The sequence below is a fragment of the Kosakonia sp. H7A genome (assembly GCF_003028445.1).
GTDB lineage: Bacteria > Pseudomonadota > Gammaproteobacteria > Enterobacterales > Enterobacteriaceae > Kosakonia > Kosakonia radicincitans.
Genome location: NZ_PYTZ01000001.1, coordinates 1,038,090 through 1,093,993, shown reverse-complemented (window position 1 = coordinate 1,093,993; position 55,904 = coordinate 1,038,090). Strand labels below are relative to the sequence as shown.

The 55,904-nt window shown below is 55.6% G+C and carries 55 protein-coding genes and 1 riboswitch (1 of these 56 only partly in view); of the genes, 23 read left to right on the top strand and 32 right to left on the bottom strand.

The window, feature by feature from the left end:
• Positions 1 to 152: 152 nt before the first annotated feature.
• Together modF and modE are read right to left on the bottom strand one after the other, a co-directional pair.
• Positions 153 to 1,628, bottom strand: a complete 1,476-nt coding sequence (modF, locus tag CWM66_RS05035; protein WP_107146303.1) for a molybdate ABC transporter ATP-binding protein ModF — start codon at positions 1,626 to 1,628, stop codon at positions 153 to 155.
• Positions 1,629 to 1,695: 67 nt separating this feature from the next.
• A complete protein-coding gene (gene modE / locus CWM66_RS05030; protein ID WP_072438450.1) occupies positions 1,696 to 2,484 on the bottom strand; it encodes a molybdenum-dependent transcriptional regulator in 789 nt (262 codons plus the stop codon).
• A gap of 164 nt (positions 2,485 to 2,648) precedes the next feature.
• Between modE and CWM66_RS05025 the strand changes: the two genes are divergently transcribed.
• The 4 genes from CWM66_RS05025 (at position 2,649) to modC (ending at position 5,495) form a co-directional block, all read left to right on the top strand.
• Entirely contained in the window at positions 2,649 to 2,798 is a 150-nt protein-coding gene (locus tag CWM66_RS05025; RefSeq protein ID WP_035885954.1) for an AcrZ family multidrug efflux pump-associated protein, read from the top strand.
• 172 nt (positions 2,799 to 2,970) lie between these two features.
• A complete protein-coding gene (gene modA, locus CWM66_RS05020; RefSeq protein ID WP_107146302.1) occupies positions 2,971 to 3,744 on the top strand; it encodes a molybdate ABC transporter substrate-binding protein in 774 nt (257 codons plus the stop codon).
• Positions 3,744 to 4,433, top strand: a complete 690-nt coding sequence (gene modB, locus CWM66_RS05015) for a molybdate ABC transporter permease subunit (RefSeq protein WP_071920504.1) — start codon at positions 3,744 to 3,746, stop codon at positions 4,431 to 4,433. Before modA ends, modB begins: the two co-directional genes overlap by 1 nt.
• A 3-nt stretch (positions 4,434 to 4,436) precedes the next feature.
• Complete coding sequence (modC, locus tag CWM66_RS05010) at positions 4,437 to 5,495, top strand: molybdenum ABC transporter ATP-binding protein ModC (protein ID WP_107146301.1); 1,059 nt, start codon at positions 4,437 to 4,439, stop codon at positions 5,493 to 5,495.
• 66 nt (positions 5,496 to 5,561) lie between these two features.
• On the opposite strand, the gene CWM66_RS05005 is transcribed toward modC, so the two are convergent.
• The 3 genes from CWM66_RS05005 to ycgZ form a co-directional block, all read right to left on the bottom strand.
• Complete coding sequence (locus CWM66_RS05005; protein ID WP_007373942.1) at positions 5,562 to 5,840, bottom strand: biofilm development regulator YmgB/AriR family protein; 279 nt, start codon at positions 5,838 to 5,840, stop codon at positions 5,562 to 5,564.
• A gap of 39 nt (positions 5,841 to 5,879) precedes the next feature.
• Entirely contained in the window at positions 5,880 to 6,185 is a 306-nt protein-coding gene (locus tag CWM66_RS05000) for a hypothetical protein (protein ID WP_079518216.1), read from the bottom strand.
• Positions 6,186 to 6,327: 142 nt separating this feature from the next.
• On the bottom strand, positions 6,328 to 6,567 hold the full coding sequence (gene ycgZ / locus CWM66_RS04995; RefSeq protein WP_107146300.1) for a regulatory protein YcgZ: 240 nt from the start codon (positions 6,565 to 6,567) through the stop codon (positions 6,328 to 6,330).
• A 306-nt stretch (positions 6,568 to 6,873) separates the two neighbouring features.
• Here ycgZ and CWM66_RS04990 point away from each other — a divergent pair, with 306 nt between their 5' ends.
• Positions 6,874 to 8,100, top strand: coding sequence for a diguanylate phosphodiesterase (locus tag CWM66_RS04990; RefSeq protein ID WP_107146299.1), 1,227 nt, complete (start codon positions 6,874 to 6,876; stop codon positions 8,098 to 8,100).
• An 84-nt stretch (positions 8,101 to 8,184) separates the two neighbouring features.
• On the top strand, positions 8,185 to 8,928 hold the full coding sequence (locus CWM66_RS04985) for a MerR family transcriptional regulator (RefSeq protein ID WP_007373946.1): 744 nt from the start codon (positions 8,185 to 8,187) through the stop codon (positions 8,926 to 8,928).
• 72 nt (positions 8,929 to 9,000) lie between these two features.
• On the opposite strand, the gene CWM66_RS04980 is transcribed toward CWM66_RS04985, so the two are convergent.
• Complete coding sequence (locus tag CWM66_RS04980; RefSeq protein WP_079518214.1) at positions 9,001 to 9,819, bottom strand: pyridoxal phosphatase; 819 nt, start codon at positions 9,817 to 9,819, stop codon at positions 9,001 to 9,003.
• A 156-nt stretch (positions 9,820 to 9,975) separates the two neighbouring features.
• Here CWM66_RS04980 and pgl point away from each other — a divergent pair, with 156 nt between their 5' ends.
• Positions 9,976 to 10,971 carry a 6-phosphogluconolactonase gene (gene pgl, locus CWM66_RS04975; RefSeq protein WP_072438460.1) on the top strand — a complete coding sequence of 332 codons (996 nt, stop codon included), beginning with the start codon at positions 9,976 to 9,978 and terminating at the stop codon, positions 10,969 to 10,971.
• A 58-nt stretch (positions 10,972 to 11,029) separates the two neighbouring features.
• Here pgl and CWM66_RS04970 read toward each other — a convergent pair whose 3' ends face one another.
• From CWM66_RS04970 to bioA, 5 genes are all read right to left on the bottom strand, one after another.
• Positions 11,030 to 12,307 (bottom strand): putative acyl-CoA thioester hydrolase, encoded by a 1,278-nt coding sequence (locus CWM66_RS04970; protein WP_035885949.1) that lies wholly within the window; start codon positions 12,305 to 12,307, stop codon positions 11,030 to 11,032.
• 177 nt (positions 12,308 to 12,484) lie between these two features.
• Positions 12,485 to 12,892: a DUF2000 family protein gene (locus tag CWM66_RS04965; RefSeq protein WP_107146298.1), complete on the bottom strand. Its 408-nt coding sequence runs from the start codon at positions 12,890 to 12,892 to the stop codon at positions 12,485 to 12,487.
• A gap of 51 nt (positions 12,893 to 12,943) precedes the next feature.
• Complete coding sequence (locus CWM66_RS04960; protein WP_107146297.1) at positions 12,944 to 13,795, bottom strand: AraC family transcriptional regulator; 852 nt, start codon at positions 13,793 to 13,795, stop codon at positions 12,944 to 12,946.
• 3 nt (positions 13,796 to 13,798) lie between these two features.
• Positions 13,799 to 14,275: a kinase inhibitor gene (locus CWM66_RS04955; protein WP_035885946.1), complete on the bottom strand. Its 477-nt coding sequence runs from the start codon at positions 14,273 to 14,275 to the stop codon at positions 13,799 to 13,801.
• A gap of 36 nt (positions 14,276 to 14,311) precedes the next feature.
• Positions 14,312 to 15,598 (bottom strand): adenosylmethionine--8-amino-7-oxononanoate transaminase, encoded by a 1,287-nt coding sequence (bioA, locus tag CWM66_RS04950; protein ID WP_007373954.1) that lies wholly within the window; start codon positions 15,596 to 15,598, stop codon positions 14,312 to 14,314.
• Between the two features lie 86 nt (positions 15,599 to 15,684).
• On the opposite strand from bioA, the gene bioB reads away from it, so the two are divergent.
• The 4 genes from bioB to bioD are packed head-to-tail and all read left to right on the top strand — an operon-like array spanning position 15,685 to position 19,327.
• Positions 15,685 to 16,725: a biotin synthase BioB gene (gene bioB, locus CWM66_RS04945; protein ID WP_035885944.1), complete on the top strand. Its 1,041-nt coding sequence runs from the start codon at positions 15,685 to 15,687 to the stop codon at positions 16,723 to 16,725.
• A complete protein-coding gene (bioF, locus tag CWM66_RS04940; RefSeq protein ID WP_107146296.1) occupies positions 16,722 to 17,876 on the top strand; it encodes an 8-amino-7-oxononanoate synthase in 1,155 nt (384 codons plus the stop codon). Before bioB ends, bioF begins: the two co-directional genes overlap by 4 nt.
• Complete coding sequence (gene bioC, locus CWM66_RS04935) at positions 17,863 to 18,612, top strand: malonyl-ACP O-methyltransferase BioC (protein WP_035943226.1); 750 nt, start codon at positions 17,863 to 17,865, stop codon at positions 18,610 to 18,612. Before bioF ends, bioC begins: the two co-directional genes overlap by 14 nt.
• Positions 18,605 to 19,327, top strand: a complete 723-nt coding sequence (bioD, locus tag CWM66_RS04930; protein WP_035885941.1) for a dethiobiotin synthase — start codon at positions 18,605 to 18,607, stop codon at positions 19,325 to 19,327. The genes bioC and bioD overlap by 8 nt, the downstream gene beginning before the upstream one ends.
• On the opposite strand, the gene CWM66_RS04925 is transcribed toward bioD, so the two are convergent.
• Complete coding sequence (locus CWM66_RS04925; protein ID WP_035885939.1) at positions 19,269 to 19,991, bottom strand: ABC transporter ATP-binding protein; 723 nt, start codon at positions 19,989 to 19,991, stop codon at positions 19,269 to 19,271. The two genes, bioD and CWM66_RS04925, sit on opposite strands and share 59 nt — an antisense overlap.
• Positions 19,992 to 20,742: 751 nt before the next feature.
• On the opposite strand from CWM66_RS04925, the gene uvrB reads away from it, so the two are divergent.
• Positions 20,743 to 22,764 carry an excinuclease ABC subunit UvrB gene (gene uvrB / locus CWM66_RS04915; protein WP_007373960.1) on the top strand — a complete coding sequence of 674 codons (2,022 nt, stop codon included), beginning with the start codon at positions 20,743 to 20,745 and terminating at the stop codon, positions 22,762 to 22,764.
• 106 nt (positions 22,765 to 22,870) lie between these two features.
• On the opposite strand, the gene pmrB is transcribed toward uvrB, so the two are convergent.
• From pmrB to yvcK, 4 genes are all read right to left on the bottom strand, one after another.
• Positions 22,871 to 23,998, bottom strand: a complete 1,128-nt coding sequence (gene pmrB, locus CWM66_RS04910) for a two-component system sensor histidine kinase PmrB (protein WP_090397247.1) — start codon at positions 23,996 to 23,998, stop codon at positions 22,871 to 22,873.
• A gap of 3 nt (positions 23,999 to 24,001) precedes the next feature.
• Positions 24,002 to 24,673 carry a two-component system response regulator PmrA gene (gene pmrA / locus CWM66_RS04905; RefSeq protein WP_007373962.1) on the bottom strand — a complete coding sequence of 224 codons (672 nt, stop codon included), beginning with the start codon at positions 24,671 to 24,673 and terminating at the stop codon, positions 24,002 to 24,004.
• A complete protein-coding gene (eptA, locus tag CWM66_RS04900) occupies positions 24,670 to 26,313 on the bottom strand; it encodes a phosphoethanolamine transferase EptA (RefSeq protein WP_107146464.1) in 1,644 nt (547 codons plus the stop codon). The genes pmrA and eptA overlap by 4 nt, the downstream gene beginning before the upstream one ends.
• 104 nt (positions 26,314 to 26,417) lie before the next feature.
• A complete protein-coding gene (gene yvcK, locus CWM66_RS04895) occupies positions 26,418 to 27,326 on the bottom strand; it encodes a uridine diphosphate-N-acetylglucosamine-binding protein YvcK (RefSeq protein WP_007373964.1) in 909 nt (302 codons plus the stop codon).
• 227 nt (positions 27,327 to 27,553) lie between these two features.
• Positions 27,554 to 27,712, top strand: a riboswitch (molybdenum cofactor riboswitch).
• Between yvcK and moaA the strand changes: the two genes are divergently transcribed.
• The 6 genes from moaA (at position 27,700) to CWM66_RS04865 (ending at position 31,166) form a co-directional block, all read left to right on the top strand.
• Complete coding sequence (moaA, locus tag CWM66_RS04890; protein WP_007373965.1) at positions 27,700 to 28,689, top strand: GTP 3',8-cyclase MoaA; 990 nt, start codon at positions 27,700 to 27,702, stop codon at positions 28,687 to 28,689. (Overlaps the previous riboswitch by 13 nt.)
• Positions 28,690 to 28,706: 17 nt before the next feature.
• Positions 28,707 to 29,219: a molybdenum cofactor biosynthesis protein B gene (gene moaB / locus CWM66_RS04885; RefSeq protein ID WP_035885936.1), complete on the top strand. Its 513-nt coding sequence runs from the start codon at positions 28,707 to 28,709 to the stop codon at positions 29,217 to 29,219.
• A 3-nt stretch (positions 29,220 to 29,222) separates the two neighbouring features.
• The gene (gene moaC / locus CWM66_RS04880; RefSeq protein WP_007373967.1) at positions 29,223 to 29,708 is read left to right on the top strand and encodes a cyclic pyranopterin monophosphate synthase MoaC; all 486 of its coding nucleotides are present in this window, start codon (positions 29,223 to 29,225) and stop codon (positions 29,706 to 29,708) included.
• The gene (gene moaD, locus CWM66_RS04875) at positions 29,701 to 29,946 is read left to right on the top strand and encodes a molybdopterin synthase sulfur carrier subunit (protein ID WP_007373968.1); all 246 of its coding nucleotides are present in this window, start codon (positions 29,701 to 29,703) and stop codon (positions 29,944 to 29,946) included. Before moaC ends, moaD begins: the two co-directional genes overlap by 8 nt.
• Before the next feature lies 1 nt (position 29,947).
• Entirely contained in the window at positions 29,948 to 30,400 is a 453-nt protein-coding gene (gene moaE, locus CWM66_RS04870; RefSeq protein ID WP_107146295.1) for a molybdopterin synthase catalytic subunit MoaE, read from the top strand.
• Between the two features lie 58 nt (positions 30,401 to 30,458).
• On the top strand, positions 30,459 to 31,166 hold the full coding sequence (locus CWM66_RS04865) for a Bax inhibitor-1/YccA family protein (protein ID WP_071920511.1): 708 nt from the start codon (positions 30,459 to 30,461) through the stop codon (positions 31,164 to 31,166).
• A gap of 74 nt (positions 31,167 to 31,240) precedes the next feature.
• Here CWM66_RS04865 and CWM66_RS04860 read toward each other — a convergent pair whose 3' ends face one another.
• From CWM66_RS04860 to CWM66_RS04850, 3 genes are read right to left on the bottom strand one after another with little or no spacing between them, the layout of a single operon-like run.
• Positions 31,241 to 32,209, bottom strand: a complete 969-nt coding sequence (locus tag CWM66_RS04860) for a lysylphosphatidylglycerol synthase domain-containing protein (protein ID WP_071920512.1) — start codon at positions 32,207 to 32,209, stop codon at positions 31,241 to 31,243.
• The gene (clsB, locus tag CWM66_RS04855) at positions 32,209 to 33,453 is read right to left on the bottom strand and encodes a cardiolipin synthase ClsB (protein ID WP_007373972.1); all 1,245 of its coding nucleotides are present in this window, start codon (positions 33,451 to 33,453) and stop codon (positions 32,209 to 32,211) included. Before clsB ends, CWM66_RS04860 begins: the two co-directional genes overlap by 1 nt.
• On the bottom strand, positions 33,450 to 34,211 hold the full coding sequence (locus CWM66_RS04850) for an endonuclease/exonuclease/phosphatase family protein (RefSeq protein ID WP_071920513.1): 762 nt from the start codon (positions 34,209 to 34,211) through the stop codon (positions 33,450 to 33,452). The genes clsB and CWM66_RS04850 overlap by 4 nt, the downstream gene beginning before the upstream one ends.
• A 132-nt stretch (positions 34,212 to 34,343) precedes the next feature.
• Between CWM66_RS04850 and CWM66_RS04845 the strand changes: the two genes are divergently transcribed.
• A complete protein-coding gene (locus tag CWM66_RS04845) occupies positions 34,344 to 34,754 on the top strand; it encodes a YbhQ family protein (RefSeq protein WP_107146294.1) in 411 nt (136 codons plus the stop codon).
• On the opposite strand, the gene CWM66_RS04840 is transcribed toward CWM66_RS04845, so the two are convergent.
• The 5 genes from CWM66_RS04840 to cecR are packed head-to-tail and all read right to left on the bottom strand — an operon-like array spanning position 34,716 to position 40,356.
• Positions 34,716 to 35,822 carry an ABC transporter permease gene (locus tag CWM66_RS04840; protein WP_107146293.1) on the bottom strand — a complete coding sequence of 369 codons (1,107 nt, stop codon included), beginning with the start codon at positions 35,820 to 35,822 and terminating at the stop codon, positions 34,716 to 34,718. The genes CWM66_RS04845 and CWM66_RS04840 overlap by 39 nt on opposite strands.
• A 9-nt stretch (positions 35,823 to 35,831) precedes the next feature.
• Positions 35,832 to 36,965 (bottom strand): ABC transporter permease, encoded by a 1,134-nt coding sequence (locus CWM66_RS04835; protein WP_007373976.1) that lies wholly within the window; start codon positions 36,963 to 36,965, stop codon positions 35,832 to 35,834.
• Positions 36,955 to 38,694, bottom strand: coding sequence for an ATP-binding cassette domain-containing protein (locus tag CWM66_RS04830; protein ID WP_071920515.1), 1,740 nt, complete (start codon positions 38,692 to 38,694; stop codon positions 36,955 to 36,957). Before CWM66_RS04830 ends, CWM66_RS04835 begins: the two co-directional genes overlap by 11 nt.
• Positions 38,687 to 39,682: a secretion protein HlyD gene (gene hlyD, locus CWM66_RS04825; protein ID WP_107146292.1), complete on the bottom strand. Its 996-nt coding sequence runs from the start codon at positions 39,680 to 39,682 to the stop codon at positions 38,687 to 38,689. The genes CWM66_RS04830 and hlyD overlap by 8 nt, the downstream gene beginning before the upstream one ends.
• Positions 39,682 to 40,356, bottom strand: coding sequence for a transcriptional regulator CecR (cecR, locus tag CWM66_RS04820; RefSeq protein ID WP_007373979.1), 675 nt, complete (start codon positions 40,354 to 40,356; stop codon positions 39,682 to 39,684). The genes hlyD and cecR overlap by 1 nt, the downstream gene beginning before the upstream one ends.
• 304 nt (positions 40,357 to 40,660) lie before the next feature.
• Between cecR and rhlE the strand changes: the two genes are divergently transcribed.
• Positions 40,661 to 42,106, top strand: coding sequence for an ATP-dependent RNA helicase RhlE (gene rhlE / locus CWM66_RS04815; RefSeq protein WP_107146291.1), 1,446 nt, complete (start codon positions 40,661 to 40,663; stop codon positions 42,104 to 42,106).
• Between the two features lie 186 nt (positions 42,107 to 42,292).
• Here the strand turns inward: rhlE and CWM66_RS04810 are convergent, their stop codons facing one another.
• From CWM66_RS04810 to licT, 4 genes are all read right to left on the bottom strand, one after another.
• A complete protein-coding gene (locus CWM66_RS04810) occupies positions 42,293 to 43,684 on the bottom strand; it encodes a glycoside hydrolase family 1 protein (RefSeq protein ID WP_107146290.1) in 1,392 nt (463 codons plus the stop codon).
• A 9-nt stretch (positions 43,685 to 43,693) separates the two neighbouring features.
• Positions 43,694 to 45,166 carry a glycoside hydrolase family 1 protein gene (locus tag CWM66_RS04805; RefSeq protein ID WP_007373984.1) on the bottom strand — a complete coding sequence of 491 codons (1,473 nt, stop codon included), beginning with the start codon at positions 45,164 to 45,166 and terminating at the stop codon, positions 43,694 to 43,696.
• A gap of 11 nt (positions 45,167 to 45,177) precedes the next feature.
• The gene (locus tag CWM66_RS04800; RefSeq protein WP_007373985.1) at positions 45,178 to 47,016 is read right to left on the bottom strand and encodes a beta-glucoside-specific PTS transporter subunit IIABC; all 1,839 of its coding nucleotides are present in this window, start codon (positions 47,014 to 47,016) and stop codon (positions 45,178 to 45,180) included.
• 183 nt (positions 47,017 to 47,199) lie between these two features.
• Entirely contained in the window at positions 47,200 to 48,042 is an 843-nt protein-coding gene (gene licT, locus CWM66_RS04795) for a BglG family transcription antiterminator LicT (protein WP_107146289.1), read from the bottom strand.
• Between the two features lie 330 nt (positions 48,043 to 48,372).
• Between licT and dinG the strand changes: the two genes are divergently transcribed.
• Positions 48,373 to 50,526, top strand: a complete 2,154-nt coding sequence (dinG, locus tag CWM66_RS04790; protein WP_035885924.1) for an ATP-dependent DNA helicase DinG — start codon at positions 48,373 to 48,375, stop codon at positions 50,524 to 50,526.
• A 25-nt stretch (positions 50,527 to 50,551) separates the two neighbouring features.
• Complete coding sequence (gene ybiB, locus CWM66_RS04785; RefSeq protein ID WP_035885923.1) at positions 50,552 to 51,517, top strand: DNA-binding protein YbiB; 966 nt, start codon at positions 50,552 to 50,554, stop codon at positions 51,515 to 51,517.
• Between the two features lie 116 nt (positions 51,518 to 51,633).
• Here the strand turns inward: ybiB and ybiJ are convergent, their stop codons facing one another.
• The 3 genes from ybiJ to CWM66_RS04770 all read right to left on the bottom strand — a co-directional run bounded on the left by ybiJ (position 51,634) and on the right by CWM66_RS04770 (position 53,142).
• A complete protein-coding gene (gene ybiJ / locus CWM66_RS04780) occupies positions 51,634 to 51,894 on the bottom strand; it encodes a DUF1471 family protein YbiJ (RefSeq protein WP_007373990.1) in 261 nt (86 codons plus the stop codon).
• Between the two features lie 285 nt (positions 51,895 to 52,179).
• Positions 52,180 to 52,446 (bottom strand): DksA/TraR family C4-type zinc finger protein, encoded by a 267-nt coding sequence (locus tag CWM66_RS04775; RefSeq protein WP_007373992.1) that lies wholly within the window; start codon positions 52,444 to 52,446, stop codon positions 52,180 to 52,182.
• Positions 52,447 to 52,527: 81 nt separating this feature from the next.
• Complete coding sequence (locus CWM66_RS04770) at positions 52,528 to 53,142, bottom strand: flavin reductase family protein (protein ID WP_007373993.1); 615 nt, start codon at positions 53,140 to 53,142, stop codon at positions 52,528 to 52,530.
• A gap of 96 nt (positions 53,143 to 53,238) precedes the next feature.
• On the opposite strand from CWM66_RS04770, the gene rlmF reads away from it, so the two are divergent.
• On the top strand, positions 53,239 to 54,174 hold the full coding sequence (rlmF, locus tag CWM66_RS04765; protein WP_035885922.1) for a 23S rRNA (adenine(1618)-N(6))-methyltransferase RlmF: 936 nt from the start codon (positions 53,239 to 53,241) through the stop codon (positions 54,172 to 54,174).
• Here the strand turns inward: rlmF and ybiO are convergent.
• Positions 54,164 to 55,904, bottom strand: partial view of a mechanosensitive channel protein gene (gene ybiO, locus CWM66_RS04760; protein WP_107146288.1) — the 3' portion only. 497 nt of this gene lie beyond the right edge of the window; only the last 1,741 of its 2,238 coding nucleotides appear in the window; its start codon lies off the right edge, out of view — the gene reads right to left on this strand; the stop codon is at positions 54,164 to 54,166. The genes rlmF and ybiO overlap by 11 nt on opposite strands.

The window sequence follows — 55,904 nt, the reverse complement described above, 5'->3', positions numbered from 1 at the left end:
TCTTAAAATGACTGCATTGCGTTACAGCAACGCAGACGCTGCCGGCAAAGCCGGACAACGTCCCGAGGAGGTTATAAGTCATTGATGGCAGTCAGGCAATCGGCGCACAGGATAAAAGACTATATTCCAGATGTTCGCCAGAGTGATGCTGATCAGGAGGCGTGCGTTTCGAGTTGGTAGCGATAGCTGTCGCCTTCCGGCACGAAGGTCAGCCGGTGAGTAATGCAGGCTGGCGCATCGTCGGCATGGTGCGAAACAAACAGCAATTGGGTTTGCCCTTCACTGATTAATACGTCAACAAAGCGGCGGATTAGCTGGCGGTTTAGCGGATCCAGCCCTTGCAGCGGCTCGTCGAGGATCAGTAATGTCGGATGTTTCACCAGCGCGCGGACAATCAGCGCCAGCCGCTGTTGTCCCCATGAAAGGCTGTGGAAGGGCGCATCGGCGGTGCGGGCGTCAAAACCTAAAATATCCAGCCAGCGCTGCGCCAGTTTGTGCTGCTTGTCTGATACCGCCTGATAGATGCCAATCGAATCAAAGTAGCCGGAGAGGATCACGTTGCGCACATTGGTGCTGACGCGGTAATCAAGATGCAGACTGCTGCTGACGTAACCAATGTGTTTTTTGATATCCCAGATAGTTTCACCGCTGCCGCGACGGCGGCCAAACAGCGTCAGATCGTTGCTGTAACCCTGCGGGTGATCGCCGGTGATCAGGCTCAACAGCGTCGATTTCCCCGCGCCGTTCGGGCCGACGATCTGCCAGTGTTCGCCGGGATTTACCTTCCAGGAAAGCTCGTTGATGATCGGCCTGTCGTTATAAGAAACGACGCCATCATTCAGCACTATCAGCGGCTCGCCCGCGCGTAATGTTTCTCGGGCCGGGGGCGCATCGGGTTCCGGCAGGGCAATCCCGGCCAGCTTTTCACTGTGGGCCAGTTGCGCAATCAGCGCCTGTTGTAGCAGGGCGGATTTTTCACCGGTTTCCGTCAGGGTGCAATCCACCAGTACGCCAGCATGCTGTACAAAATCCGGGATTTCATCGAAGCGGTTAAGCACCAGCACTACGGTGTAACCTTCACTATTCAGCCGCGCCAGCAGTTCCGCCAGTTGCTGGCGGGAGTTCACATCCAGCCCGTCGAACGGTTCATCCAGAACCAGCAGTTCCGGCTCGGACATCAGCGCCTGGCACAGCAGCGTTTTGCGCGTTTCGCCGGTCGAAAGGTATTTAAAGCGGCGTGTCAGCAGATGCGTGATGCCGAACAGCGCCGCCAACTGTTCACAGCGCTGTGGGTTTTTGACCTCATCCTGAATGATGTCGGCCGTGGTGCGCCCGGTATCTTCTTCGCCCGGGCTGAGCATATCGGTGTTGTTGCGCTGCCACTCATCGCTGACCAGTTTTTGTAACTGCTCAAAAGAGAGGCGCGTCAGGCGGGTAAACTGACACTGACGCTCACCATTCAGCAGCGTCAGTTCGCCGGAAAGCGCACGGGCCAGCGCGGATTTCCCGCTGCCGTTCGCGCCAACGAAGGCCCAGCTTTCGCCTGCCCGCAGGATCAACTGCTCAAGGTGCAACGTGCGTGTATCGCTAAGACGAAACGTACCTTGCGAAATTTGCAATGATGACATGATATATCCCGTTTTTTGCAGCAATGAAGTTCAGGGATACGTGCAATGCACTCACTTGTCAATGCGATTAGCATAACGTGGCGAGAATGACGCGATCGGCATTAAAATATGCCGTCACTTCGCGCTGTTCCTGCAAATTATCCACGTCATGCGTCGGCACTGTGGCGCAGAGCTGCTGTCCGTCTGGCAATGTCATCAGCACTTCGCTTTGCTGTTCGCCACGCTCAATATGGCTGATAAACCCTTTAAGCTGGTTGTCGGCAAGCGCTGCGCGCTGCGCATCCTGTGTGATATTGACCCACGGCGCTTTCAGCAATACCAGCACCTCTTTTCCTTCATCAAGACCAAGCCGTTCGCCACTTTGTGCGGTGATAGCGACTTTCAGGCGCGTTTCACCGTCGGCCAGCAGCACTTCAATATGCTGCTGCACCTGTTGGTGATCGCGGGCGGTTACGGTGCCAAACCACTGGTTGCGGGCGCTGGTTTGCAGGGAAAAGCGGGAAATAGCTGCCAGCAGGCTGTTCAGCGGCAGCGCGTCGTCGTCGCTTAGCACGTCAAACGCCTTCTGCTGAATCTGTGCCAGCAGATCGTAAAGCTGAATCAGGCGCTGCCCGTAACGGGTCACTACTGCGCCGCCGCCGCCTTTACCGCCTGTCGCACGATCAACCAGCGTATGTTCGCTCAGTTGGTTCATTTCATTGATGGCATCCCAGGCGCTTTTGTAACTGATGCCTGCGTTCTTTGCGCCCTGGCTAATCGAACCCGTTTGTTCAATCTGTTTCAGCAAAGAAATACGGCGCGGATCGGCAAAAAGGCGTTCCTGGAGTTTGAGGGTTAAGAGAATTTCAGCCTGCATTACGCAATGTCCTGGCAAAAAGAGTATTGTGAAGGAAAAGCGGTATTACGCCTAGCCTGAGCCCTGATATTGATAGCAAAGCGGCTCATGCAATCGCACAAAAGGCGAGTGTTTTTCTGTGGAATCAGGCTAAAATGCCTGCTTCACAATATCCGGAGTCGATCATGTTAGAGTTGTTGAAAAGCCTGGTTTTTGCCGTGATCATGGTTCCTGTGGTGATGGCTATCATCCTGGGGCTGATTTATGGCCTGGGTGAAGTGTTTAACGTCTTTTCCGCCGTTGGTCGTCGCGACCGTTCCAGCCAGCAGCGCTGATCCTTTCGAAAACGCCCACTTCGGTGGGCGTTTTACTGTTCAAGATTTTGTGACATCCTGCCGATATATTTACTGAAGTCACTCATTCTTTATGGGTATTACCTGCCGTCATGAAAACTCTGATAACATCGTTATGTTTCAATGTATATAACGATACTCAGAGGAGCTACAAATGGCAGGTACATGGTTACGCCTTTTTGCTGGGGCGACTTTATCGCTTTCTGTTGCCGGGCATGCGCTGGCGGAAGAGAGCAAAATTACCGTTTTTGCAGCAGCGTCGCTGACCAATGCGCTGCAGGATATTGCGGCGGCGTATAAAAAAGAGAAAAACGTTGAGGTAGTCTCTTCATTCGCCTCTTCGTCAACGCTGGCGCGGCAGATTGAAGCTGGCGCGCCAGCCGATCTGTTTATTTCTGCCGATCAGAAATGGATGGATTACGCCGTCGAGAAAAAAGCCATTGATACGGCGACGCGTGAAACCCTGCTGGGCAACAGCCTGGTGGTTGTGGCACCGAAAAGCAGCGCTCAGGGCGATATTAGCGTTAATGCCAAAACGAACTGGGCCAGCCTGCTGAAAGGCGGCCGCCTTGCCGTTGGCGACCCGGACCACGTTCCGGCAGGGATTTACGCCAAGGAAGCGCTGCAAAAACTGGGAGCATGGGACTCTCTGTCATCGAAGCTCGCTCCGGCAGAAGATGTACGTGGCGCGCTGGCGCTGGTAGAACGTGGAGAAGCGCCGCTGGGCATCGTTTACGGTTCTGATGCGGTTGTCAGCAAAGGTGTGAAAGTGGTGGGGACCTTCCCGGAAGATTCACACCAAAAAGTGGAATACCCGCTGGCTATTATCGACGGGCATAAAAACGCGACGGTAACGGCGTTTTATGATTACCTGAAAGGCCCGCAGGCTTCTGAAATTTTCAAACGTTACGGATTTACGACGCACTAATGATATTGACGGATCCCGAATGGCAGGCGGTACTGCTGAGCCTGAAAGTCTCATCCCTCGCGGTATTATTCAGTTTGCCCTTTGGGATCTTCTTCGCCTGGCTGCTGGTGCGTTGCACATTTCCGGGCAAAGCCCTCCTTGATAGCGTACTGCATCTGCCACTGGTTTTACCGCCAGTGGTGGTCGGTTATTTGTTGCTGGTGGCGATGGGCAGACGCGGTTTTATCGGTCAGTGGTTGTATGACTGGTTTGGTATCACCTTTGCGTTTAGCTGGCGCGGCGCGGTGTTAGCCGCCGCAGTAATGTCTTTTCCATTGATGGTGCGCGCGATCCGTCTGGCGCTGGAAGGTGTGGACAGAAAGCTCGAACAGGCAGCACGCACGCTTGGCGCAGGGCGCTGGCGCGTCTTTGTCACTATCACGCTGCCGCTGACGTTGCCGGGAATTATTGTCGGTACGGTGCTGGCCTTCGCCCGCTCGCTCGGCGAGTTTGGCGCGACCATCACCTTCGTCTCCAATATTCCGGGGGAAACGCGCACCATTCCCTCGGCGATGTACACCCTGATCCAGATGCCGGGCGGTGAAAGCGCGGCGGCGCGGCTGTGTGTGATCTCGATTGTGCTGGCGCTGATCTCGTTGCTGGTATCGGAATGGCTGGCGCGCATCAGCCGTGAACGGACAGGGAGATAACCTATGCTGGAGCTCGATTTCACCCAGACGCTGGGTACACATCAACTGCGTGTCGCCGAATCGCTGCCTGCCAGCGGAATTACGGCGATTTTTGGTGTTTCCGGCGCAGGGAAAACCTCGCTGATTAACGCGATCGGCGGCCTGACGCACCCGCAAGAGGGGCGCATCATCCTGAACAATCGCGTGCTGCTCGATACCTCGCGCAAAATTTGCCTGCCGCCGGAAAAACGTCGTGTTGGCTACGTTTTTCAGGATGCGCGCCTGTTCCCGCACTATAAAGTGCTCGGTAACCTGCGTTACGGCATGGCGAAATCCATGGCCGGGCAATTCGACAAGCTGGTGGCGCTGCTGGGCATTGAGCCTTTACTGGAGCGGCTTCCGGGTACGCTTTCCGGCGGCGAAAAACAGCGCGTCGCCATTGGCCGCGCGTTATTAACCGCGCCGGAACTGATGTTGCTGGATGAGCCGCTGGCATCGCTGGATATTCCGCGTAAACGGGAGTTGTTACCCTATTTGCAGCGGCTGGCGCAGGAGATCAACATTCCGATGCTGTATGTCAGCCACTCGCTGGATGAGATCCTGCATCTCGCCGATAACGTGATGGTACTGGAAGCGGGTGAAGTGAAAGCGTTCGGCAGACTGGAGGATGTCTGGGGGAGCCGCGTGATGAACCCGTGGTTGCCGCCCGAGCAGCAAAGCAGCGTACTAAAAGTGGTGGTGCTGGAACACCATCCGCACTACGCCATGACCGCACTGGCGCTTGGCGATCAGCATATCTGGGTGAACAAAATTGATCGCCCGCTGCAAAGTACGCTGCGCATTCGCGTACAGGCGACGGATGTTTCTCTGGTGCTGCAACCGCCGATGAATACCAGTATCCGTAATATTTTGCGTGCCAAAGTGGCGCAGTGTTTCGATGTTGATGGGCAGGTAGAAGTTCAACTGGAGGTGGGTAGCCGCACGTTGTGGGCGCGCATCAGCCCCTGGGCGAGAGATGAACTGGGCGTGAAAGCGGGTCAGTGGCTGTATGCGCAAATCAAGAGCGTGTCGATAACCGCCTGAGTGCGTAACATAAAGAAGGGGAGCAGAGCTCCCCGTCGTGGCGAAAGTGGCTGGCGGTGATGAGCCTCAGAGATCATCCGTGGTGTGGTGGACAACGATCTCCAGCGTATTGCGGATAACATCGCTTGTGACCACGTCTTTTGTTGTTTCGATCATCTTAATCAATTCAAGAATCAGCGCCTTGTGCGTGATCCTTTGCTCTGCGGCAGAAATACGACGAATGGCGGCACCGAGTATTGCCGATTCCTCTGATAACAAATTGCCGCCGCTGCGGAAGTATTCAGCAAGAGAAGCATCGGGCAGATTTTCGTAACCATATGATGGGTCTTGCATAGCCTGGCTCATCGGGTGGATCCTGTTGTGATTGAACATGACTGAGCGGCCTCAGTGTTTTTTGTTGTTGCCTGGCGATTTTTCGCCAAACAGAGGGAAAACGTTACTTCTGTTTTCCTTGTCCCAGAATGCTTCACTACCCGTGGCGGAGCGTAACGAGGAAATGTTATTGCTGATGATTTCGGCAATAATACGCCCCAGCATGCTACGCCGCTCAATATCGGTTTCGTTTCGCTCCATTGATCTCAGCCGGTTAATCAGTGCCTGAGTGCTAATGGGCGAATTGTCCTTAAGGAGTGACAGAACCGCCACGCCAATAAGTTCATCGGTTAGTTGCTCAATTTCACTACTGTTCATAACTGCATCTCGGGTTGCCGCCCATTGCGGATCTGCAAGGACGGCCTGAAGCCCATTCTCCCGTGGAAACATTCGCAGAATGCTACGTGACCCGCGAGAATTGACTCAAATACCAGATAATTTTTGCTGTTTAAGCAGAGCCTTAGCGGTCAAACAGCATACCAATCAACGCATGATAGTGGCTCTCCTCCTCCGAGCTGGATGCCTGTTCGAGGCGGCTGAGCAGTTTGGTACAAATGGCTTTACGATTGAGATTACGCCCTTCACTGAGGATTTCTACCGCAATTTTCCCGAGTGTCACTTGTTGGGTCGGTAGCGTCGCTTTGTTGAAATAACGGGTAACGGCAGCTGCTGTGTTCGGAAGATAACCGTTCTGTTGCATTTGTCACTCCTCAGGAAATTGTCAGTTAAATAAGTACAATTAAAGTTATACAAACATGGCAAAAATGTATATTAAAATTGTACAAAATTATTAGCGTCCTATAGAAACACTCACTAATTCGTTGTTTTATTGCGTTAATAAATTTCTGAAAATTCAGGAAAAAACAGACGTTGTACAACCTGTCCTCGGATAAGTCTGATATTGATCCATTATCCCATCCGGCGATAAACCAAGGAAAATCAATGCAAGACGCCCCTGAAAGCATCTGCTAAGGTTGCTGTTCTTTCATTTCGCCCCGGAGCCTTTATGCTCACCACCATCATTTACCGTAGCCATTTGCATGAACATGTCTCTTATGAAGTGCTTAAAGAGATGGTCGTCGCCGCGAATATCAAGAATGGTCAGGCAGGCGTTACGGGGATTTTGTTGTTTAACGGCACTCATTTTTTCCAGTTACTGGAGGGGCCTGAAGAGGGCGTCGCCGCCATCTATCAGGATATTTGTGCAGACAACCGTCATTACAATCTGGTTGAGTTACTGCGTGATTATGCTCCTGCGCGTCGGTTCGGTAAGACCGGAATGGAGCTGTTTGATTTACGCGATCATCGCCGGGAAGCGGTGTTGCAGGCGGTATTCGACAGAGGCACTTCACGTTATCAGCTGATCTACGGCGATCGCGCGCTGCAATTTTTCCAGACCTTTGTCGAGGACAGTGAAAAAGAGAACTACTTTGAGATCCCGCCGGGCGATACGTGGGAATTCATTGAGGATGAACAGGCGGTTGCGCTGCCGGCAATGGCGCTCGACAGCCTTGCCGAATGCCGTTTTGCATTCCAGCCGGTAGTCGATCCGTTTGCCCGGCAAATCGTGTCGCTGGAAGCGCTGCTGCGAACGCCGGAAGGCGGCTCGCCGCAGGCCTGGTTTGATGGCCTTGCGGGAGAAGATATCTATGCGGCAGATTTACGCAGTAAGAAAGTGGCGTTTGCGCTGGCGGCCGCCTTGCGCCTGGGCGCGCAAACTCTCTCGGTGAATCTCCTGCCAATGACGCTGGTAAAGGTCCCCAATGCGGTGGAGTTTTTCCTGCAGGAAATTCGCGCCAACGGACTGGTGCCGGAGCAGATTGTCGTTGAATTTACAGAAAGTGAAATTCTTTCGCACCTGGACGAATTTACTCAGGCGGTGAAGCTATTAAAAGGCGCGGGCATCCGCGTGGCGATTGAGCACTTTGGCGCCGGGTTTGCCGGATTGCTGCTGCTGGCGCAGTTTCAGCCGGACCGGATCAAAATCAACCGCGCGTTGATTCAGGACGTACACAAAAGCGGCTCACGGCAGGCCATTGTTCAGGCGATTATCCGCTGTTGTACCGCGCTTGAAATTGCCGTTACCGCCGTTGGCATCGAAACCGCAGAAGAGTGGATGTGGCTGGAGTCAGCGGGCATTACCCATTTCCAGGGCTATTTGTTCGCGCCGCCTTCGCTGTCGGGGATCCCGGCAGTGGCCTGGCCTGAGAAAAGAGAAGATCTACCATCATAAAGTTGTACAAAAGTATTTGTACAAGCTGGCAGAGTTAATTAGTCTTGCAACCGAGTAAACCGGCGTTACCAGTAGAGGAAGTCCATGGCATTTTACAGCATTGGCGAGGTTGCCGAGCGATGCGGCATTAACCCGGTCACACTGCGTGCATGGCAACGTCGTTATGGTTTGTTAAGGCCACAGCGCAGCGAAGGCGGGCACCGTCAATTTGATGAGTCCGACATTCAGCGTATTGAAGAGATCAAACGCTGGATCGAGAGCGGTGTGTCCGTCAGTAAAGTGAAAGCGTTGCTCGATGAGAACAAGCTGGCAGGCCAGGCCGGATGGACATCGGTTCAGGAAGAGATGATGTCCACGCTACGGCAGGTCAATCCTGCCCGTTTGCAGGCGATGCTGACCACGCTGGCGCAGCAATACTCCGCAGAGCAGTTTATTGAGGATATTATCATGCCGGTCAGGCAGCGCATGAGCCTCGATCCCAATACCGCGCGCGTTATGCTCAGTTTGCTGGATGGCGTGCTGATTGAATATGCCGCCGCGGCTATCGCGCAGGCGCGTTCGCAGGCGGCGAAAGAGGCGCTGCTGGTGGCCTGGGACAATCACGATCGTACCCGTTTGTGGCTGGAAGCCTGGCGGCTTTCTCAGCAGGGCTGGCGCATTCATGTGCTTGCCGAGCCGCTCGATTCCCCACACCCGGAGTTCTTCCCCGGCCAGCAGCTTTTCGTCTGGACAGGAAAACCGCTGACGCGCAGTCAGTTGCAGCAACTGACGCACTGGCGCAATCAGGGGTTCACTGTCGCCATTCATCCCGGGACGAAACTTCCCTGATCGCTTGCAAGACAATGCGCTGAGCTGTCAGGCCGAAGCACATTTTCAACAGCCCGGACGGTAACGGGTCGATCACAGCAGCTCTTTGTAGATAAAGCTGGCAATGCTGTCGACGGTATTGTCGCCAATCACCACATCGGCGTGCGCTTTGACTGCATCGTCGGCATTTCCCATCGCCACACCCACGCCTGCCGCTTCCAGCATGCTGATATCGTTATAATTATCGCCAAACGCCACTACGTTCTGCATCGACAAACCTTGTGATGCCACCCATTCAGCCAGGCGTTTACCTTTGCTGTTTCCGGCGCGGGCGATATCGACCTGATCGTGCCACGACCATTCACATTCCAGCCCCAGCGTCTGCTCGATATGGTGGGCGAAATCCTTCAGCTTTTGCGTATCTTCATCGGTGAGCGCGAACTTCCAGATGGCTTGCACTTCCTGCGCCGCAGTGTTCAGCGATGCTACCTGCTGGAAAACTGGGCGTTGCTCTGGCGGCAGCGATTGCGCCCAGTTGTTGGTGCGCAGCACATGGCCGGTGGGTTTCTCGTACAGCATGGCGTTATCGACATACATCAGACCATGAATGTTATGCTCGTTAAGCTGAGTAATCAGTTGTTGCGCTTGCGGCACCGGCAGTGGATCGGCAGAGAGTACTTTTTTTGCATGATAATCATACAAATAAGTGCCATTACAACAAATTGCAGGTGTATCCAGCGCCAGTGCCTGATAAAAAGGGTGGATGGCAACATGATGCCGACCGGTGACGATGAGGAGTTGATGTCCTGCCGCTTTTGCGCGGGTCAACGCTTCAATAGATGAGGGCAGAAGCGTTTTTTTCGGTGTCAGTAGCGTACCGTCTAAATCCAGAGCAATAACTCGCGAAGTCATAACGTATTCCGTGGTCGATGTTGAAATTTTTGCGTCCGGGCATGGTACACCGCGTCGCCGGATGCGCAAAATCTGGCGCAGAAAATCAGCATCAAGCCAGAAAAAAGGCTATCCTGGTTACTTAACGCAAATAAGAATTAGAGGAAAGGAGTGTTCATGAAACAAACCGTTTATACCGCCAGTCCGGAAAGTCAGCAAATCCATGTCTGGCGTTTGAATTCTGAAGGCACCCTGACGCTGGTTCAGGTCGTTGATGTGCCGGGTCAGGTTCAGCCGATGGTGGTCAGCCCGGATAAACGTTACCTCTACGTGGGCGTTCGCCCTGAATTTCGCGTTATCGCTTACCGTATCGCCCCTGACGACGGTGCGCTGACGTTTACGGCGGAAGCGCCGTTGCCGGGCAGCCCGACGCATATTTCCACCGATCACAGCGGCCGCTTCCTGTTCAGCGCCTCTTACAATGCAGGCAGCGTCAGCGTGACGCGCCTGGAAGACGGAATTCCGACGGAGATCGTGGATGTGGTGGAAGGGCTGGAAGGGTGCCACTCGGCGAACATCTCTCCGGACAACCGTACGTTGTGGGTTCCGGCGCTGAAGCAGGATCGCATCTGCCTGTTCACGCTGGCGGATGACGGCAATCTGACGGCGCAAAACCCGGCAGAAGTGACCACCGTGGAAGGCGCAGGTCCGCGCCATATGGTGTTCCATCCGAACGCGCGTTTCGGCTATTGCGTGAATGAGCTGAACAGCTCCGTTGATGTCTGGCAGTTGAGCGATGTGCACGGCAAAATCGAGTGCGTACAGACGCTGGATATCATGCCGCCAGATTTTACCGATACCCGCTGGGCAGCAGATATTCATATCACGCCGGATGGTCGCCATCTCTATACCTGCGATCGTACCGCCAGCCTGCTGACGGTTTTCAGTGTCTCGGAAGATGGCAGCGTGCTGTCGCTGGAAGGTTTCCAGCCGACGGAAACACAACCGCGCGGTTTCAACATCGATAAAAGCGGTAAGTATCTGATCGCGGCCGGGCAGAAATCGCATCACATCGCGCTGTATGAAATCACCGGCGAGCAGGGGTTGCTGATCGAGAAAGCGCGCTATGCGGTAGGCCAGGGGCCGATGTGGGTGGTAGTTAACGCCTTCTGATACCGAACGTCAGCCATAAAAAAACCTCGCCGTGGCGAGGTTTTTTATTACTGCTGAATTACTTTTTCGGCTCAGCGACAACCTGGCTGCCCACGCCGCGGTTGTTAAACTCCCACATGCGGTTGAACTGCGGGTTGTTCAGCTCGCGCTGTACATTGCCTTTATCATCCACCGCACCGACATTGCCTGCGTATGCACGGCCAGAAACCGCAGCATCAGCCCACGGTTTAGCGACGTTAAAGCCTTCATTAATCACGCTGTCGCGGATAACGACCTGACCGTTGGTGTTGCCATCAACATCCAGTGAACGGCCGAGCTGCGCCACGCCGTTGCCGGTAAAGCGGCTGTTCACGGCGAGGAAGCCGTAGTACAGGTTAGAGAGCGTCGCCGGGGCAAAGACGTAGCCTTCTTTCTGCGTGCGGGAGTTCACTACGCGGAAATCGGTGTTATCAAACACCACCGCGCCGCGACCAGAAACGATGTCCACATCCCCTTCGAGGTAGCTGTTGGTCACCAGCGTACGGGTCTGGCGATCGCTACGCAGGGTGTTGTCCACGCTGCTGTTGGTGACAAAGAAGGTATTCTGGCGACCCAGAATGTTGACGTTGTTGATCTGCACTTTATCGCCGTCGCTGCGCAGCGCTACCGCCTGGTGGTTGCCCGCATCAACACTGTCGCCCAGCGTGTTCTCAATGGTCAGGTTCTGCAATTGCAGGCCGTTATTCTGTGACCAGAAAACCGCAGAACACATTACACCGACCGTTGCAGCGCGTTTGCTCTGGCAGTTATCGAACATGTACCAGGCAGGTTTACCCGGCATATATTTGCCTGATGGATTGACCAGACGACGCCAGCTGTTCGGGTCGATTTCAGAGTCAATCGCCATACCGATTTTTACGTCCAGCGCTTTCTCGCCGGTACCGTAAATGGTCACGCTGCCGGAAGCTGCAGGCACATACACCGTGCCTTCATACTCGCCCGGCATCACTGCGATATATTGACGATCGCTGGCATGCTTGTTGATTGCCGCGTCTACCGCAGCCTGAATAGTGGTATGCGTTACGCCTGGAGTACCAGCCGGGCCAACCACGAAGTCCGCTTTTTCCGGCAGACGAATCGACACCGGTTTCCATACCGCGCCGTCCGGCGTCAGCGAGGTGAAGTAGCGATCCGCCACGAAATTTTTCGCTTCGCCCGCGCTGAGGATTGGGCGCGAGGTCGTGCCCGGTGCTTTCTGTTCAGAGGGACGTTCAGCCGGTGGGGTTGAGCTACAGGCGGTCAGTGTCACGCCAAAAGCGAGCGCCAGCGCCAGACGGGAAACCGATGATGTGTTCAAAGCGTGCTCCAGACTATGCAAAGTTGAAAGGGTTACGTCAAAGCCTGCTTTTTTATACTAAGTTGAGCGAAACGGGAAGCCAAAATCGAAAAAAGTCAGCGGTAAGTGAGCGAAAGTGACCGCTATTTGGCGGATGGGGAAATTCCCGCCGCACAAAGACGTCGGCGGGAAGGGAAATTAAGGATGCAGGGCGAGACCTTTGATTACTTTATCGACGGCTTTTTTCGGCCCGCGCAGGGCAATGCCGACCAGGTTCATCGCATCCGCATCTTCCTGCTGAAACACGGCGCGGTTAGCGTCATCATTGCCGGTAGAGAACATCGCTTCCACATATGGCACAACCGTCACGTCCCGCTCCAGCCCTTTGCGGTGGGTACGCTGCAAATCGGCCAGCGTACCGGCGAAAATCAGCATCGGCTGCCCGGCAATGCGCTCGTAGCGGCGCCCGGCGGCATCCACATAGGGTTCACCCAGTACTTCCGGCGCGGCAGAGACCACGCCGGTGGCGAGAAACGCCACCACATTCAACCGTTGCCAGCTTTCCAGATCGTCACGTACCACAAGGGCAACTTTGGTATCAAACATGCGTTTTTCTTCTCCGTCTGTCGTAAAAAGCCCATCTTCGGAGAAGCGCATTCAGCGGGATAGAACGTTTGTGCACTGGCGCTGGAAGGTGGCGGGAGAGAGGCGATACGCGCGCTGGAACCATCGGCCAAGGTGGCTTTGATCGGCAAAACCCACCTGCGCCGCCACCTGCGCTGGCTCCAGCCCGTGCGCCAGCAAGGCTCTGGCAGTGCGCAAGCGCAGGCGCACCAGATACGCGTGCGGCGTCTGGCCAAAGGCTTTCTGAAATTGTCTGCTCAGGCGAAAACGGTCAATACCGCAGTGCGCCGAAAGCGCGTCCAGCCCGATATCGTCCGCCATGTGGTCATGCAGCATCTCTTTCACCTGCTGCATACGCAGCACGGTTTCATCCGGCGGCAGGGCGGTTTTGCCATCAATATGGCGGGTGAGCAGCTTCATGAGATGATCCAGACTCTGATCGCGGGCGAGACGGCCTTCATGATGATGAATGGCAAAAAATGCCTGCTGAATGGCGTGGATCAGCATGTTGTCATCGGTCAGGGTGTTACGAAAGGCCGCTTCGATTTGCGATACGTCTCTGTGTCCGCGCTGTTGCAGCATGGTGGTGACCCACTGTTGCGGCAGGTAAAGCATCGCATAGGTGAAGCCATTTTCGTCCGGCGCATGTCCGTCATGCACCGCGCCCGGCTCAATCAAAATCGCGCGGCCGGGGCGGCTGGTATGCAACTCGCGGTGGCAGTTAAAACGTTGCACGCCCTGCTGGGTCACGCCCACCAGCACTTCATCATGATCGTGCGGATCGTAGGCGTGCCCGGTAAAGTGGGCGCTGACGCTCTCAATGCCGGTTTCCTGCTCGCGGCGAAAATCCACCCAGTCGCCGGATGCACTACGTTGCGCGCACATGAATTAGCTGAACATCGCCGTAATGCTGGCGCTGGCGAGTTTATGAAAATGGACATTAAAACCGACCATCGCACCGCTGGCATTTTCATCCACCTCCAGATGGTCCACATCGAGGGCGTAAACGGTAAAAATGTAGCGATGGGTTTCGCCTTTCGGCGGCGCAGCGCCACCGTAACCGGCTTTACCGAAATCGGTGCGCGTCTGAATCGCGCCTTCCGGCAATTCAGCGACGCCGGAACCGGCGCCCTGCGGCAGAACGCGCGTATCGGCAGGCAGGTTGGCGATAATCCAGTGCCACCAGCCGGAGCCGGTCGGCGCATCCGGGTCATAGCAGGTGACGACAAAACTTTTGGTTCCGGCAGGGACATCGTCCCATGCCAGATGCGGGGAGAGGTTGTCGCCATCGTAGCCCATGCCGTTAAACACATGGCGATGCGGCAGTTTTTCGCCGTCGCGTAAATCGTGACTGATAAGCTTCATTACGGGCTCCTCTGTTCGTTCAGGCTGAAGTGTAGCCTATGCGAACAGATCGCTGCGTGCAACGGCGTGATTCACCGCGCCGGTCAGTCGCGACAACTGCTCTGGCGTAATGATATACGGCGGCATTAGATAGATGAGCTTGCCAAAGGGCCGGATCCACACCCCTTGTTCAACGAAGAAACGCTGTAGCGCCGCCATATTTACCGGTGAGCGGGTCTCCACCACGCCAATTGCGCCGAGCACGCGAACGTCTGCCACCGTGGCGGCTTGCGCCGCAGGCGCCAGTTCTTCTTTGAGCTGGGCTTCAATGGTCGCAACCTGCTTGCGCCATTCGCCGCTCTCAAGTAGCGTCAGGCTGGCGGCGGCTGCCGCGCAGGCCAGCGGGTTGCCCATAAATGTCGGGCCGTGCATAAAGCAGCCCGCTTCGCCGTTGCTGATGGTTTCGGCGACCTGGCGCGTGGTCAGGGTGGCGGAGAGCGTCATCGTGCCGCCGGTCAGCGCTTTGCCGAGGCACAGAATGTCCGGCGCGATGCCCGCATGTTCACAGGCAAACAGTTTGCCTGTGCGGCCAAAGCCAGTGGCAATTTCGTCAGCAATCAGCAAAATGCCTTCACGATCGCACATCTTGCGTATGCGTTTCAGCCACTCCGGGTGATACATGCGCATGCCGCCCGCGCCCTGCACGATGGGCTCGAGGATCACGGCCGCGATCTCATGGCGATGCGCCGCCATCAGCCGGGCAAACGCCACCATATCAAGCTCGTCCCATTCACCGTCGAAGCGGCTTTGCGGCGCAGGCGCAAACAGGTTCTCCGGCAGATAGCCCTTCCACAAGCTGTGCATGGAGTTGTCCGGATCGCAGACCGACATTGCACCAAAGGTATCGCCGTGGTAGCCGTTGCGGAAGGTAAGAAAACGCTGTCGCGCTTCGCCTTTTGCCTGCCAGTATTGCAACGCCATCTTCATCGCCACTTCCACGGCCACCGAGCCGGAATCTGCCAGGAACACACACTCCAGCGCTTCGGGCGTCATCGCGACCAGCTTGCGACAGAGGTCGATCGCCGGTTGATGCGTTATGCCGCCGAACATCACATGCGAAACCGCATCAATCTGCGCTTTCATCGCCGCATTCAGCGCCGGATGACCATAGCCATGAATCGCCGCCCACCAGGAGGACATACCGTCAACCAGTCGCTCGCCGCTGCTGAGTTGAATCTCGCAGCCTTGCGCGGATTGCACCGGGTAAACCGGCAGGGGAGAGGTCATTGACGTATACGGGTGCCAGATATGGCGCTGGTCAAAAGCGAAATCGTCTGCGGTCATAATCGACTTGTAAACCAAATTAAAAAGTTTTAGGTTTACAAGTCTACACCGAATCAAAAATTAACAACACCCTTTGGAGACGCCCGATGGCTCACCACGCACGCTGGACAATGTCGCAAGTTACCGCCCTGTTTGAAAAACCATTCCTTGAACTGCTGTTTGAAGCGCAGCAGGTTCACCGCCAGCACTTTGATCCGCGCCAGGTTCAGGTCAGTACGCTGCTGTCGATCAAGACCGGCGCCTGCCCGGAAGATTGTAAATATTGCCCGCAGAGCGCGCGCTACAAAACCGGGCTGGAATCCGAGCGGCTGATGGAAGTGGAGCAGGTGCTGGAATCGGCGCGACAGGCGAAACTCGCCGGATCAACGCGTTTTTGTATGGGCGCAGCCTGGAAAAATCCGCACGATCGCGACATGCCGTACCTTGAAAAAATGGTTGAAGGGGTCAAAGCGATGGGGATGGAAGCCTGTATGACGCTTGGCACGCTGAATGAAAACCAGGCGCAGCGCCTTGCCAGCGCCGGGCTGGATTACTACAACCACAACCTCGACACCTCGCCGGAGTTTTACGGCAATATCATCACCACCCGCACCTACCAGGAGCGCCTCGACACGCTGGATAAAGTGCGCGAAGCCGGGATCAAAGTCTGCTCGGGCGGCATTGTCGGGCTGGGGGAAACGGTGAAAGATCGCGCCGGTCTGCTGCTGCAACTGGCGAATCTGCCCACGCCGCCGGAGAGCGTGCCGATTAACATGCTGGTGAAGGTCAAAGGCACGCCGCTGGCCGATAATGACGATGTCGATGCCTTCGATTTTATCCGCACCATCGCCATTGCCCGCATTATGATGCCCACTTCCCATGTGCGCCTTTCTGCCGGTCGCGAACAAATGAACGAACAGACCCAGGCGCTGTGTTTTATGGCCGGGGCGAACTCCATTTTCTACGGCTGCAAACTCCTGACCACGCCGAACCCGGAAGAGGATAAAGATCTGCAACTGTTCCGCAAACTGGGGCTGAACCCGCAGCAGACAGAAGTGCTGAATGGCGATAACGAACAGCAACAGCAGATTGAGCAGCAACTGCTGCACGCCGATACGGAGCAATTCTACAACGCGGCAGCGCTATGAGCTGGCAACAGCGTATTGATGCCGCGTTGAGCGAACGCCGCGCGGCAGATGCCCTGCGCTCGCGACAGACGGTGGCACAAGGCGCAGGACGCTGGCTGACGGTCGGTGAGCGGCGTTTTTGTAACTTCTCCAGCAATGATTACCTCGGCTTAAGCCAGCATCCGGCGGTGGTGCGTGCCTGGCAGCAGGGCGCGGAACGCTATGGCGTGGGCAGCGGCGGTTCGGGGCACGTCAGCGGCCACACCGTGGCGCATCAGGCGCTGGAAAGCGAGCTGGCCGAATGGCTGGGATACCCGCGCGCGCTGCTGTTTATCTCTGGCTTTTCCGCCAATCAGGCGACGATCGCCGCACTGACCGGTAAAGAGGATCGCATTGTCGCCGACAAGCTGAGCCACGCGTCGTTGCTGGAAGCGGCCAGCCACAGTCCGGCGCAGTTGCGGCGTTTTGCGCACAACGGTGTGGCGCAGATGCGAACGCTACTGGCAAAGCCCATTGACGGCCAGCAACTGGTGGTCACCGAAGGCATTTTCAGTATGGATGGCGACAGCGCGCCGCTGGCGGAAATCGCCCAGGCGGCACGTGAAGCGCAGGCGTGGCTGATGGTTGACGACGCGCACGGCACCGGCGTGGTGGGTGAGCAGGGGCGCGGCAGTTGCCATCTGCATGGCATAAAACCTGAGATATTGATTGTTACCTTTGGCAAAGGCTTCGGCGTCAGCGGCGCGGCAGTGCTGTGCAGCGAAACGGTTGCCGACTATTTGCTGCAATTCGCCCGTCATCTGATTTACAGCACCGCAATGCCACCTGCGCAGGCAATGGCGCTCAGCGCGGCATTGCGGGTGATCCGCAGTGATGAGGGCGAGCAACGCCGGGCAATGCTGGCGGCGCTGATCGCACGTTTTCGCCACGGCGCGGCGCAACTGCCGATGACGCTGGCAGATTCAGAGAGCGCGATTCAGCCGCTCATCGTCGGTGATAACGCGCGCGCCCTGCGTCTGGCGGAGCGTCTGCGTCAGCAGGGTTGCTGGGTGACAGCGATTCGTCCGCCGACCGTACCGCCGGGCACCGCGCGCCTGCGCCTGACGCTGACGGCGGCTCACCTGGCGGAAGATATTGATAGTCTGCTGGAGGCGTTATATGGCGGTGAATAAACGCGCCGTTGCCGCCGCATTTGGCCGTGCGGCGCAAAGTTACGCTCACCACGACGCATTGCAGCGGCTAAGTGCCGATCTGCTGCTGAAACAACTGGGCGAAATCACCCCGGCAAACGTTCTTGATGCTGGTTGCGGCCCTGGCACCATAAGCCGTTACTGGCGCGGGCTGGGCAGTAATGTGACGGCACTGGATCTCTCGGCCACTATGCTGGATGAAGCGCGTCGACAGCAAAGCGCTGCTCGTTATCTGCTGGGGGATATCGAAGCGCTGCCTCTGGTGGATGCACAGTTCTCACTGGTGTGGAGCAACCTCGCCGTGCAGTGGTGTGATGACTTACGCCAGGCCATCAGCGAACTCTGTCGCGTGACGCAACCCGGCGGTCTTGTGGCATTTACCACACTGGTGGAAGCTTCGTTGCCGGAATTGAATCAAGCCTGGCGGGCGGTGGACGATCAGCCGCATGCCAATCGCTTTTTATCCCTTCCGGCAATCGAACAGGCTTTAGCGGGCTGGTCGTTACGCAGCGGTGTCGAGAGCATCACCTTGCACTTTGATGATGCCGCCCGCGCGCTGCGGTCGCTGAAAGGCATTGGCGCGACACATTTACACGACGGCAGGCAGCAGGGGCTGACGCGGGGCAAACTGCAACGCCTGCAACTCGCCTGGCCGCAGCAGCAGGGGAAATGTCCCCTGACGTATCATCTTTTTTGGGGAGTTATCACGCGTGATTGAACGCTATTTTGTCACCGGCACGGATACTGAAGTGGGGAAAACCGTCGCCAGTTGCGCACTGCTACAGGCGGCAAACCTGCGCGGTTTGCGCAGTGCAGGGTATAAACCGGTTGCATCTGGTAGTGAAATGACGGCGCAGGGGCTGCGTAATAGCGACGCGCTGGCGTTGCAGCAGCATAGTAGTTTGCCGCTGGATTATAAAACCGTGAACCCTTACACCTTCGCGGAACCGACCTCGCCGCATATTGTCAGCGCCGAACTGGGCGAACCGATTGACGCCGCTGTGATGTCTGCCGGGTTACGCACGCTGGAAACGCAAGCAGAGTGGCTGCTGGTGGAAGGGGCGGGCGGCTGGTTTACGCCGCTTTCAGAAACGTTCACCTATGCCGACTGGGTTATTCAGGAGCAGTTGCCGGTGATTCTGGTGGTGGGCGTGAAATTGGGCTGTATCAACCACGCCATGCTGACAGCGCAAGCGGTTCGCCAGGCAGGATTAAGGCTGGCGGGCTGGATTGCTAACGATGTGGTGGCGCCAGGCGCGCGTCACCGGGAGTATATGGCGACGCTGCGGCGCGTGATGCAGGCTCCACTGATTGGTGAAATCCCCTGGTTTGCACACGCGCCCGAAAAAGAAAAAACAGGCCATTTTCTCGATCTCAGCGTACTGACTCCCGTGTCATCCAGTGTGACAGCATCTGATCATCCAGTTGTCTGACATCTCCCTGCGCGACGTTGCGTCCCCGGTGCAACAGACAAAAACGGTCGGCTACCCGGCGAATGAATGAGAGATGCTGCTCGGCCAGTAAAATGGTCATGCCGAATTCCTGGTTCAGCCGTACGATCAGGTTACCCAGTTTATGGATAAACGCCTGGCCCAGCCCGCGCGTCGGCTCATCAAGCAGGAGCAATCGCGGGCGGGTGACCAGCGCCCGCGCCATCGCCAGTTGTTGCTGGTTATCCTCTGACAGCTCTGCGCCACGTACCGGACGCAGCGTATACAGCTCAGGGAACAGGTCGTAAATATCGCGCCCCATGACGCTTCCCGGCTCGCCGACTGCACGCATGGCAATATGCAGGTTCTCCTCCACGGTCAATTGCGAAAAGATGCGCCGGTCCTGCGGCACATAGCCAATTCCCATTGCGCTGCGGTGCTCTGCCTGAATATTCAGCAGATCGCACGGTGGTGCGCCTGCTTCCTGCCAAATCATGCTGCCGCTCTCAATGGGTAAATAACCGGAAATGCAATTTATGAGTGTTGTTTTCCCCATTCCTGGCATGCCGATGATCGAATTACATACGCCCGGGGTTAAATCAAGATCAACATTCCATAACGTATGCTGATTACCGTAGTACTGGTTTACTGCGCGTAAGCTCAACATTGTCCGCTCCTTCTTACGGCTCTGGTGACCATTCCGTATTGCAAAAGGCTTGCCAGAAGCGAAAAAAGGCTTTTTTTTCGGATGCGGATGATAAAACTGCCGTTTAACACGCGGGAAAGAGAGAACGCAGGTAAATATCCTGCACTTTGCCAGTGCTACCAGTGTTGGGTTGTGGTGCAGCAAAGCGACAATTTGTGATTGGTCTCTCATGAGGATGACGTCTTTGTTTAGCTGATAATGAGCAAAAAGAAATGATAAAAATTTTTTAACGAAGAGTTGTTGGGTCTTGTTGGGAATTTGTCGGCTGGCGAGGTATACGGGCTGGCGGCAGTTATCCACTATTCCTGTGGATAACCTTGTGTATTAGAGTTAGAAAACGTGCGGCAAGCGAGAGCGGACGCGGCTTCCGTCTGAATTGGTGCGAAACCCGGCTTTTTGAATTAATTTTTATTTATCAATTGGTTATATAAAATCAATGGTTGTAAGAAAAGTGTCACTGGCTGCCACAAAACTTTCAAGGTGCGGCTTGACAATTGTTAAAAAGTGAAGATTCCTGGGGATAACCCTGCGGGTGTGGTGTTTTATCTTGTCGGGGGGGAAATTTAACGCGAAAACGCATTTCTTTATTGCGGGTAGACCAAATCAGCTAACCTGCTACTGTTTTTTCATCCAGTATTATTTATTGGCAAAAGTGAACAGGGTGAGTAAAATATGTTACCTGCTCGCTCATTCCTTCACCAGGTAGCCGTTCATGAGTAAACCGTTCAAACTGAATTCTGCTTTTCGTCCCTCCGGCGACCAGCCTGAGGCGATTCGTCGGCTTAAGGAAGGTCTGGAAGACGGCCTCGCGCACCAGACGCTGCTGGGGGTTACCGGCTCGGGTAAGACCTTTACCATCGCCAATGTCATTGCCGATCTGCAACGCCCTACGATGGTGCTGGCGCCGAACAAAACGCTGGCGGCGCAGTTGTATGGCGAAATGAAGGAGTTCTTCCCGGAAAACGCGGTGGAGTATTTCGTCTCCTACTATGACTACTACCAGCCGGAAGCCTATGTGCCCAGCTCAGACACCTTTATCGAAAAAGATGCCTCGGTGAACGAGCATATCGAGCAGATGCGCCTGTCAGCAACGAAGGCGCTGCTGGAACGCCGTGATGTGGTGGTCGTGGCGTCCGTTTCGGCCATCTATGGTCTGGGCGATCCGGATCTCTACCTGAAGATGATGCTCCATCTGACCAACGGCATGATTATCGACCAGCGTTCGATTCTGCGTCGTCTGGCAGAACTTCAGTACACCCGCAACGATCAGGCCTTCCAGCGCGGGACGTTTCGCGTGCGTGGGGAAGTGATTGATATCTTCCCGGCGGAATCGGATGACCTGGCGCTGCGCGTCGAGTTGTTCGACGAAGAAGTAGAGCGTCTGTCGCTGTTTGACCCGCTCACCGGGCATGTGGAATCGACGGTTCAGCGCTTTACCATTTACCCGAAAACGCACTACGTGACGCCGCGCGAGCGTATCGTGCAGGCGATGGAAGAGATTAAAGATGAGCTGGCAGAACGGCGTAAAACGCTGCTGGCGAACAATAAGCTGCTGGAAGAGCAGCGTCTCAGCCAGCGCACGCAGTTCGATCTGGAGATGATGAACGAGCTGGGCTACTGCTCCGGCATCGAAAACTACTCGCGCTATCTCTCCGGGCGCGGCCCTGGCGAGCCGCCGCCAACGCTGTTTGATTACCTGCCAGCCGATGGCCTGTTAGTGATCGACGAATCCCACGTCACCATCCCGCAAATCGGCGGGATGTTCCGTGGCGACCGGGCGCGTAAAGAGACACTGGTGGAGTACGGTTTCCGTCTGCCGTCGGCGCTGGACAACCGTCCGCTGAAATTTGAAGAGTTTGAAGCGCTGGCGCCGCAGTCTATCTATGTTTCGGCGACGCCGGGCAATTACGAGCTGGAGAAATCCGGCGATGAAGTGATTGACCAGGTGGTACGTCCGACAGGTTTGCTGGATCCCATCATCGAAGTGCGCCCGGTCGCTACGCAGGTTGACGATCTGCTGTCGGAAATCCGCATCCGCGCGGCCATTAATGAGCGCGTGCTGGTGACGACATTGACCAAGCGTATGGCGGAAGATCTCACCGAATATCTGGAAGAGCACGGTGAACGGGTGCGTTATCTGCACTCTGATATTGATACGGTTGAACGTATGGAAATTATCCGCGACCTGCGTCTCGGCGAGTTTGATGTGCTGGTGGGCATCAACCTGCTGCGCGAAGGGCTGGATATGCCGGAAGTGTCGCTGGTGGCGATTCTGGATGCGGACAAAGAGGGCTTCCTGCGTTCGGAGCGTTCACTGATTCAGACCATTGGCCGCGCAGCGCGTAACATCAACGGGAAAGCGATTCTGTACGGCGATAAGATCACGCCATCGATGGCGAAAGCAATCGGTGAAACCGAACGCCGCCGCGAAAAACAGCACGCTTATAACGTTGAGCACGGCATAACGCCGCAGGGCCTGAACAAGAAGGTGGTGGATATTCTGGCGATGGGCGAAGGGCTGGCGAAAACGCGTGCGAAAGGGCGTGGCAAAACCCGCACCCCGGCGCAGGTGGAAGCGGCAGAACTGGCGCTGACGCCGAAAGCGCTGCAACAGAAAATCCACGAGCTGGAAGGGCTGATGATGCAGCATGCGCAGAATCTGGAATTCGAAGAGGCGGCGCAGGTACGCGATCAATTGCACCAGCTACGTGAACTGTTTATTGTCGCATCTTAATGTTTGCTTAACCTACTCCTGACACACTGCCCCCACTATTCTGGAGGGCAGTGTCATGCAGCAGTTTAACGTTCGTGAATTTTTAGCCGTCGCCTTCGCACTGGCATTAGTGATCGGTTTCGCTCATCTGTGGGTGCTGAGCTACTGATGGTAAATGGCGGGCGGCCGGAAGAAATTTAATCCACGCCCGTACACCGGATTGCGTAAGGCGGTTGTGCAAAAAGAACTGTGCGTCATGAAGCTGTGCGATGCGCGACACGATGCTTAACCCCAGCCCGGTTCCGCCGTAACGGCTGTCCATGCGGACAAACGCTTTGCTCAGTTCTCCGCTGCGGCTCTCATCAATGCCCGGACCTTCATCCTCCACGGCCAGCACTGGCGTAGCAGCCGGTTCGATGCGTATCGTAATGACCGAACCTTCCGGGCTGTAGCGGTACGCGTTCTCCACCAGATTTCTCACCAGCAACCTTAACAGCGTGGCATCGCCGGAGACGGCAATATCGGCGTCAATTTCCGGCACCGCCAGCGTTTGCTTACGCCCGGCGAGCATGGCTTCCAGCTCGCTGCGAATGGGCGCTACTACGTCGGCCATCAGCCGTACCTGCTGATAACTGCCTGCCGAAAAAGACTGCCCGACGCGGGCAAGCAGCAGCAACTGCGCAATGTTTTCCGTCATCTGTTCGAGCCGCTGTACCAACGGCTCGACGTTGATGCCGTTGGTTTTTGCCATCAGCTCCAGGTGCAGCCGTAGCCCGGCCAGCGGCGTGCGTAGCTCATGCGCCACATCCGCTGTAAATAATCGCTCACGATCCAGCGTGAGCGTCAGCCGTGAGACGAGGTCGTTAATCGATGTCGTAACAGCTTCCACTTCGCTGACGCTGTTGTTTAACGTAATCGGTTGCAGGTTGTTCGGCGTACGTTTATTAAGCTCTTCCTGCAACTCCAGCAGCGGGCGGGTAATGGCTTTGACCGCCTGCATACAAAGCAGCAACGCCAGCCCGATAATCAGCAGGCTTGGCACCAGCAGGCTGGCGACCGCCTCGCGGACTTCATGTTCAATATGTTTACGGTTGTTATGGTTGTGGAGCGCGGCCTGCACCAGTAACTGGATTTGCTCTTCACTTTCATGCCACAGCCAGAACACACTGACCAACTGGCAAAACACCAGAATCCCGCCGATGGTCAGCAGCAGACGGCGGCGCATGCTCCAGTGGCTGAAATTGAAAAACGCCATTGATTACTCCCGGTGTTGCGGCTGAACCAGCATGTAGCCAAACCCGCGGACGGTACGAATGCGCGACTTGCCGATTTTGTCGCGCAGATTATGAATATGGACTTCCAGCGTATTGGTCGAGGGCTCGTTGTCCCAGTTGTAGATATCGTTATAGAGAATTTCCCGGTGCACCGGGCTGTCGGCTTTCAGCATCAGGCGCGAAAGCAGGGCGTACTCTTTCGGCGTCAGATCCAGCAACTGGTTGTCCAGCCACGCCTGGCGGCGGGTGACATTCAGCGTCAGATTACCGTGGGTGATTTCGTTTTCGCCCTGATTATGATGACGGCGCAGCAGCGCGCGGATACGGGCATTCAGTTCATCCAGCGCGAAGGGTTTGACCAGGTAATCGTCTGCGCCGGTATCCAGCCCGGCGACGCGATCTTCCAGCGTATCGCGGGCGGTGAGAATCAGCACTGGCTGGGTATATTTTTCGCGCCGCAAACGGGTGAGCAGATGTAATCCGTCTTCATCGGGCAGACCAAGATCGAGCACGATCAGGCTGTAGTGGCCATTCGCCAGGCACAACACCGCTTCGTGCGCGGTGGATACGCCATCGCAGGCATATCCTTCGCTTTGCATCGCCAGAATCAACCCCTGCAACAGCAGGGCATCGTCTTCAACCACCAGAATCTTCATTTCGCCTGCTCCCGGCACGACGTTAAAATATCGTCTTCAGCACGGTACTCTTTCGTGCTGACCCCCAGTATACCCAACATTGTCGGGAAGAGGTTGTCCTGCGAAACCGCCTTCTCCCGCGCATTTTTTTGCAGGCACTGGTTATTCACGCTGTAGCGTTTCTGGTAGTCATCGGACAACCAGATCAGCATCGGAATATGTTTTTGTGTTTCTGGTGCGATGGAATAAGGCAGACCGTGCAAATAGACGCCATTTTCACCCAATGATTCACCATGATCGGAGAGATAAACCAGGCTGGTGGTAAATCTGTCCTGTTTGGATTGCAATAATTTAATCGCTTTATCAACAATATAGTCGATATACAAAATGGTATTGTCGTAGGTATTTACCAGTTGCTGCTGTGAGCAGCCCTGAATTTCGTTGGTATCACAGGTTGGCGTAAATTTGCGGAACTGCGCCGGATAGCGGTTGTAATAAGTCGGCCCGTGGCTACCAATGGTATGCAAAACGATAATGCCGTCGCCCTGTAATTTGTCGATATAGCTGGCGAGATCGTGGAATAAGATCTCATCCTGGCATTCACCCTTAATGCAATATTCCGCCAGGTTTAACTGCGTCACATCCTGGTGAGGCACGCGATCGCAGGCGCCTTTACAACCGCCGTCATTTTCATTCCATAAAACCTGAATACCGGCGCGTTGGATAATATCCAGCAGCCCTTCCTGATGGTGGGCAAGCTGATCGTCGTAATGCTCCCGCGTCATCCCCGAAAACATGCACGGGACCGAGACAGCGGTGGCGGTGCCGCAGGATGTCGCGTTCGGAAAGTAAATAACATTATCCTGTTTTATCAGCGGGTTAGTTTCGCGTTCATAACCACCAAGCGAGAAATTCGCCGCGCGGGACGTTTCACCCACGACCAGTATGGTCAGGTTCTTACGCGGACCATTTTTCATTTCCGGGCGTTGCTGAGCATCTTCGCCAATACGCACCAGCGGCAAATTATCCATGCGATTATGGGAATACCAGGACAGAGACGCCACAATGGAGTTGGACGGGCTGAGAGATTTCACCAACTCTTTATTATTGCGGAATAGCGAGGCGTAATCTTTATAAAACAGCAGCGCCACCAGCACGATAAGCAGCGCAGAAATAACGATACTGACCGCACGATACGCGATGCTGCGCAGCGCGGATTGTGCCGGTTTAATTTTAATAAACCAGGCAATGAGTACCGGCATGATGGCAGTCAGTAAAATCGTCAGCACCATTTTTGTCGACATCAGGGCGAAACTTTCCGCTGGCGTGGTGTCGAGAATATTGGTGATCATCGAGCGGTCAATGACGATGCCAAAGGTCGAAATAAAATATTGCGCTGCCGCGCTGACCAGCACAAATACTGTGATAACGGGGCGTTCAAGAAAGAAGAATGACGCCAGTGACAGCACGATATTGATCACGCTGAACGCCACCACTGGCATAGACAGAAACACCAGCCAGTTACGCAGCGAGTTTACCGGTAATAGCGTAAAAGCCTGGTGATAGAAAACGATATTCAGCGCCAGCGCAATATAGAGTGCGAACAGAATAATAAACTGAAGACGGCTTAACGCCGGCCGACGAAGGTGAAGCATACGTATTCTCGGGTCCTGCAAAGGAAAGTAGCGCTATGCTGACAGGCGTTTTTTAAGACAACCTTAAGAAATTAATTAATGCAGCGGCGAGTAAAAAAGCCGCCGAAAAGTTAACCCAGTTGCTGTACCGCCTTTTCCAGCGCGGCGCGCAGCAGATGACGATCGTGGCGATAGGGAATATCGCCAGCTTCCAGTACTTCCTGAATAATTAATCTTTCAGTGACGGCGCTGACATTCACTTTCGGCCCGACCACCACGGCATCGATAATCTTTCTGCCGACATATTGTTCCATGATGGCCAGTTTATCGGCGAGCGACAGGCTGGCGGCGGCGGGGCTGAGCTCTTTCCCCAGATTGCTGATAAACACAACTGGCGCGGGCGTGCGGCGCAGCGCCTGAGCTAACTCTTCCAGCAGCAACAGCGGCAGCAGACTGGTGTAAAAGCTGCCGGGACCGATGAGAATCAAATCCGCTTCGGCAATCGCCTGTATGGCTTCCCGGGTGGCGGATACCCTGGGAAACAGCATTAATTCCTGAATCGGCGCATGAAGCTGGTCGATATTCACTTCACCATACACCTGATGCCCTTCACTGTCGGTGGCCATTAAATCGACAGGCTGTTCCGACATGGGAATTAAAAAGGCATCCACTTTTAATAAATTACGAATTAAATTGATGGCCTCTAAAGGCCGCACGCTCAGGTGATCCAGTGCTTTTAACATCAGATTTCCGAGGTTATGCCCGGAAAGTTCACCATTACCGCTAAAACGGTACTCAAACATCGCCGAGGCGACGCTCGGCTCGGTGATTAATTGGTTCAAACAGTTGCGCATATCGCCCCAGGCAATGCCGCCTTCTGAGCGGCGAATTCGCCCGGTAGAACCACCATTATCGGTAGTGGTTACAATGCCGGTGAGACGCGATCCCAGCGACGCAAGCGAAGACATCACACGCCCCAGACCATGCCCGCCGCCGAGTGCGACAACACGATCCAGATCTGCCAGTGTGCGATTACGCATAGTGATTCCTTAGTAAGATTTACCGCGCTACGTTAGCCTAAATACCACCAAAAGACGATGCCTCGCTGAGTGGAAAATGACACATATCAATGCAAAAACGCGATTTTCTCGTACTCTGTAGCGAAAGTGCGCGATCATGGCGCTATATATAAATATATATAGCGATATTCATGATGGCGAAAAGGATTCTCCCGCGCTACTATCGCCATAAGCAATTTTAGCGTTACTGACAAAACATACACTCTAGCCTCTTCGTCTACGTTTCCGGTTAACCGTGAAATATGACGATTTGGCCGTAGCAAAACCGGCAACGGTTTTCGCTGCCAGGGTGCAGGAAGAAATGACTGCATCTCCCGTATTTGGAAAGGTGTACATGCCCTCACAACTTACTGATGCGTTCGCGCGTAAGTTTTATTACTTGCGTTTGTCGATCACGGATGTGTGCAACTTTCGTTGCACCTACTGCTTGCCTGACGGTTACAAGCCGGGCGGCGTCAACAACAATGGCTTTCTCAGCGTCGATGAAATTCGCCGTGTCACGCGCGCTTTCAGTGCCATGGGCACCGAAAAAGTGCGCCTGACGGGCGGAGAACCATCACTGCGCCGGGATTTCCCCGACATCATCGCCGCCGTCCATGAAAACGCCGCTATTCGCCAGATCGCGGTGACAACCAACGGCTATCGGCTGGCGCGCGACGTTGCGCTGTGGCGCGATGCCGGGCTTACCGCCATCAATGTCAGCGTTGACAGCCTCGATGCCCGCCAGTTTCATGCGATTACCGGGCAGGATAAATTCCGCCAGGTGATGGACGGCATCGACGCCGCGTTTGCTGCCGGTTTCGCCAAAGTCAAAGTGAACACCGTGCTGATGCGCGATGTGAATCATCACCAGCTCGATACCTTTCTGGCGTGGATCAAATCGCGTCCTATCCAGCTGCGCTTTATCGAACTGATGGAGACCGGCGAGGGCAGCGAGCTGTTCCGCAATCATCACATCTCCGGCATGGTGCTGCGCGACGCGCTGCTCAAACGCGGCTGGATCCACCAGTTGCGCCAGCGCAGCGACGGTCCGGCGCAGGTGTTCTGCCACCCGGACTACGTCGGTGAAATCGGTCTTATCATGCCGTATGAAAAAGATTTCTGCGCCAGTTGCAACCGCCTGCGCGTCTCCTCCACGGGCAAACTGCATTTATGCCTGTTCGGTGATGGCGGTGTGAATCTGCGTGACCTGATGCAGGACGATGCGCAGCAAACGATGCTGGAGCAACGCATTGCCGTCGCGCTGACGCATAAAAAGCAGACGCACTTCCTGCATGATGGCAACACGGGCATTACGCAAAACCTTTCATACATTGGCGGCTAAGCCGCAAGGAGAATGAGATGAGCCAGGTCAGCGCTGAATTTATTCCGCTCAGGCTTGCTATTTTGACGGTGTCAAACCGTCGTGGTGAAGAGGACGATACCTCCGGTCACTGGCTGCGCGACGCCGCGCACGATGCCGGTCATCAGCTGGTGGCGAAAGCGATTGTCAAAGAGAACCGCTACGCGATCCGTGCGCAGGTCTCCGCGTGGATCGCCAGCGACGACGTGCAGGTGGTGCTGATCACCGGCGGCACGGGTCTGACCGAAGGCGATCAGGCACCAGAAGCGCTGCTGCCGCTGTTCGATCGCGAAGTTGAGGGGTTTGGCGAAGTGTTCCGCATGCTCTCTTTCGAAGAGATCGGCACCGCGACATTGCAGTCCCGCGCGGTAGCTGGTATTGCCAACAGGACGCTGATTTTCGCCATGCCTGGTTCGACAAAAGCCTGTCGCACCGCCTGGGAAAATATCATTGCGCCACAGCTTGATGCGCGCACGCGTCCGTGTAATTTCCATCCTCATCTTAAGAAGTAAGCTATGTCACAACTGACCCATATTAATGCCGAGGGTGAAGCGCATATGGTGGATGTTTCCGCCAAGGCCGAAACCGTTCGTGAAGCGCGCGCAGAAGCGTTTGTCACTATGCAGGCCCGCACGCTGGCGATGATTGTCGAAGGCAGCCACCACAAAGGCGACGTGTTTGCCACCGCGCGTATTGCGGGCATTCAGGCGGCGAAACGCACCTGGGAGCTAATCCCGCTGTGCCACCCGTTACTGCTGAGCAAAGTGGAAGTCCAGTTGCAGGCGCAGCCGGAGCACAACCGTGTGCGCATCGAAGCGGTCTGCCGTCTGAGCGGTAAAACCGGCGTCGAAATGGAAGCGCTGACGGCGGCTTCGGTTGCCGCGCTGACTATCTACGATATGTGTAAAGCCGTGCAGAAAGATATGGTGATTGGCCCGGTGCGCCTGCTGGAAAAAAGTGGCGGTAAATCGGGAGATTTTAAGGTGCAACACGATGATTAATGTTCTTTTCTTTGCGCAGGTACGCGAACTGATCGGCTGCGACAGCCTGGTCTCTGAGACAGTTTTCCCGTCCGTTGAAGCGCTGCGCCAGCATCTGGCGACAAAGAGCGATCGCTGGGCGCTGGCGCTCGAAGAGGGCAAGCTGCTGGCGGCGGTGAACCAGACGCTGGTCAGCTTCGATCACCCATTAAGCAGCGGTGATGAAGTGGCGTTTTTCCCGCCGGTCACCGGAGGCTGAAATGAGCGAAACGCGAATTTGTGTCGAGCGCGCGGCATTTAACGTCGGAGAAGAGTACAGCTGGCTGGCGGCGAATGATGAAGATGGCGCCGTGGTAACTTTTACCGGCAAAGTGCGCAACCACAATCTCGGCGACAGCGTCAGCGCATTAACGCTGGAGCACTATCCGGGCATGACTGAAAAATCGCTGGCTTCAATCGTTGAAGAAGCGCGCAGCCGCTGGCCGCTTGGCCGCGTAACGGTTTATCACCGCGTCGGAGAACTCTGGCCGGGCGATGAAATCGTGTTTGTCGGCGTCGCCAGCGCCCATCGCAGCAGTGCCTTTGATGCCGGGCAATTTATTATGGATTACCTGAAAACCCGCGCGCCGTTCTGGAAGCGTGAAGCCACCGCGGATGGCGATCGCTGGGTTGAAGCCCGCGACAGCGATAAGCAGGCTGCACAGCGTTGGTAATTCATTGAACCGGGATGTGTTAACCTTAGTAATGTAATCCCATCTATCAGGAGTGACTATGGACCGTTATCCTCGTTCTGATTCTATCGTCCAGCAGAGCCGCACCGGGCTTCAGACCTATATGGCGCAGGTCTATGGCTGGATGACCTGCGGCCTGCTGCTCACCGCTTTTGTCGCATGGTATGCGGCTGGTAATGATGCAATCATGGCGCTAGTTTTTTCCAGCCAGATTACCTTTTTTGGGCTGATTATCGCGCAGCTGGCGCTGGTGTTTGTGCTTTCCGGGTTGATTCAGCGTTTGAGTGCGGGCATGGCGACCACGCTATTTATGCTCTATTCCGCACTGACCGGGCTGACGCTTTCCAGCATATTGCATATTTACACAACTGAATCTATTGGCGCGACCTTTGTGGTAACCGCCGGTATGTTTGGTGCGATGAGCCTGTACGGTTACACCACCAAACGGGATCTCAGCGGTTTCGGCAATATGCTGTTTATGGGGCTGATTGGCATTGTGCTTGCTTCGCTGGTGAATTTCTGGCTGAAAAGTGAAGCGCTGATGTGGGCGGTGACCTATATCGGCGTGGTGATTTTTGTTGGCCTGACGGCGTATGACACGCAGAAGCTAAAAAACATTGGCGAGCAGATCGATACGCGTGATGCTTCGCTGCTGCGTAAGTATTCCATCCTCGGCGCACTGACGCTGTATCTCGACTTTATCAACCTGTTCCTGATGCTGTTGCGCATTTTCGGCAACCGCCGTTGATTTGACAGTCGCCATCAGGCAAATCGCCTGATGGCGCTACGTTTTGCTCATCCCGCGAGCCACCATCTCATCAATCAGCTCACTTTCTCCATCGCGCGTTCATTTTTCTCCCGCAGTTTCTTCGCCCGGCTCTCCAGCGCCAGATAACCGATCAGCGCCAGCAGCAGCGGCAGAAAATAGTAAAGCACGCGATAAGCGAGCAGGGCCGCGATAATGGTTCCCTGCGCCACATGTTCACCCGCCAGCAGAGCGATAAATACCGCTTCCAGCACGCCGATACCCGCCGGAATATGCACAATTACTCCGGCAATACTGCTTACCAGCAGCACGCCGAGCACAAAAAAGAAATCCGCTTTCATGCCCAGCAGCAGCCAGATAATCGCACCCATCGCTATCCAGTTGGCGCTGGAGATCACTAACTGGGCGACGGCGAATTTCCATGAAGGCAGCACCAGTTTATGGCCTTTCACCGTCAGATGACGGCGCTTAGCGAAAGCGCAGCACCACAAATAGCCGATAATCACCAGCAGCAGCACCACACCCACAATGCGCAGCGTGCGTTCATCGATATACCAGTGTGCCGGGATCTGCACCACGCCAAAGGTAAAGATCACACCGCCCAATAAGATGTAGCCCAGCCAGTTGGTGGTAATACTGAGTGAGAAAATCCGCGTGATCGTGCTGCCTGGCAGCCCAAGGCGTGAATAGAGCCGGTAGCGCATGCCGATACCGCCAACCCAGGTACTGAGCGTCAGGTTAAAGGCATAACAGATAAACGACACCAACATCACCTGGCGTTTCGCCAGTTTATGCCCACAGTAAGCGCGGCCGAGCAGATCATAAAACCCGTACAGTACATAGCTGACAATCACCAGCGCGACGGCGCTAAGCAACGCGGTGCGGTTGTAGTCGCGAATCACTTGCCAGACATCGTCCCAGTTGACCTTCTGCGCGTAGAGCACCAGCAGCACGGCCACAGCGATAAAAAACAGCATCGTCAGGATCTTTTTCGCCAGCCGCCAGCGAGGATGGGATTTCTTCATCAGGGTTTCACCCCCGAATGTTCTGTTTCCGCGCGATCCTGGGTCTCGATTTCCGGCTGGACGGGCGGTTTCACCTGGGCCAGTTGCGGCGTATGCGCAGGAAGCCAGCCGGCCATGGCCGGAAAATGGCGTAAGAAGTGGAACACGACAATGCTCTTACCGAGGTTCCACCAGGTGCGCTTCGGCGCCATTGATTCGTCCACCCGCACGCAGTCCTCGCGAATAATGGCCTGCAAATTGTCGCGTAACGTCTGGTTAAATTCACGATCATGGATAATCAGGTTAGCCTCCAGATTCAGCGACAAACTGAGTGGATCGAGATTGCTGGAACCGACCGTTGCCCAGTGATCGTCCATCAATGCCACTTTGCCGTGCAGCGGGCGGCGGCGATATTCATACACCTGAACGCCGCCTTTCAGCAGATAGTTGTACAACAGCTCCGCGCCGACTTTGACAATCGGCATATCCGGCTCGCCCTGCACAATCAGCTTCACCGAGACACCGCGCCGGGCAGCGTTGCGCATGGCGTGCAGCAGGCGATAACCGGGGAAGAAGTAGGCGTTGGCAATAATCACTTCGCGGCGGGCGTTGGCCAGCATCTTCAGATAATGGCGTTCAATATCGTCGCGATGATCGTTATTATCGCGCCAGATAAACAGCGCCTGCGCTTCACCGGGCGTACGGTTCTCTTCCGGGCGATGGCGTCGGCGCTGCCACCAGCGTTTTGCCGGCGCGTTATCCGGCAGATTCTCCAGCTCAAATTGCAGAATATCTTCCACAATCGGCCCTTCGACGCGCACGGCGTAATCCTGCTTGGCTTCCGGGCCATAGCTGGTGAGATGTTCTGCTGAGTAGTTAATGCCGCCAACGAAAGCTACGGTGTTATCGATCACCACAATTTTACGGTGCATGCGGCGAAAGAGATTGGTGCGCATACCGAGCAGGCGCGGGCGCGGATCGTAATAGCGGAATACCACGCCAGCGGTGGTCAGCTCGTTGACAAACGGTTCGCTTAAATCCGGCGAACCGTAACCATCCAGCAGCACTTCGATGTTGATGCCGCGACGGGCAGCCCGTAGCAGCACCTGCTGCAACTGGCGGCCAACGTTATCCTCAAACCAGATAAAGGTTTCCAGAATGACGCGTTGCTGCGCATGATCGATGGCGTCATACAGCGCCGGATAGTAGTTGTCGCCGTTTTCCAGCAACTGAATACGGTTGCCTTCCCGCCAGGTGCATTTCATAGGTGGATCTCCGCGCTCAGTGGGGCGTGATCGGAAAGGTGTCGCCAGTTACGCAGCGGCAGCGCGGTCGGCGCGCTGGCATTGGCGTTTTTCACATAGATCCGATCGAGCCTCAACAATGGCAGTGCGACCGGGAAAGTACGGGCAGGGCGGCCGTGAGCGCGGGTGAAAATCTCCTCCAGCCCGGCCTGCGTCTTCAGCGGGTGATTGGCTTTTTGCCGCCAGTCATTAAAGTCGCCTGCCACCACGACGGGTTCGCCTTCGGGCAGCGCATTCACCCACTCTGCCAGCATAGTAAGCTGCGCCTGGCGATGGGCTTCCCGCAGACCAAGATGAACGCAAATGACATGTAATGAATGGCCGAGATCCGGTGGCGTAATGCGGCAGTAGAGCAGGCCGCGTTTTTCGCTGCCATCAACTGAAACATCACGATTTTCAAAGTGTTCGATCGGATAGCGGGAAAGCACCGCATTTCCGTGATGCCCTTCGGGATAAACCGCGTTACGTCCGTAGGCGTAATCGCTCCACATGGTATCAGCAAGAAATTCATAGTGGGTGGTGTCCGGCCAGTTCTCCACATGCAGTGGATGCACTTCGTGGGCGCCCATCACTTCTTGCAGGCAGACGATATCCGCGCTGACGGTCCGTACCGCGTCACGCAGCTCAGGCAAAATAAAGCGCCGGTTAAACGCGGTAAAGCCTTTGTGGGTATTGATGGTGAGCACTTTCAATGAAAAATGTCGCGCGTGTTGGGTCATAATTCTCCTGCCAGCGTCACTCTCCTCGTGAAAATAAATTGTAGTCCCTGTCACAAATTGTGGCGGGGTTACGGAATTTTCCGTAAATCCGCGTACTCTTCAGAAAGACAAAAATTCTTCAGGAGAGAGGCCATGAAGTGGCAACAGCACATTCGTGATGTAACAGGCCTGAGTTGCTGGCAGATTATGTTGCATATGCTGATAGTCGCGCTGCTGGTGATGGGCTGGATGAGCGGTTCTCTGGTGCGCGTCGGTCTGAGCCTGTGCGTACTTTACGGTGTGTCCGTGCTGCTGATGCTGTTTCTCCAGCGCCACCACGATGCACGCTGGCGCGGCATCGGCGATGTGCTGGAAGAGTTGACTACCACCTGGTATTTCGGCGCGTCGCTGATCGTTATCTGGCTGCTTTCCCGCGTGTTGCCTAACCACTTTATTCTGGCCGCCGCCGGGCTGGTTATTCTTGCGGGTCCGGCGGTGGTCTCGCTGCTGACCAAAGAGCGTAAGTTAGGCAATATTTCTGCGAAACAGCGCATACGCCGCTGAACCGGTGATGGCCGCAATCACCACCAGCGGCCATAAACTCTGCCAGACAATCGTTAAGCTGGCATCCTTCAGATAAATCTCCTTGGTAATATCGGTAAAGTGCCGGATAGGGTTGGCCCAGGTCAAATCCTGCAACCAGACCGGCATGTTCTCCACCGGTGATACATAGCCCGACAGCAGGATCGCGGGCATCATAAAGACAAACACACCAATAAATGCCTGCTGCTGTGTGGCGCAAAGTGACGAAATCAGCAGGCCGAAACCCACCAGCGACAAGCCATAAATCAGCATTGAGAAATAGAACAGCAGCAGCGATCCGGCAAAGGGAATTTTATAGGCCAGAATACCGACGGAGAGCACAATCGTCGCCTGAAACGTTGCGACAATCAGCGCTGGCACGGCTTTGCCGACAAAAATTTGCCACGTTGACAGCGGCGAAACCAGTAGCTGATCCAGCGTGCCCTGTTCGCGTTCACGCGCCACCGACAGCGAGGTCACAATCATCACGCCGATGGTGGTGATCATGGCGATCAGCGACGGCACCACAAACCATTTGTAATCAAGATTCGGGTTGTACCAGTTGCGAATCACCAGCTCGCTGTTATTCGGTTTCTGCTGGCCGCTCAGCAGTTCCTGCTGATAATCCTGCACGATTTGTTGCAGATAATTGGCGGCGATTTGCGCACTGTTAGAGTTGCGCCCGTCGAGGATCAACTGCATTGGCGCGGTGATGCTGCTATCAAGATTGCGGGAAAAATCGGCCGGAAAACGCACTAACAACAATGCTTTCTGCGTATCGATGGTCGGGCGTATCTCCTGCGGGCTTTTCAGCAGCAGAATATGGGTAAAGGCTTTAGCGCGGGCAAAACGCTGCGTCAGCTCAACCGCATGTTTGCCGTTATCTTCGTTATAGATGGCGATAGTGGCGTTGGTCACTTCCAGCGTGGCGGCAAAGGGGAACAGCAGCACCTGCAACAGCACCGGCAGGATCAGAATGGCGCGGGTTTGCGGTTCGCGCAGTAACGACTGTAACTCTTTGCGGATAAGCGTCAGTAAACGGTGAAACATGGGTTTTCCTTAATCCAGTCTGCGTTTGGTTTTCAGCCATGTCAGGCCAATAAACATCAGCGCTGAGGCGATCAAAAACAGAACGTTAACCATCAACACCACCGGGATGTTGCCCGCCAGAAACAGGCTTTGCAGCGTACTGACGAAATAACGCGCCGGAATGATATAGGTCACCACGCGGATCACGGCAGGCATGCTGTCAATCTGGAAGATAAAACCGGATAGCATAATCGACGGCAGAAAGGCGGCATTCAGCGCGACCTGCGCGGCATTAAACTGGTTACGTGTGATAGTGGAAATCAGCAGCCCCATCCCCAACGTGCTGAGCAAAAACAGGCTGGTGATGAGAAATAAAATCAGCAGCGAGCCGCGATAAGGCACGCCAAGAATAAACACCGACACCAGCATGCACAGCAGCATCGCCAGCATGCCGAGAAAATAGTAGGGAATCAGCTTGCACAGCAGCAATTCCGCGCGCGTCACTTCGGTTGAAAGCAGGGCCTCCATCGTGCCGCGCTCCCATTCGCGCGCCACCACCAGCGAGGTGAGGATAGCGCCAATCACCGTCATGATGATGGTCACCGCGCCAGGAATAATAAAATGCTGGCTGATGGCGGCCGGGTTAAACCAGTAGCGGGTTTGCACATCGATCAACGGTTCAAATGTTTGTCCGCGATCTTCTGCCCGCTGCTGCTGCCAGAGTTGCCAGATCCCCTGTACGTAGCCCTGCACAAAGTTTGCGGTATTCGGTTCGCTGCCATCGGTGATCACCTGAATCGGCGCAACTTCATTGGCGCGCGCCATCTGCGCGGCGAAATTCGTCGGTACCACCACCAGCCCGCGAATACGCCCGGCCTGCATCATCTGGATAAGCTGCGGGCGGTTATCGCTGATCGTGGCATCAATATAGGGCGAGCCGGTCAGCGTATGGGTGAAATCCATCGCCTCTTTACTTTGCTGCTCCAGCAGCACACCAATGCGTAGCTTGCTGGAATCAAGGTTAATGCCGTAACCGAAGATAAACAGCAGCAACAGCGGGATGACGACGGCAATCAGCCAGCTACTGGGATCACGGACAATCTGCCGCGTCTCTTTGACGCACAGCGCCCGCACGCGCCGCCAACTGAGAGTGTTAAGATGCATGGCCGTGCTCCTTATCCCAGTTATGGATAAGCGTAATAAAAGCCTGCTCCATTGTCGGATCCGGGTTATCCGCATCGGCGCTTTGCGCCTTTAAATCATCCGGCGTGCCGCTGGCGATAAGCTTTCCGCGATACACCAGCCCGATACGATCGCAATACTCGGCTTCGTCCATAAAGTGCGTGGTGACCATCACGGTCACGCCTTTCTCCACCATGCTGTTGATGTGCAGCCAGAACTCCCGTCGCGTCAGTGGATCGACACCGGAAGTGGGTTCATCAAGGAACAGAATATCCGGTTCATGCATCAGCGAGCAGGCCAGCGCCAGGCGCTGCTTAAAGCCCAGCGGCAATTCATCGGTCGCATGGTGAGCAATGGCTTTCAGCCCGAACGCCTCGCTCATGCGGGTTATCTTTTCGTTTTGCGCCCGTCCGCGCAGGCCGTAGACGCCGGAGAAAAAGCGCAGATTCTGCTCTACCGTCAGGTTGCCGTACAGCGAGAATTTTTGCGCCATATAACCCAGATGCTGGCGCGCTTTGCCGGAGCTGACTTTGAGATCGAGATTCAGCACCAGCGCCTGGCCGTCGGTAGGCACCAACAAACCGCACATCATTTTGAAAGTGGTCGATTTACCTGCGCCGTTCGGCCCCAGCAGGCCGAAGATTTCACCGCGCTTGACGGCAAAATTGACATGGTCGGTAGCGGCGAAATCACCAAACTTTTTGGTCAGCGAGCGGGCTTCAATCACCGTTTCGTCCGTGCTGCCTTCCACCGTATGCAGAATTGCCCCCAGCGGGGATTCGGACGCACCCGCGCCGCCGAGCAGATCGATAAACGCATCTTCAAAGCGCGGCGCGGTTTCCGTGATCTCTACTGGCGGCATGTTGTCGGCGTGGAGAATTTCGTCGACGTGCGCCTCTTTTTTCAGGATCATGCGCACCGAGCGCCCCTGGATCATGCCATCGCTGACCTGAGGCTGACGCAGAATAAGACGCAGCAAGCGGCGGTTGTTCTCCTGCGCGCTGGTGACAAGAAAACTGCGCCCGGCCATGCGCTGCGTCAGCGCGGTCGGCTCGCCCTGATACAGCAATTCGCCTTCGTTCATCAGCAGCACATCGCGGCACTGCTCCGCTTCATCAAGATACGAGGTGCTCCAGAGGATCAGCATCCCTTCGCCCGCCAGTTCATGCACCATCTGCCACAGTTCGCGGCGGGAAATCGGGTCAACGCCGACGCCCGGCTCATCCAGCAACAGCACTTTCGGTTCTCCGACCAGCGTGCAGGCCAGCCCCAGTTTCTGCTTCATCCCGCCGGAGAGCTTTCCGGCCAGCCGTCCGGTAAACGGGGCGAGGGCGGTAAACTCCAGCAGGCGTTCGAAGGTCTGACGGCGCTGCTCGCCGGTGACGCTGCGCAGATCGGCGTACAGATTGAGGTTTTCCATTACCGTTAAATCTTCATACAGCCCGAATTTTTGCGGCATATAACCGAGCATGGCGTGTAGTTCGCTATCCTGACGCAGCGGATCCAGACCCATCACCTGCACGCTGCCTTCGTCCTGCTTCATCAACCCGGCAAGAATGCGCATCAGTGTGGTTTTCCCTGCGCCATCCGGGCCGACCAGCCCGGTGACATAACCGGCGCGAATCTCGCAATCGAGCTTTGCGACAGCGGGTTTTTCCATGCCCGGAAAGCGTTTTACCAGCCCGCGTAAATGGATGGATGCCTCATTCATGACGCGCCTCGCCCGCAAAACGCACGGTTACCGGCATCCCCTGGCGCAGCGAGTTGTCGGCATCGGTAACGATAATGCGCAGGCGATACACCAGATCCGTTCGCAGATCCGGGGTTTGTACGGTTTTGGGCGTAAATTCGGCGGTAGGCGAGACAAAGCCGATTTTGCCGTGATACGGCTTATTCGGTCGCCCGTCGGTGTAAAGCAACACGTCCTGCCCTGGCTGCGCCTGCTGCAAGTTGATCTCATCAACATACGCACGCACCCATACCGGACGAGTTAATGACAAGGTGAATACGGTGCTGCCCGCGCTGAGCATGCTGCCTGGCTCAACGGCGCGGGTCAGGATTGTCCCGGCGGAAGGGGCGACCAGCGTGGTGTCATGCAGATCCAGTTGCGCCTGCGCCAGCGCGGCCTGCGCCTGTTCAAGACCCGCTTTCGCCTGTTCAATTTCCTGCGGGCGGTTACCGGTGCGGTACTGGCTTAACTTGTCCTGCGCGGATTTCAGCGTTGCCTGCGCCTGATCCCGTGTGGAACGGGCATTTTCCAGATCGTTGGCAGAGATCACCCGGCTTTTCCATAACCCTTGTTGACGCTGATAGTAGTTTTGCGCGTAGTCATAGGCGGCCCGCGCCTGATTCACCGCCGCGACAGCCTGGGCAATCTCTTCATCACGATAACCGGCGGTAGCCAGATCGTATTTCGCTTGCGCGGTGGAGACATTGGCCTGCGCCTGCAATAAGGCATTCTGGTAGGGCGCTTTATCGATCTCACCGAGCGTCTGTCCGGCCTGGATCGCATCGCCTTCATCAACGTTTAGCGAAGCGAGCCGTCCGCCAACGCGGAAACTCAAATTCACCGTGCGAATATCAACGTTACCGTACAGGGTGAGCGCGCGCTCCTGTCTGCTCTGATACCACATCCAGCCGCCAGCCAGCGCGGCGATAACGACCACCACAATCAACACCGTAACGAGAGGTTTTTTCATCACTCCGGACTCCTGTGCGTTAATCCTTGCAAAATGAGATCGATATGGCAGGTGATAACCTGGTAAATCTGCGCGGTTTTCTCTTCGTCAAACTGCGACCAGCCCGCACGCAGCAAGAAGGTTTCCCGCCCGAGACGAAACGCGAGAATTTCACCGAGCAGTGCGTGGGTATGAATAATGGTTTCGGTATCCGTGGCATCCCGCCCGGTATAGGCCGCCAGCAGGGCGGTGAGATGGCTGTGCATCGGCGCAATGACCTGATCGTGCACCCGCTGATACGCCCGCGTTGGCGAGAGCTGCTCGCGGGAGATAAATTTGCTCAGGTTCAGCGTCTCATCGTGGGTGAGCAGCGTGATCATGTTGCGGCAGGCGCTATGAATCAGAGCGCGTATTTCTGCCTTATTCGGCTCCGGCTGCGCGAACAACGCCTCTGCTGCCTGAACATGCGGGTGGAAATTCTTACTGATAAAGTCGGCGATCCACTGCGCACAGGCGAGGTATAAATCCTCTTTCGAACCAAAGTAATAGGTGATCGCCGCAATATTTTGCCCGGCCAGCGCGGCGATATCGCGGGTGGTAGCATGCAGCCCGTATTCACCGAATTGCGCCAGCGCGGCAGCAATCAACTGCTGTTTGGCCTGTTCGCCTTTACTGGTCGTTGGGGTTGTATTCATGGCGGCAAAATAATTAATCAATCGATTGATTAAATTTATGCTTCAGGACGAAACTTGTCCAGCGCCAGGCAAGGAAAAGGTGACGAATGAAGCGGAAACCGGTTCAACTGATGCTGGAAGGGGCTGGCAGGGTGATCTGCAACAGGCGAAAAGATTGCGGATGATCCCTGGCCGGATATTTATGCGCTCGATCACAAAAGCTGATACACTCCGCACCTTCATGACATTGTGGTTTTTGTCATCAGTCAAATTATATCTCCCTGAAAACTACACCTGTGACAGGTCGGGGCGGTGTGGAGTTGTTATGTCATTTGATGCCCTTGGCCTGAATCCGGAAATCCTGCGCGCAGTCGCCGAGCAGGGTTATGTTCAGCCGACCCCTATTCAGCAGCAGGCGATCCCCGCCGTACTGCAAGGCCGCGACCTGATGGCCAGCGCCCAGACCGGTACCGGTAAAACGGCTGGCTTTACCCTGCCGCTGCTGCAACTGCTGGTGCAAAAAGAGCCGCACGCGAAAGGCCGCCGCCCGGTGCGTGCGCTGATCCTGACGCCAACCCGTGAACTGGCGGCGCAAATCGGTGAAAACGTACGCGACTACAGCCAGTATCTGAACATCCGTTCGCTGGTGGTGTTTGGCGGCGTCAGCATCAACCCGCAGATGATGAAACTGCGCGGTGGCGTCGATGTGCTGATCGCCACGCCTGGCCGTTTGCTGGATCTGGAACACCAAAACGCGCTGAAACTCGATAGCGTGGAAATTCTGGTGCTGGATGAAGCCGACCGTATGCTGGATATGGGCTTTATCCACGATATTCGCCGCGTGCTGGCAAAACTGCCGCAGCGCCGTCAGAACCTGCTGTTCTCCGCGACCTTCTCCGACGACATCAAAGCGCTGGCGGAAAAGCTGTTGCACAACCCGCTGGAAATTGAAGTGGCGCGCCGCAACACCGCTTCCGAGCAGGTGACTCAGCATGTGCATTTTGTAGATAAAAAACGTAAGCGTGAGCTGTTGTCGCAGATGATTGGCCAGGGTAACTGGCAGCAGGTGCTGGTCTTTACCCGCACCAAGCACGGCGCCAACCATCTGGCGGAACAACTGAATAAAGATGGCATCACCAGTGCGGCGATCCACGGTAACAAAAGCCAGGGCGCGCGTACCCGTGCGCTGGCGGATTTCAAATCCGGGGATATTCGCGTGCTGGTGGCCACAGATATCGCTGCGCGCGGTCTCGACATCGAAGAGCTGCCGCATGTGGTGAACTACGAGCTGCCGAACGTACCGGAAGATTACGTCCACCGTATCGGCCGTACCGGGCGTGCGGCGGCTACCGGTGAAGCGTTGTCGCTGGTCTGCGTTGATGAACACAAACTGCTGCGCGACATCGAACGTCTGCTGAAAAAAGAGATCCCGCGCATTGCCATCGAAGGTTATGAACCGGATCCGTCCATCAAAGCCGAACCGATCCAGAATGGTCGCGGCCAGGGCGGCGGTCGTCAGGGTGGTGGTCGCGGGCAGGGCGGCGGTGGTCGTGGTCAGTCCGCGCCGCGCCGCAATGAGGGTGAGGAGCAGAAACCGCGCTCCCCGCGTCGCACTGACGGTGAAGCGCAAAAACCGCGTGCTCCACGCCGCAGTGAAGGGGGTTCACGCCGTCTGGATGGTAACGCCCAGCCAGCGCGTGATAGCCAGGGTAAACCGGCAGGAAACGGCGCACGCCGTCGCCGTCCGCGTAAACCGAGCGCCGCGCAGTAACGCATTTTGCAGGCCGGATACACTTTATCCGGCAATCGACGCCGCCAGCGGGCAATGTACCGACTGGCGGCGTTGTTTTATCAGGCTTGCGATCGGCGATTAACGCGCGCCAGCCAGGCCTGACGCGTTTCCCGCGCCCGCAGCACCAGCCATCAACCACACGGGAACACAATGCGAGCTTCAACCCTACAGCACTTCACCATGACTGGCGATAACTTGCTGATACCATTCAAAACTGCGTTTTTTGCTGCGCTTCAGCGTACCGTTGCCGTCGTTATCTTTGTCGACATAGATAAAGCCATAGCGCTTTTTCATCTCGCCGGTTCCGGCACTGACGATATCAATCGGTCCCCACCAGGTGTAACCCATAATGTCACAGCCATCGTCAATGGCTTCTGCCATTGCCTGAATATGGCGGCGGCCATAATCGATTCGCGCCAGATCGTTAATCTGCCCGCTGGCATCCGGCTCATCGACGCCGCCATAGCCATTTTCGACAATAAACAACGGCTTGCGGTAGCGATCTGCCAGTTCATTACAGACGATACGGAAACCCTGTGGATCGATCGGCCAGCCCCAGGCGGTTTTTTCAAGAAACGGATTATCCAGCCCGGCAGTACCGCCGGTATCAATACGGAACTGGCCGCCCGCCTGATGTAATACGCTGCGGTAGTAGCTAAAGCCGAGATAATCCGACGGATAATCGGCCAGCAGTTGCAGATCGCCATCGGCAATGGTCAGCTCCACGCCCAGTTCGCGGAACAGACACGGCGCAAACGCCGGATAGTGGCCGAGCATCATCACATCGGAGAAAAACAGCGAACGGCGGCGTAACTGCATAGTAGAGAAGATATCGTCCGGGTTGCAGGTTGCCGGGTAAACGGTGCTCAACGACAGCATGCAGCCGATTTGCGCATCGGGAATGATGTCGTGGCACAGCTTGTTCGCCAGTGCGTTAGCGACAAACTGGTGGTGATTCGCCTGCCAGATATCCTGCGCACCGGCGCTGGCATCCACCGCGCCGGTGGCGAACGGCATGCGGTTCATGTTGTTCAGTTCGTTGAAGGTCATCCAGTATTTGACCTTGCGCTGGTAACGGCGGAATACCGTTTCGCAGTAGCGGCTGAAGAAATCAATCAACTGGCGATTCTTCCAGCCGCCATACTCCTGATACAGCGCCAGCGGCGTCTCATAGTGGGAGAGGGTAATCACCGGTTCAATGCCGTATTTCAGCAGTTCATCAAACAGATCGTCGTAAAATTTTAGCCCCGCTTCGTTTGGCGTAGTTTCATCGCCACGCGGGAAAATGCGCGACCAGGCAATCGAGGTACGAAAGCATTTGAAACCCATCTCTGCGAACAGCGCGATGTCTTCTTTGTAGCGATGGTAGAAATCAATCGCTTCGTGGCTGGCGTAATAGAGATTTGGGTCAATCGTCGCATCATGTTTACCGGAAGCGATACCGCCGCGCACCACGTCGGCAATCGATGGCCCTTTGCCATCCTCGTTCCATGCGCCTTCCGCCTGGTTGGCGGCAATCGCGCCGCCCCACAAAAAATCTTTCGGGAAAATAGCCATCTCAGCTCCTTAATCGCGTAAGTCTTCGCCGTTAGAGGCGATCAGTTTTTTGTACCAGTGATAGCTTTTCTTTAGCGAGCGCGCCTGTGTGCCGTTGCCCATGTCATCCTGGTCAACATAAATAAAGCCGTAGCGTTTGGAAATTTGCGCCGTTCCGGCGCTGACCACGTCAATCGGCCCCCACCAGGTGTAACCAAACAGATCGACGCCGTCGCCAATCGCTTCCTGCATCTGTTCCACGTGCTGGCGCAGATAATCGATACGGTAATCATCGTCGATAGAGCCGTCCGGGTTGACGGTATCGATCGCGCCGAGACCGTTTTCGGCAATAAACAGCGGCTTCTGGTAGCGGTCATAGAGCTGGTTTAAGGCAAGACGCAGCCCTTTCGGGTCAATCTGCCAGCCCCACTGGCTGGTTGGCAGGTACGGGTTGCGGATGCCGCCAGTCACCATATTGCCTTCCGCTATTTCCCGTTTTTCCGGGTGCGCACTAACGGTGCTCGACATGTAGTAGCTAAAGGAGACGAAATCGACCGGGTGCTGGCGCAGGATCTCATCATCACCGACCACTTTTTGCAGCGTGACGCCTTTTTCCGCCAGCATGCGATCGGTGTACGCCGGGTAGTAACCATGCGCCTGTACGTCGCTAAAGAACAGCGACACGCGCTGCATCTCTTCACAGGCCTGCAAATCATCCGGATGGCAGGTGTGCGGATAGAGCATCTGGTAGCTGATCATGCAGCCGACCTGCGAGCCGGGAATAATGGCATGACAGGCTTTGGTGGCCAGTGCGCTGGCGACAAACTGATGGTGCGCGCCCTGGTATTTATCCTGTTCGAGATGCGGGTTGTCCTCTTCGATCACACCAACGCTGACATACGGGTGATGTTTCACGCAGTTGATCTCGTTGAAGGTCATCCAGTACTTCACTTTTTTGCGGTAGCGGGTGAAGACCGTGGTGGCGAAACGTACGTAGAAATCGACCAACTGGCGGTTCGGCCAGCCGCCATAGTCGGTCACCAGCGCCAGCGGCATCTCGTAGTGCGACAGCGACACAATCGGTTGAATACCGTGCGCCAGCAGCGTATCGAACACCTCGTCGTAGAATTTCAGCCCGGCTTCGTTCGGCGTGGTTTCATCGCCGCGCGGGAAGATGCGCGTCCAGGCAATCGACATGCGAAAGCACTTAAAACCCATTCCGGCGAACAGGGCGATATCCTCTTTAAAGTGGTGGTAAAAGTCGTTGCCTTTGCGTTTCGGGTAGTACTTTTTACTGCCAGGGTCCTGCGCTTCGCGTATTTGAGCGTGCGTCATGCCAAGCCATTGATCGAGCCAGCGCTCCCGCGGCGTGTTGATATCAAACGTGTAGACATCAGAAACGGAAAGCCCTTTGCCGCCCACATTCCATGCGCCTTCCAGTTGGTTCGCCGCTGTTGCGCCGCCCCATAAAAATCCTTCCGGGAATGCTTTCGAAAATGCCATACCTTTGCTCCTTACGCCGCTGTCGCGGTCAGTGTGAGAAATGCGTCCCGGCTGGCGACATCGCCTTGTACTTTGACCGGGCTGATATCGCCGTATTGTTCGCTGTTGGTGACGACCACAATCACGCTCGGATCGATGCCAGCGGCCTTCAGCGCCGCCAGATCAAAGCTCACCAGCAGATCGCCTACCTCGACGCTCTGCCCGACGGCGATGTGGCTGGTGAAGTGCTTACCACCCAGTTTTACCGTGTCGATACCGATATGAATGAGGATCTCCGCGCCGGTATCGCTTTGCAGCGCCAGTGCGTGATGGGTTTCAAACAGGGATTCCACCTTGCCGTTAACCGGAGAGCGTAGCTCGCCGCTGGTGGGATAAATCGCCAGCCCTTTACCGAAAATCTCATCGGCAAACACCGGGTCGCTAAGGGCGTTGAGGGGTTTCAGTTCGCCGCTCACCGGGGCAAACAGTTTTTCTTCGGTACGTGCCACCGACATCGGGCTGACCCCGGCTACCACCGTCTCTTCAAATCCGAGGATCACCGTGACAACCGCAGCGCAGACAAACGAAATGGCGATACTGACCAGCGCCCATAAAAATGTCGGGCCGACCAGCGCCGGAAGACCGGGCAGACCGCTGAGCGCAAAGGCGTAGGTTTTCACCCCCATCGCCATGGCAACACCGCCGCCGCACGCGCCACCAATCAGCGCGGCAGCAAACGGGCGTTTATAGCGAATATTGATGCCGTACATCGCCGGTTCGGTAATACCCATGGCCGCGCTGAAACTGGTGGTTAGCGCCAGCGATTTCAGCTTTTTATCCCGCGCCCGCAGGAACACGCCAAAGGCCGCACCCGCCTGGCCCAGGTTGGCAATATAGAAGAGGATTTTGAACGGATCGAAACCCAGGGTGCTGATGTTGTTGATCATGATTGGCACCAGCACATAGTGCATGCCGGTGATGATGATCATCGACAGCGTGCCGCCAACCACTACGCCCGCCACGATGCCGGCATTTTCCACCAGCCAGATAATGCCGCCGGAGAGCGCATTACCGGCGAAAATCCCCAGTGGGCCAATGGCAATCAGCGTAATCGGCGTGACAATCACCAGGCTCAACAGCGGCACAAACATCGTTTTCAGTACGCCGGGCATGATGCGATCAATCAGCTTCTCTACCCGGCTCAGCAGCCAGATGGCCAGCAGGATCGGGATCACCGTTGAGGCATAATTCACGGTTGGCACCGGCAGGTGCATAAAATTGATCGGCGCGCCGGATTTAAACAGCGCCTGAATTGCAGGATGGAAGAGGGCGGCGGCCAGCGCCACTGCCACGTAAGGATTTGCGCCGAACTTATTGGCGGCGCTGAAAGCCAGCGCCAGCGGCATGAAGTAAAACACGCCGTCGCTGATGGCGAGCAGGATTTGGTAGGTCTGGTTGCTGGTTTCCAGCCACTGCATCGCGACCACTAGCGCCAGGACGCCTTTCAGAATACCGGCTCCGGCAATCGCCGGAATGATCGGCGAGAAGATACTGGACAGCCCTTCCAGCAGCACCGATACCGGGTTGCGGCGTTTACCATGTTGCACAGCGCCGCCGGACGAGACGCCGGGTAATTTGGCCAGCAGCGCGTCGCACAGTGGGGCCACATCGTTACCGATAATCAACTGAAACTGATCGCCAGAGATATTGACGCCTATCACGCCATCCAGCGCTTCCAGCGCCGCGCGATCGGCCTTGTCGTTATCTTTGAGTAAAAAACGCAGACGGGTAATACAATGAAACAGCGACAGAATATTGTCCTTGCCGCCGATCCTGTTGATGATCTGCTGCGCGGTATCCTGATAATTCATGATAATTCCTCCAGACTGACGCCCGCATTGCTGGCATCATCCACAATCATCGGCTTTACGCCGATACCTTGTTTCCTCTGGGGTTTGCCTGATTGAACAGTAACAAGCCTGGACGGAATCTATACATTTCATCCTTCAAGCTGCCGCTTTGTGGTTGCGGCTACGCGAATGATGTTGGGTAAACTAATTGGGTTCTGCCCGCTGTACCACGTTTTCGATATGCACGGTCAGATAGAGCTTTTCCGAGTTGCTCATGGTGTGGTGATAGTTTTTGCCGACAAACTCATTGATGGCATCGACGCATTTCAGGGTGGTCTGATAGCGGCGCTGTACCATGGCAAATAACTCTTCGTCGTCATTATTTAACACCACCCCATCAATCACCCGCTGGGCGAAAAATTTTAAATGGGTAATGAAACGTTGGTAATTCAGGCTGTGCTCGTCGAGCGGCAGGCTAAAAAAGTATTTAACGATATTCTGTAATTGATAAATAAGCCGCGTGATTTGCGTGGTTTTTCCCATGCTGTCGTTCAGCCCGGCATTCACAATATGTAGCGCAATACTGCAGGCTTCGCCGTCAGGTAATAATTGCCCGGTGCGCGCCATCACCATACCAATCGCCTGGCGACCAAGAGCATATTCAGCGGTATAAAAATGGCGCACTTCCCACTCCAGCGGATTCGGCAATTGCTCATGTTTTTCATTGCGTTGTAGCGCGAAATGCAGATGGTCAGCTAGCGTGACGTACAAACCTTCGCTTAATTTATGCGACAACTGGCTGCGGGCCAGCGTGACAATGTCGGCGGTCAGTTGCACTATTTCGACAGGTACTTCGCTAATCAGATCTTTAAAACGGGCAGAGACCTGCGAATCCTGCAAATGGAATATTTTCTCGATGGCTTGTTCGTTAACGATGGCGCCGTTCTGCGTATTAAAACCCAGCCCTCGCCCGGTCAGAATAACCTCAAAGCCACGATCGTCGATGGCGCTGACCACGTTATTATTTAAGATTTGTTTGACCAGCATCGCTAACTCCTGCAAACAAAAACGGGCAAAACATAAATACAGCAACGGACATCATCTGTCCTTGTTCTCTGCATTTAGGTTTTGCCCGATATTCGGTAACAAGCGTAATGCAGGTAAAAACTAGCATTGCCCTGTTAAATGATCAACGCGCTATATAGAGTACTTATGAATAGATCTGCTAATTTGTGATCCGCCCGGCGAAAAATATCCTGTATTGCAGAGGCGGAAAATGGGTTTTCGTGGCTGCTTCCAGAATGGCAAAAAGGGTTACCCAGCGGGCGCTAAAAATGCCACAATAGTGGCTGTTTATACAGTATTTCAGGTCTCTTCATGGCTCTTACTGCCGCGCTAAAAGCGCAGATCGCCGCCTGGTATAAGGCGTTGCAACAACAGATCCCGGACTTTATTCCCCGTGCGCCGCAGCGGCAGATGATTGCTGATGTCGCGAAAACGCTGGCGGGTGAAGAGGGCAGGCATCTGGCGATCGAAGCGCCGACCGGCGTCGGGAAAACGCTCTCTTATTTAATTCCGGGTATTGCTATTGCCCGCGAAGAGCAAAAAACGCTGGTGGTCAGTACCGCCAACGTGGCGTTGCAGGATCAGATCTACAGTAAAGATCTGCCGCTGCTGCGCAAAATTATCCCCGATTTACGTTTTACCGCAGCGTTTGGCCGTGGGCGCTATGTCTGCCCGCGCAATCTGGCCGCGCTGGCCAGCAGCGAGCCGGACCAGCAGGATCTGCTGGCGTTCCTTGATGATGAGCTGACGCCGGGCAGCAAAGAGGAACAGAAGCAGTGCGCGACGCTGAAAGCCGATCTCGACAGCTACAAATGGGACGGTCTGCGCGATCACACCGATAAAGCCATCAGTGATGATTTATGGCGTCGCCTCAGTACCGATAAAGCCAGTTGCCTGAACCGCAACTGCCACTATTACCGGGAATGTCCGTTCTTTGTCGCGCGGCGTGAAATTCAGGAAGCGGAAGTGGTGGTGGCGAACCACGCGCTGGTGATGGCGGCGCTGGAGAGCGAAGCCGTCTTGCCGGAGCCGAAAAACCTGCTGCTGGTGCTGGATGAAGGCCACCATCTGCCGGATGTGGCGCGCGATGCGCTGGAGATGAGCGCCGAAATAACAGCGTCCTGGTATCAGCTACAGCTCGACTTATTTACCCGGCTGGTGGCGACATGCCTGGAGCAGTTCCGGCCGAAAACTCTGCCGCCGCTGGCGACGCCGGAGCGGCTCAACGCCCACTGCGAAGAGCTGTTCGGGCTGATTTCATCATTGAATAACATGCTCAACCTCTATCTTCCTGCTGGTCAGGAAGCCGAACACCGCTTTGCTATGGGCGAGCTGCCGGATGAGGTGATGGCGATTTGTCAGCGGCTGGCGAAGCTAACAGAAATGCTGCGCGGGCTGGCGGAGCTGTTCCTCAACGATTTAAGCGAAAAGACCGGTAGCCACGACATTGTGCGTTTGCACCGGGTGATCCTGCAAATGAACCGTGCGCTTGGCATGTTTGAAAGCCAGAGCAAACTCTGGCGGCTGGCCTCAATGGTGCAGGCTTCCGGTGCGCCGGTATCGAAATGGGCGACGCGCGAAGTGCGGGAGGGGCAGCTACATCTGCTGTTTCACTGCGTAGGCATTCGCGTCAGCGATCAGCTGGAGAAGCTGCTGTGGCGCAGCGTACCGCATATTGTTATCACCTCCGCCACGCTGAGGTCGTTGAACAGTTTTAATCGCCTGCAAGAGATGAGCGGCCTGAAAGAGAAAGCGGGCGACCGATTTGTCTCGCTGGATTCGCCTTTCAATCACGTTGAGCAGGGGAAGATTGTTATCCCGCAAATGCGCTACGAACCGCTGATTGAAAATGAAGAGCAGCATATCGCCGAAATGGCGACCTGGTTTCGTGAGCAGGTGGAAAGTAAAGCCCATCCGGGGATGCTGGTGCTGTTCGCCAGCCAGCGCGCGATGCAACTGTTTTTAAGTTACGTGGCGGATTTACGCCTGCTGCTATTGGTGCAGGGCGATCAGCCGCGCTACCGGCTGGTGGAACTGCACCGTAAACGGATCGACGCGGGCGAGCGCAGCGTGCTGGTTGGCCTGCAATCCTTCGCCGAAGGGCTTGATCTGAAAGGCGATTACCTGACACAGGTGCATATTCATAAAATCGCCTTTCCGCCGATTGATAGCCCGGTGGTGATCACCGAAGGTGAATGGCTGAAGAGCCTCAACCGTTATCCGTTTGAAGTACAGAGTTTGCCCAGCGCCTCGTTTAATCTTATCCAGCAGGTCGGCAGGCTTATCCGTAGCCACGGTTGTCGCGGCGAAGTGGTGATTTACGATAAGCGCCTGTTGACCAAAAGCTATGGAAAACGTCTGCTTGATGCGCTGCCGGTGTTTCCTATTTCCCAACCGGCAATGCCGGACGTTATAGTGAAGAAACCGGTGAAAAAACCAGAACAAAAGCGCCGCAAGCGCCGTTAACGATGTGAGCATGCGAGGAACTGTCATGGATTACCGTAAAGTTATCAAAGAGATTGGTCGCGGAAAGAATCATGCCCGGGATCTGGATATTGACACCGCGCGTGGTCTCTATGCGCAGATGCTGAACGGCGATGTGCCGGATCTGGAGATGGGCGGCATTCTGATTGCGCTGCGCATTAAAGGCGAAGGCGAGGCGGAAATGCGCGGCTTCTACGAGGCGATGCAGCAGCACACGCTGGCGCTGACGCCGCCGGTGGCCAAACCGATGCCGATTGTTATTCCCAGCTATAACGGCGCGCGCAAACAGCCTAATCTCACGCCATTGTTGGCTATTCTGTTGAATAAGCTGGGTTTCCCGGTGCTGGTGCACGGCGTCAGCGCCGATCCCACGCGCGTGATTAGCGAAAGTATTTTCACCCTGCTGGGCATTGAGCCGACGCTGCACGCCGGGCAGGCGCAGGCGAAGCTGGAAGGCCATCATCCGGTCTTTATGCCGGTACACGCGCTCTGTCCGCCACTGGAAAAACAGCTAGCGATGCGCTGGCGCATGGGCGTGCGCAACAGTGCGCACACGCTGGCGAAGCTGGTAACGCCGTTTAAAACCGACGCGGCACTGCGTTTATCCAGCGTTTCTCATCCCGAATACCTTACGCGGGTGGGGAAATTTTTCGCCGACATCGGTGGCCGTGCGCTGCTGATGGCGGGGACGGAAGGGGAAGTGTATGCGAACCCGCAGCGCTGTCCGCAGATCAACCTGATTGACGCTGCGGGCGAGCGGATCCTCTTTGCGCGCAACGATGCCGCCGAGCAGGTTGCATTGGAAGGCGTGGCAAAAGATGCAGAGAGCACGGCTCGCTGGATCGAACACTGCCTTGCCGGGCGCGAAGCAATACCGGAGTCACTAAAAATTCAGATGGCCTGTTGCCTGGTGGCAACCGGAGAAAGCGCGACGCTGGAAGAAGGGCTGGCGCGGGTAGCACAGAGTTTTTAAGCAAAAAAAAGCCCGTCACAATCCAGGACGGGCAAAAACAGGGTAACAACAGGGTCAATGAGGGTGGAGCATCCCGGCAGAGGGTTAATTTGCCGGGGGGTACAACTTCGGTTGGGTTATTTGTAGATAACCGCAGTGCCGCTCAGTTTGTTATTGCCGGCAGCAGAGATGATGCTGTAGCCGCTGGCACCAGCAGCCTGCGCTTTGGCAGCCAATTTGGCTTCCAGACCGTCCAGCGTGGTTGCGCCGTGAGCAGAAACAACACCGATTTTGTCCAGGCTTTCGGCCTGTGCGGCAGTCACAGACTGGGCAGCAAAGGCACCGAAAGAGAGGGTAGAAAGCGCGATAGCAGCAACAGCATATTTGATGGTTTTCATAGTCAATTTCTCGCAGGTTATTCTGTGTTGGGGACGATGTTCCGTCGATGTGATAAGTATCACGGTTTTTCACAAGAGATAAAATCGAAGAGAATTGACGACCTTATTCTAAAAAATTGAATAAGATCTAGCTGTTTGATTTTAAAGGCTTTTGTGTAAGAAAAAAGGACATTCGTCACCAGGTCAGCGCAGCGGACAATTTTGCGGCACATTTTGCTACTTTCACTGCGGGATTTTGTGGATGTAAAGGCAACCGCTTGCGCTGGTTGAAAACGTCAGGAAAGGTCAACGTAACTGGCTATCCTTTGAACCTCTGCGATTATATCCTGAGAATGTAGAGTTATGTAAATCTTTCTCCTGCTGGCAGGTAACGCATAAGCGCACCCCTGGAATCGCTTTACGACGCGCTTCCGGGATCGGTTCGCCACACTCTTCGCAGGTCAGCAAGCTTTCACCGTGGGGTAAATCACGACGGGCGCGCGCCACGGCATCTTCAATCGTACTGTCGATCTGCTGCTGTACCGCACCGTCATTTGCCCAGCCTGAAGCCATGATCGCCTCCTTAGTTGCAATAGCGTAATTATAGCAAACGCCCGATAGCACAGGGCTCCTGGCTGGGACAGGTAAACGGGGTTAGCGGTTATCCGGGCGGATCAAATCAAAGCGCTGCGCTTCACTGATCCCGTAATAGGCCGACGGGCCGCCCGCGCGCAGCACGGGCTGTGCTTTTGCGGTCTGATAAATGCCGTTTTCCAGCAGCGATTCATCAATGTGTACCGCGACCACTTCGCCCAGCACCAGCCAGCTATCGATGGCACTGCCATCGGCGGTGGTCAGTTGAATACACTGGGAGAGGCGACATTCGAAGTTGACCGGGCTTTCCGCCACACGCGGCGCGCTGACGATACGACCGGCAACGGGCGTCAGGCCTGCACGGGTAAACTCATCTTCGCCATGGGGCAGCGACGCGGAGGTTTCATTCATCCGCACTGCTAAATCGCGGGTCGTCAGGTTCCAGACAAACTCTTTGGTTTCAGTAATATTGCGTACGCTATCTTTCCAGCCGCTGCTGGCGAAGCCAATAATCGGCGGGCGATAATTGAAACAGTTAAAGAAACTGTACGGCGCAAGATTTCGCTGGCCTTTGCCATCCAGCGAGGCAATCCAGCCGATAGGACGCGGACCAATAATCGCATTCAGCGGATCGTGCGGCAGGCCGTGGCCTTTCGCCGGTTCATAAAAATACATAGCGTTTCCTGGTTGTCAGACAAGTTTCTTCAGCCTCACTTATTTACCCGGTCAACGTCAACGGGTATCTTACGCCGCTGCTAACAGGAGAATGCCATGAATGCCCAGAAGCCGGGTTTGCACCCGCGTAACCGCCACCACAGCCGCTACGACCTTGACGCATTGTGCGTCGCGAATCCGTCATTGCGCGACTTTATCACCGCTAACCCAAAAGGCGAGTCGACCATTGATTTCGCTGAACCGCAGGCGGTGAAGGCTTTAAACAAAGCGCTACTGGCGCACTTCTATGGTGTGCGTGAGTGGGATATCCCCGAGGGTTTTCTCACCCCGCCGGTGCCAGGACGCGCCGATTATCTCCACCATCTGGCTGATGTGCTGGCAGAGAGCAACGAAGGGCAGATCCCTGCGCAGGCCAGCGTGCTGGATGTTGGAACCGGGGCGAACTGCATCTATCCGCTGATTGGTCACCATGAATATGGCTGGCGTTTTACCGGCAGCGAAATTAACGATGCGGCGCTGACCAGCGCGCAGGCGATTATTAGCGCTAATCCGGGGCTGAGCCGCGCGGTTCGTCTGCGTCGGCAAAAAGATCCGTCAGCAATTCTTGCTGGCGTTATCCATAAAAATGAGCAGTACGATGCCACGCTCTGTAATCCGCCGTTTCATGACTCGGCGCAGAGTGCGCGGGCGGGCAGCGAGCGTAAACGCCGTAATCTGGGGCAATCTGCCAGCGATGCCGCCAACTTTGGCGGTCAGCAGCAGGAGTTATGGTGCGAAGGCGGCGAAGTCGCTTTTATTTGCAAGATGATTGCGGAGAGCCAGCAGTTCGCCCGCCAGGTGCTGTGGTTCACCTCGCTGGTCTCGCGTGGCGATAACCTGCCCGAGCTGTATCGCGCACTGACGCAGGCAGGTGCGGTGAAGGTAATGAAAAAAGAGATGGCCCAGGGTCAAAAGCAGAGCCGCTTTATCGCCTGGACTTTCCTCGATGAGACCCAGCGTAAACGCTGGGCGCAGAGCCGCTTTAAAGGGTAGGCTCTGCTGGCGGCGGCGGGCTCGCCGGTGAGGCCGGTTGCGGTGAGTTTTGCGGTGCAGGCAGCACTTGATACGTCTGCACCGGTGGGCGAATGCCCGCGCGATCGAAATGTTTTTTCACCATGGTGTCGAGGGCGAACCTGACCGTCCACTGCTTCAGCGGCAGCGTGGTAAAGGTAACACGTAGCGTAAAGGCGGTATTGGTTAGCCCGACCAGCCCGGCGAATGACGGCTCGCCGATCACCAGCCCGCGAATATCTTCCTGTTCCATCAGTTCGGCCACCGCATCCTTCAGCGCCTGATTGGCTTTATCGGTCTCTTCATGGCGATCGACATCATAATTTGCCACTACCGAACCAATACCGCGGACAAAGTTGGCGAAGGTGGTTATCGATGACCAGGGAATAATATGGTACGCCCCCGTATCCTGGCGCACGCCGACGGAACGAATCGACATTCGCTCGACGGTGCCGGTTAGCTGCCCGATAGTCACCAGATCGCCGGTGTTCATCCCATTTTCGAACTGAATAAAAATCCCGGTAATAATGTCTTTGACCAGCGTTTGCGAACCGAATGAGATCGCCAGCCCTAACGCACCGGCACCGGCGAGCAACGGTGCGATATTGACGCCAATTTCTGAGAGCACAATCATCACCGTGATGGTGCTGATCACCACCGCCAGCGCATTGCGGAACAGTGTCAGTAACGTGCGCGTGCGTGCGCTTGGCAGTGGGCGGCCGTGGATATCCGATGCCAGGCGGTTCTCAATCAGGCTCGCCAGCAACGTCCAGCCCACCGCCGAGAAGAAGAGGATCAGCGCAATGCGGATCAGAATATCGACGGTTTTCTCCCCCGCGCCATAATTGAGCCAGTGCCAGAAATCAAACAGTCGCCAGGCATTCAGCAACAGCATGATGGTGGCGCACACGACCAGAATGCGCGCCGTTTTCAGTGCCGCCGACAGCCAACCGTTCAGCCGCTTTTGCAGTTCCGGATAGTTGCGCTGCACCTGCGGCGAGAGGGTGATGGTTTTATTTAGCCAGCGCGACAGCACGCCGGAGAGGAAGGCCGCAATACTCAGAATGGCAAGGCTGTTAACCGACGCGCTCATCATAAATTTCAGGCTATTGCCCGGGTCAAACAGCGAGAAAAAGAACAGCACGACAAAGTAGGCGCTGGCGAGCCAGTGCCAGATCAGCGCAAAAGCGCGGATAAATAAGCTAAAGAATGCCAGTGAGTGGTCGGCAAGCTTAATCAGGTTGTGCTGGATCTCGCGCTTATTGTGGAAGATAAGATAGAGCGCCCAGACGGTAATACACAGCATAATCACCACGTTAGCGAGTGCGCCGACCTGCACATTCACCTGATTGGAGATAATCGGCACCGCCACCAGCAGGCCATAACCAATCAGGCTGCTCAATGCACTCAGGCGCAGATGCCAGTAGCGAGCGGTGCCGTCAGCAATACGAAACGGACGCAGTTCCGGAATGCGCGGGCAGAAAATCAGCCGCAGAATGGCTTTGAAAAACTCAATCAGCGCAAACGCATTAAGGAACAGGCTTTGCTGGAAAGCGATGGTGCTATTGCCCGCATTCAGCCTGGCGCTGAGCAACTGGCCGATAAACAGCGTCAGCACCAGTAACAGCAGGTCGATAATAAAGGCGCCAATTATCATGGCGGGCAACTGCAACCAGTTCCGCCGTTCGCGGTTTTTGCGCCTTCCCCAGTTG

What these genes read in the sequence shown, in the direction of transcription:
- modF (WP_107146303.1), bottom strand. Translation starts at nt 1,628, where the DNA reads ATGTCATCATTGCAAATTTCGCAAGGTACGTTTCGTCTTAGCGATACA.
- modE (WP_072438450.1), bottom strand. Translation starts at nt 2,484, where the DNA reads ATGCAGGCTGAAATTCTCTTAACCCTCAAACTCCAGGAACGCCTTTTT.
- CWM66_RS05025 (WP_035885954.1), top strand. Translation starts at nt 2,649, where the DNA reads ATGTTAGAGTTGTTGAAAAGCCTGGTTTTTGCCGTGATCATGGTTCCT.
- modA (WP_107146302.1), top strand. Translation starts at nt 2,971, where the DNA reads ATGGCAGGTACATGGTTACGCCTTTTTGCTGGGGCGACTTTATCGCTT.
- modB (WP_071920504.1), top strand. Translation starts at nt 3,744, where the DNA reads ATGATATTGACGGATCCCGAATGGCAGGCGGTACTGCTGAGCCTGAAA.
- modC (WP_107146301.1), top strand. Translation starts at nt 4,437, where the DNA reads ATGCTGGAGCTCGATTTCACCCAGACGCTGGGTACACATCAACTGCGT.
- CWM66_RS05005 (WP_007373942.1), bottom strand. Translation starts at nt 5,840, where the DNA reads ATGAGCCAGGCTATGCAAGACCCATCATATGGTTACGAAAATCTGCCC.
- CWM66_RS05000 (WP_079518216.1), bottom strand. Translation starts at nt 6,185, where the DNA reads ATGAACAGTAGTGAAATTGAGCAACTAACCGATGAACTTATTGGCGTG.
- ycgZ (WP_107146300.1), bottom strand. Translation starts at nt 6,567, where the DNA reads ATGCAACAGAACGGTTATCTTCCGAACACAGCAGCTGCCGTTACCCGT.
- CWM66_RS04990 (WP_107146299.1), top strand. Translation starts at nt 6,874, where the DNA reads ATGCTCACCACCATCATTTACCGTAGCCATTTGCATGAACATGTCTCT.
- CWM66_RS04985 (WP_007373946.1), top strand. Translation starts at nt 8,185, where the DNA reads ATGGCATTTTACAGCATTGGCGAGGTTGCCGAGCGATGCGGCATTAAC.
- CWM66_RS04980 (WP_079518214.1), bottom strand. Translation starts at nt 9,819, where the DNA reads ATGACTTCGCGAGTTATTGCTCTGGATTTAGACGGTACGCTACTGACA.
- pgl (WP_072438460.1), top strand. Translation starts at nt 9,976, where the DNA reads ATGAAACAAACCGTTTATACCGCCAGTCCGGAAAGTCAGCAAATCCAT.
- CWM66_RS04965 (WP_107146298.1), bottom strand. Translation starts at nt 12,892, where the DNA reads ATGTTTGATACCAAAGTTGCCCTTGTGGTACGTGACGATCTGGAAAGC.
- CWM66_RS04960 (WP_107146297.1), bottom strand. Translation starts at nt 13,795, where the DNA reads ATGTGCGCGCAACGTAGTGCATCCGGCGACTGGGTGGATTTTCGCCGC.
- CWM66_RS04955 (WP_035885946.1), bottom strand. Translation starts at nt 14,275, where the DNA reads ATGAAGCTTATCAGTCACGATTTACGCGACGGCGAAAAACTGCCGCAT.
- bioA (WP_007373954.1), bottom strand. Translation starts at nt 15,598, where the DNA reads ATGACCGCAGACGATTTCGCTTTTGACCAGCGCCATATCTGGCACCCG.
- bioB (WP_035885944.1), top strand. Translation starts at nt 15,685, where the DNA reads ATGGCTCACCACGCACGCTGGACAATGTCGCAAGTTACCGCCCTGTTT.
- bioF (WP_107146296.1), top strand. Translation starts at nt 16,722, where the DNA reads ATGAGCTGGCAACAGCGTATTGATGCCGCGTTGAGCGAACGCCGCGCG.
- bioC (WP_035943226.1), top strand. Translation starts at nt 17,863, where the DNA reads ATGGCGGTGAATAAACGCGCCGTTGCCGCCGCATTTGGCCGTGCGGCG.
- CWM66_RS04925 (WP_035885939.1), bottom strand. Translation starts at nt 19,991, where the DNA reads ATGTTGAGCTTACGCGCAGTAAACCAGTACTACGGTAATCAGCATACG.
- uvrB (WP_007373960.1), top strand. Translation starts at nt 20,743, where the DNA reads ATGAGTAAACCGTTCAAACTGAATTCTGCTTTTCGTCCCTCCGGCGAC.
- pmrB (WP_090397247.1), bottom strand. Translation starts at nt 23,998, where the DNA reads ATGGCGTTTTTCAATTTCAGCCACTGGAGCATGCGCCGCCGTCTGCTG.
- pmrA (WP_007373962.1), bottom strand. Translation starts at nt 24,673, where the DNA reads ATGAAGATTCTGGTGGTTGAAGACGATGCCCTGCTGTTGCAGGGGTTG.
- yvcK (WP_007373964.1), bottom strand. Translation starts at nt 27,326, where the DNA reads ATGCGTAATCGCACACTGGCAGATCTGGATCGTGTTGTCGCACTCGGC.
- moaA (WP_007373965.1), top strand. Translation starts at nt 27,700, where the DNA reads ATGCCCTCACAACTTACTGATGCGTTCGCGCGTAAGTTTTATTACTTG.
- moaB (WP_035885936.1), top strand. Translation starts at nt 28,707, where the DNA reads ATGAGCCAGGTCAGCGCTGAATTTATTCCGCTCAGGCTTGCTATTTTG.
- moaC (WP_007373967.1), top strand. Translation starts at nt 29,223, where the DNA reads ATGTCACAACTGACCCATATTAATGCCGAGGGTGAAGCGCATATGGTG.
- moaD (WP_007373968.1), top strand. Translation starts at nt 29,701, where the DNA reads ATGATTAATGTTCTTTTCTTTGCGCAGGTACGCGAACTGATCGGCTGC.
- moaE (WP_107146295.1), top strand. Translation starts at nt 29,948, where the DNA reads ATGAGCGAAACGCGAATTTGTGTCGAGCGCGCGGCATTTAACGTCGGA.
- CWM66_RS04865 (WP_071920511.1), top strand. Translation starts at nt 30,459, where the DNA reads ATGGACCGTTATCCTCGTTCTGATTCTATCGTCCAGCAGAGCCGCACC.
- CWM66_RS04860 (WP_071920512.1), bottom strand. Translation starts at nt 32,209, where the DNA reads ATGAAGAAATCCCATCCTCGCTGGCGGCTGGCGAAAAAGATCCTGACG.
- clsB (WP_007373972.1), bottom strand. Translation starts at nt 33,453, where the DNA reads ATGAAATGCACCTGGCGGGAAGGCAACCGTATTCAGTTGCTGGAAAAC.
- CWM66_RS04850 (WP_071920513.1), bottom strand. Translation starts at nt 34,211, where the DNA reads ATGACCCAACACGCGCGACATTTTTCATTGAAAGTGCTCACCATCAAT.
- CWM66_RS04845 (WP_107146294.1), top strand. Translation starts at nt 34,344, where the DNA reads ATGAAGTGGCAACAGCACATTCGTGATGTAACAGGCCTGAGTTGCTGG.
- CWM66_RS04840 (WP_107146293.1), bottom strand. Translation starts at nt 35,822, where the DNA reads ATGTTTCACCGTTTACTGACGCTTATCCGCAAAGAGTTACAGTCGTTA.
- CWM66_RS04835 (WP_007373976.1), bottom strand. Translation starts at nt 36,965, where the DNA reads ATGCATCTTAACACTCTCAGTTGGCGGCGCGTGCGGGCGCTGTGCGTC.
- CWM66_RS04830 (WP_071920515.1), bottom strand. Translation starts at nt 38,694, where the DNA reads ATGAATGAGGCATCCATCCATTTACGCGGGCTGGTAAAACGCTTTCCG.
- hlyD (WP_107146292.1), bottom strand. Translation starts at nt 39,682, where the DNA reads ATGAAAAAACCTCTCGTTACGGTGTTGATTGTGGTGGTCGTTATCGCC.
- cecR (WP_007373979.1), bottom strand. Translation starts at nt 40,356, where the DNA reads ATGAATACAACCCCAACGACCAGTAAAGGCGAACAGGCCAAACAGCAG.
- rhlE (WP_107146291.1), top strand. Translation starts at nt 40,661, where the DNA reads ATGTCATTTGATGCCCTTGGCCTGAATCCGGAAATCCTGCGCGCAGTC.
- CWM66_RS04810 (WP_107146290.1), bottom strand. Translation starts at nt 43,684, where the DNA reads ATGGCTATTTTCCCGAAAGATTTTTTGTGGGGCGGCGCGATTGCCGCC.
- CWM66_RS04805 (WP_007373984.1), bottom strand. Translation starts at nt 45,166, where the DNA reads ATGGCATTTTCGAAAGCATTCCCGGAAGGATTTTTATGGGGCGGCGCA.
- CWM66_RS04800 (WP_007373985.1), bottom strand. Translation starts at nt 47,016, where the DNA reads ATGAATTATCAGGATACCGCGCAGCAGATCATCAACAGGATCGGCGGC.
- licT (WP_107146289.1), bottom strand. Translation starts at nt 48,042, where the DNA reads ATGCTGGTCAAACAAATCTTAAATAATAACGTGGTCAGCGCCATCGAC.
- dinG (WP_035885924.1), top strand. Translation starts at nt 48,373, where the DNA reads ATGGCTCTTACTGCCGCGCTAAAAGCGCAGATCGCCGCCTGGTATAAG.
- ybiB (WP_035885923.1), top strand. Translation starts at nt 50,552, where the DNA reads ATGGATTACCGTAAAGTTATCAAAGAGATTGGTCGCGGAAAGAATCAT.
- ybiJ (WP_007373990.1), bottom strand. Translation starts at nt 51,894, where the DNA reads ATGAAAACCATCAAATATGCTGTTGCTGCTATCGCGCTTTCTACCCTC.
- CWM66_RS04775 (WP_007373992.1), bottom strand. Translation starts at nt 52,446, where the DNA reads ATGGCTTCAGGCTGGGCAAATGACGGTGCGGTACAGCAGCAGATCGAC.
- CWM66_RS04770 (WP_007373993.1), bottom strand. Translation starts at nt 53,142, where the DNA reads ATGTATTTTTATGAACCGGCGAAAGGCCACGGCCTGCCGCACGATCCG.
- rlmF (WP_035885922.1), top strand. Translation starts at nt 53,239, where the DNA reads ATGAATGCCCAGAAGCCGGGTTTGCACCCGCGTAACCGCCACCACAGC.